Genomic DNA, 45,100 nt, shown 5'->3' with positions numbered 1-45,100 from the left:
AAATTATTCGATGATGCTAGTAACAACACCTGAACCTACAGTTCTTCCACCTTCTCTGATCGCGAATCTTAAACCTTCGTCCATTGCTACTTGAGTTATTAATTCAACGTTCATATCGATGTGATCTCCAGGCATAACCATTTCCATACCTTCTGGTAATTTGATTGATCCTGTAACGTCTGTTGTTCTGAAGTAGAATTGTGGTCTGTATCCATCAAAGAATGGAGTATGTCTTCCACCTTCTTCTTTCTTAAGTACGTATACTTGACCTACGAACTTGCTGTGTGGGTGTACTGATCCAGTCTTAGCTAATACTTGACCTCTTTCGATATCAGTTCTTTGAACACCTCTTAATAATGCTCCGATGTTATCTCCAGCTTGCGCTTCGTCTAGTAACTTTCTGAACATTTCGATTCCTGTTACTACAGTCTTCATCTTTTCTTCTTTTAATCCTACTACTTCAACTTCGTCTCCAACATGTAGGATACCTCTTTCAACTCTTCCTGTTGCAACTGTTCCTCTACCAGTGATTGTAAATACATCTTCTACTGGCATTAAGAATGGCTTATCTGTTGCTCTTTCTGGAGTTGGAATGTAGCTATCTACTGCTTCCATTAATTCCATGATGCACTTAGTAGCTTCTTCATCTGTTGGGTTTTCTAATGCTTTTAATGCTGAACCAGTTATTACTGGAATGTCATCTCCTGGGAAGTTGTATTCGCTTAATAATTCTCTAACTTCCATTTCTACTAATTCAAGTAATTCTGGATCGTCTACCATATCTGCTTTGTTTAAGAATACTACGATATAGTCAACACCAACTCTTGATGCTAGTAGTATATGTTCTCTTGTTTGAGGCATTGGACCATCTGCTGCTGAACATACTAAGATAGCTCCATCCATTTGTGCAGCTCCTGTAATCATGTTCTTAACATAGTCAGCGTGTCCTGGACAGTCAACGTGTGCATAGTGTCTGTTATCTGTTTGATATTCAACGTGTGCAGTGTTGATTGTGATTCCTCTTTCTTTTTCTTCTGGTGCCTTATCGATTTCTGCGTAATCGAATGCTTCAGCGAATCCTCTGTTTGCTAAAACTGTTGTGATTGCTGCTGTAAGTGTTGTCTTACCGTGGTCTACGTGACCGATTGTTCCAATATTTACGTGGGGTTTATTTCTCTCGAATTTTTCCTTTGCCATTGCAAATTCCTCCTTAAAATATATCAATAAATTTAAAGACTTTTTTCAGTCATTATTATAACCTATAAATATCACAATATCTATATTTATATTGTAGTTTACTTATAAATACTTATATTAATAAGTGTTTGGTGTTACCTTTATGTAACACCAAACAAACTATTTACTTCTATTTCCAGCGATTTGTTCTTGTATGCTCTTTGGAACTTCTTCGTAGTGATCGAATACCATTGCGTAAACACCTCTACCTTGAGTTCTTGATCTTAATGATGTTGCATAACCAAACATTTCAGCTAATGGAATAAATGCTCTAATTACTTGAGCTCCATTTACTGAATCCATACCTTCTAGTCTACCTCTTCTTGAGTTAACGTCACCTATAACGTCTCCCATGTATTCTTCAGGTACAGTTATTTCAACCTTCATCATTGGTTCTAATAATACTGGATCTGCTTTAGCCATAGCATTCTTAAATGCCATAGAACCAGCAATCTTAAACGCCATTTCTGAAGAATCGACTTCATGGTAAGATCCGTGTACTAACTTAACCTTAAAGTTAATAACATTGTATCCAGCTATGTTACCAGTTAAAGCTGCTTCTTGAATACCTGCATCGATTGCTGGAATGTATTCCTTTGGAATAGCTCCACCAACAACAGCATTTTCAAATGAATATTCTCCTTCAGTTGGTTCCATTTCAATTACAGCGTGACCGTATTGTCCTTTACCACCTGATTGCTTAGCATACTTAGCTTCAGCCTTAACAGCCTTCTTAATTGTTTCTTTATATGAAACTTGAGGTGCACCTACATTACACTCAACTTTGAATTCTCTTTGAAGTCTATCAACAATAATATCTAAGTGAAGTTCACCCATACCTGCGATAATTGTTTGACCAGTTTCTTGATCAGTCCAAGTCTTGAAAGTTGGATCTTCTTCTGCAAGCTTAGCTAATGCTAACCCCATCTTTTCTTGACCAGCTTTAGTCTTTGGTTCAATCGCAATGTTTATAACTGGTTCTGGGAATTCCATTGATTCAAGAATTATTGGATTATTTTCTGCACATAGAGTATCTCCAGTTGTAGTATTCTTTAATCCTATAATTGCTCCTAATTCACCAGCTTCTAGTGATTCAACTTCTTCTCTATGATTAGCATGCATTTTAACAAGTCTACCAATTCTTTCTTTCTTACCCTTAGTTGAGTTAAGAACGTAAGAACCACTTTCTATTATACCAGAGTAAATTCTAGCAAAAGCAAGCTTTCCTACGAATGGGTCAGTAGCAATCTTGAATGCTAATGCTGATAAAGGCGCTTCATCTGAAGCTTCTCTTGTAGCTGCTTCACCTTCTAAATTAGTACCTTCTACAGCAGGAATGTCTAGTGGAGATGGTAAGTATGCAACAACTCCATTAATCATTTCTTGAACACCTTTGTTTTTGTATGAAGAACCACAAATACAAGGATAAATTTCATTAGCTATTGTAGCTTTTCTTAAAGCAGCATGTAATTCATCTGCTGTTATTTCTTCACCCTCAAGGTATTTCATCATTAATTCTTCATCAGTTTCAGCTATTGCTTCTATCATAGCATTTCTGTATTCTTCAGCTTGATCTACTAAATCTGCTGGAATTTCTTCAGTTCTAACATCTTTTCCAAGATCGTCATAGAATAATATAGCCTTATTTGATATAAGATCTACCATTCCTTTAAATTGGTCTTCTGATCCTATTGGAATTTGTATTGGAACAGCGTTAGCCTTTAATCTATCTCTTACTGTTTGAACACATCTGAAGAAATCTGCTCCAGTCGCATCCATCTTATTTACATAAATCATTCTTGGTACGCCGTACTTATCTGCCTGTCTCCAAACAGTTTCAGTTTGAGGTTCAACCCCACTCTTAGCATCTAGAACAGTAACTGCTCCATCAAGTACTCTTAATGATCTTTCAACTTCTACTGTGAAGTCTACGTGACCTGGAGTATCAATGATATTTAATTCATGACCTTCCCAGAAACAAGTTGTTGCTGCAGAAGTAATTGTTATACCTCTTTCTTGTTCTTGAACCATCCAGTCCATTTGAGAAGCCCCTTCATGAGTTTCACCAATTTTGTGTGTTCTTCCTGTATAGAATAGTATACGTTCTGTAGTTGTAGTCTTACCTGCATCTATATGGGCCATTATTCCGAAATTACGGAATTTTTCTAACGGATATTGTCTTGCCATTTAATTTCCTCCTCTCAACGAGTAATTATAAATTCTAGAAAACTGTTTTGGTAAAAGAACCAAAACAGTTTTTATATTAGTATCTGTAGTGAGCGAAAGCCTTATTAGCTTCTGCCATCTTGTGAGTATCTTCTCTCTTCTTAACAGCAGCACCAGTATTATTAGCTGCATCTAATAATTCTCCAGCTAATCTTTCTGCCATAAGCTTTTCTCCTCTTTTTCTAGCAGCAGCTAGTATCCATCTGATACCTAAAGTCTGTCTTCTTTCTGCTCTAACTTCTATTGGAACTTGGTAAGTAGCTCCACCTATTCTTCTTGCTTTTACTTCTAGTAAAGGCATTACATTGTTCATAGCTTCTTCAAATACTTCTAATGCATCTTTACCAGTCTTTTGAGCCATAACTTCAAATGCATTGTAACATATTTTTTGAGCTACTCCCTTTTTACCATCTTCCATTATGTTGTTTATTAACTTAGTAACAACCTTTGAGTTGTACATTGGATCTGGTAATACATCTCTCTTTGCTATATGTCCTTTTCTTGGCACTTTTCTTCCCTCCTTAACATGATAATTTAAGTTCATCGGTACTCGGTACTATTTCGATACCGTAAAGTGCTAACTCCTTCATCTATATAAACTTAAGTTATAAATCTATGTAAATGCTGAAGATAAGCACTACAATTGGTTAAGAGACTATTTCTTCTTAGGTCTCTTAGCTCCATACTTTGATCTTCCTTGCATTCTGTTAGCTACACCAGCACAGTCTAATGCTCCTCTTACGATATGGTATCTAACACCAGGAAGGTCCTTTACTCTACCACCTCTTATAAGAACAACGCTATGTTCTTGTAAGTTGTGTCCTACACCACCAATGTATGCAGTAACTTCATATCCATTTGTAAGTCTTACTCTGGCAATCTTTCTTAACGCTGAGTTAGGCTTCTTTGGAGTAGTAGTCTTAACAACAGTACAAACACCTCTCTTTTGAGGACACTCCTTAAGTGCTGGAGCAGTTGAAGTTGTAACAGCTACTTTTCTTCCTTTTCTTACTAATTGGCTTATAGTTGGCATTCTTTCACCTCCTGAATTTTATTTATCTATTTAAATATAAAAAGATAAAACAAGTTAATTAAATTCATAAAGGCAAAGTAATAATTACTTTGCCTCCATGAAACATGTAGACAATCAAATCTATGTGAATCTAAAAATCACACATCTCGTATTTTATCATTTAAGCATACGCATGTCAATAAATTTGAATTGTATTATTCTACCTTTAATAAGCTGTCATCCATAGTTAAATCTTCTTCAACATCAAGCTTTACTGATCTGTATCTCATCATACCAGTTCCAGCTGGAATCAGCTTACCTATTATTACATTTTCCTTCAATCCAACAAGAGGATCAGTTTTACCCTTTATTGCAGCTTCTGTAAGTACTCTTGTTGTTTCTTGGAATGATGCTGCTGATAAGAAACTGTCAGTTGCAAGAGCAGCTTTAGTAATTCCTAATAGCGCTTGTTCTCCTGTAGCTTCTTCTCCACCAAACTCTCTTACCTTTTCATTTGCTTCTTCGAAGTCAAATATATCAATCATTGTTCCAGGTAATAGTTCAGTATCACCAGAATCTGTAACTTTAATCTTTCTAGTCATTTGTCTAACAACTACTTCTAAGTGCTTATCATTAATATCAACCCCTTGAAGTCTATAAACTTTTTGAACTTCACTAAGCAGATATCTTCTAGCACCATCTATACCCTTGATATTCATGATATCATGTGGGTTAACAGAACCTTCTGTAACTTCATCTCCAGCTTCTATAACATCATTATCGTTAACTTTTAGTCTTGATCCAAATGGAATATCATAGCTCTTTTCTTCGCCATCAGCTCCCATTACATATACAGTTCTCTTTTTCTTAGTTTCCTCTATTCTTACAGTACCACTAATTTCACTTACAATTGCAAGACCCTTAGGTTTTCTAGCTTCAAATAATTCTTCAACTCTAGGAAGACCTTGTGTTATATCCGCACCGGCAACACCACCTGTATGGAATGTTCTCATTGTAAGCTGAGTTCCTGGTTCACCGATAGATTGAGCAGCTATTATACCAACTGCTTCACCTATGTTTATCTTCTTAGCAGTAGCCATATTCATTCCATAACACTTAGCACATACACCTATTTTACACTTACATGTAAATACAGATCTAATTTTAACCTTTTTAACTCCTGTGGCTACTATTGTTTCTGCCATTTCTGAATCAACATAAGTATCGTTATTAGCAATAACTTCTCCTGTAGAAGGGTTTATTACATCTTCTGCAAGATATCTACCTGTTAATCTTTCAGCTAAGCCTTCAACAACTTCATTACCTTCTCTAATTTCAGATACAACCATACCATCTGTAGCGCCACAGTCTTCTTCTCTTACAATTACGTCTTGAGAAACATCAACTAATCTTCTAGTTAAGTATCCTGAATCGGCAGTCTTTAAGGCGGTATCGGCATTACCTTTTCTAGCTCCGTGAGTAGATAAGAAGTATTCAAGTACATCTAGACCTTCTCTAAAGGATGCTCTAATTGGTAATTCTATAATCTTACCAGATGGACTTGCCATAAGTCCTCTCATACCAGCTAATTGCTTAATTTGTGACTTAGAACCTCTGGCACCAGAGTCAGCCATCATAAATATTGGGTTAAATTTATCAAGGCTTTCCATTAGAGTATCAGCAACTTCTTCAGTTGTCTTAGTCCATTTTTCTATAACTCTTTCATATCTTTCATCATCAGATATGAAACCTCTTTTATACATTTTTTCAATCTTTTCTATTGTTTCATCCGCATCTCTTAATAAATCATACTTTTCTTTAGGTACAATCATATCTGATGCAGCAACAGTTATAGCTCCGATTGACGAATAGTGATATCCTAAGGCTTTTATTTTATCCAACATTATCGAAGTTTCAGTTGGACCATGCTTTAAGTAACACTTATCTATTATCTTACCTAAAGATTTCTTAGTGACTAAGAAGTCTACTTCTAAGTTAAACTCTTCATCTTTATTATTTCTATCAACAAATCCAAGATCTTGTGGAATTGATTCATTGAATATTAATTTACCAACAGTAGTTTTAATTATTCCTGTTTTTTCAACTCCATCTACAGTCTTAAATAACTTTACATGTATTTTATCATGTACTCCTATTTCTTTTAACTCATAAGCCATTATAGCTTCTTCTTTTGAGTAGAAATATTTATCTTCCTTTTCTTGTTCCTTATCTATTGTTAAATAATAAGAGCCAAGAACCATATCTTGAGTAGGAACACAAACTGGTTTACCATCAGATGGCTTTAATATGTTACCAGCCGCAAGCATTAAAAATCTTGCTTCTGCTTGTGCTTCTACAGATAAAGGTACGTGAACAGCCATTTGGTCACCATCAAAGTCAGCATTATATGCTGTACAAACTAATGGATGTAACTTTATAGCTCTACCTTCAACTAATACTGGTTGGAATGCTTGAATACCTAATCTGTGAAGTGTAGGAGCACGGTTTAATAATACCGGATGGTCTGCAATAACTTCTTCTAATACATCCCATACTTGTGGCATTACTCTCTCTACCATTCTCTTAGCACTCTTTATGTTATGAGCTATTCCATCTTCAACTAATTTTTTCATTACAAATGGCTTGAATAATTCAAGAGCCATTTCTTTAGGAAGACCACATTGGTACATTTTTAATTCTGGACCAACAACGATAACAGATCTACCTGAGTAGTCAACTCTCTTACCAAGTAAGTTTTGTCTAAATCTACCTTGCTTACCTTTAAGCATATCTGATAAAGACTTTAATGGTCTATTACCAGGACCTGTTACAGCTCTTCCTCTTCTTCCATTATCTACAAGAGCATCTACTGCTTCTTGAAGCATTCTTTTTTCATTTCTAACAATGATATCAGGAGCTCCTAAATCTAATAACTTCTTAAGTCTGTTATTTCTATTTATAACTCTTCTGTAAAGATCATTTAAATCAGATGTTGCAAATCTTCCACCATCTAATTGTACCATTGGTCTTAAATCTGGTGGAATAACAGGAATTACATCTATAATCATCCACTTTGGATCATTACCAGACTTTTTGAAGGATTCAATAACTTCAAGTCTTCTAATTATTCTTACCTTTTTTTGACCTGTACTTTGCTTTAACTCTTCTTTTAACTCTATAGATTGTGCTTCTAAATCTATTTCTCCTAGAAGTTGTTTAACAGCTTCTGCACCCATACCTGCAACAAAGCTTTCTTCACCATATTTATCTGCAGCTTCTCTATATTCTTTTTCATTAAGAAGTTGCTTCTTTAAAAGTGGTGTTTCCTTAGGATCAATTACTACGTATGAAGCAAAGTATAGTATTTTTTCTAAAGCTCTTGGTGACATATCAAGTATTAATCCCATTCTTGATGGAATTCCTTTGAAGTACCATATATGAGATACTGGGGCAGCCAGTTCTATATGCCCCATTCTCTCTCTTCTAACTTTAGCCTTTGTGACTTCAACTCCACATCTATCACAAACTATACCTTTATATCTTACTCTTTTATATTTACCACAGTGACATTCCCAGTCCTTCATTGGTCCAAATATTCTTTCACAGAATAGACCATCTCTTTCAGGCTTTAATGTTCTATAGTTTATTGTTTCTGGTTTCTTAACTTCTCCTCTTGACCATTTTCTTACTTGCTCAGGAGATGCTAATCCTATTTGTATTGCATCAAAATTATTTAACTCAAACAAGGGTATATCCTCCCTTCAAAATTAGTGTTCGTCATTAAAATCATCTAGTACTAAATCTTCTTGTAGTCCCTCGATTTGAAAACTTTCGAAATCTTCTTCTTGTTCTGGTTCTACTTCTTCTACTGTATAGCTATCATCAATTTCCGCTTCTGGTTCAGAAGTAAATTCTTCTGTTCCTTCTATATTCACCTCTAAGTTTTCCATATCTTCATCTGCAAATTCTTTTAATTGAACTTCTTGATTTTCTTCATTTAAAACTTTAATGTCTAAGCAAAGAGCTTGAAGTTCTTTAATAAGAACCTTAAATGATTCTGGAACACCTGGTTCAGGGATATTTTCACCCTTAACGATTGCTTCATATGTCTTAACTCTACCTACAACATCATCTGACTTAACAGTTAATATTTCTTGTAATGTATGCGCAGCACCATATGCTTCTAATGCCCAAACTTCCATTTCACCAAATCTTTGACCACCAAATTGAGCTTTACCTCCAAGTGGTTGTTGTGTAACTAGTGAGTATGGTCCAGTTGATCTAGCGTGAATCTTATCGTCAACTAAGTGAGCTAGCTTTAAGATATACATTATACCAACTGTAACTTCATTATCAAATGGTTCTCCTGTTCTACCATCATATAAAACAGTTTTACCATTAGCATTATAACCTGCTTTTTCAAGACATTCTTCTATATCTTCTTCAGTTGCTCCATCAAATACTGGAGTAGCTATATGCCATCCTAATTGGCTAGCAGCCCATCCTAAGTGAACTTCAAGTACCTGACCGATGTTCATACGTGAAGGAACCCCTAAAGGATTTAAACATATTTGTAGTGGTCTACCATCTGGTAAGAATGGCATATCTTCTTCAGGAAGTACTCTTGAAATAACCCCCTTGTTACCATGACGTCCAGCCATCTTATCCCCTACAGATATCTTTCTCTTTTGCGCAATATAAGCTCTTACAAGTTCATTTACGCCTGGATTTAATTCATCTCCATTTTCTCTTGTAAACACTTTAACATCTACAATTATACCAGCTTCACCATGAGGAGCTCTTAAAGAAGTATCTCTTACTTCTCTTGCCTTTTCACCGAATATTGCTCTTAACAGTCTTTCTTCAGCTGTTAATTCAGTTTCACCCTTTGGAGTAACCTTACCAACAAGAATATCTCCAGATCTTACTTCAGCACCTATTCTTATTATTCCTCTTTCATCGATATCCTTAAGTGCATCTTCACTTACATTAGGAATATCTCTAGTGATTTCTTCTGGTCCTAATTTAGTGTCCCTAGCTTCACATTCATATTCTTCTATATGAATAGATGTAAATACATCTTCTCTAACTAATTCTTCAGAAATAAGCATAGCATCTTCGTAGTTATATCCTTCCCACGTGATGAATCCCATTCTGATATTTTTACCTAATGATATTTCACCTAGATCTGTTGATGGACCATCAGCTAATACTTGATTCTTAAATACTATTTCACCTTTATCAACTATTGGACGTTGATTTATACACATACCTTGGTTACTTCTCTTAAATTTAAGTAATTTATAAGTATCAATTCCGCCATCAATATCTCTTTTAATTCTTACTTCGTTAGCACTTACATAAGTTACAACACCAGCATTCTTAGCCTTAGGAAGTACTCCTGAGTCTACTGCAGCTTTGTATTCTATTCCTGTACCAACGATAGGAGCTTGAGTCTTTAATAATGGAACAGCTTGACGTTGCATGTTTGATCCCATCAGTGCTCTTGAGGCATCATCATTTTCAAGGAAAGGTATCATGGCAGTAGCTACTGATACTATTTGTCTAGGCGATACGTCTATTAAATCTACATCTTCTGCCGGTACAACAAATACGTCTTCCTTATTTCTTACTGTTACCTTTTTATCAACAAAGTGACCATTTCCGTCAATCGGTTCTTTAGCTTGTGCAACTAAATATTGGTCTTCCTCATCTGCTGTAAAATATCTTATTTCATTTGTAATTGTATTAGTTTCTTTATCTATAATTCTATATGGTGTTTCTATAAATCCATATTCATTAACTCTTGCAAATGTTGCTAGTGAGTTGATAAGACCTATATTAGGTCCTTCTGGAGTCTCGATAGGACACATTCTTCCATAGTGAGAATGGTGAACGTCTCTTACTTCGAAACCAGCTCTTTCTCTAGATAAACCTCCTGGTCCTAGAGCAGATAATCTTCTCTTATGAGTTAATTCTGAAAGTGGGTTGATTTGATCCATGAATTGTGATAATTGCGAACTACCAAAGAATTCTTTAATAGCAGCAGCTACTGGTCTAATGTTTATTAACATTTGAGGAGTAATTGCTTCTTGGTCTTGAATAGTCATTCTTTCCTTAACTACTCTTTCCATTCTTGATAAACCAATTCTAAATTGGTTTTGTAGTAATTCACCAACTGATCTAATTCTTCTATTTCCAAGATGATCAATATCGTCAACATATCCTATATTATAAGCTAACCCAATTTCGTAACTAATAGTCGCAAAAATATCATCTCTTATAATATGCTTAGGAATTAATTTATTGATATTTTTCTTGATCTCTTCTTTTATTGAATCTTCATCAGAATAATTATCTAAGATTTCTCTTAATGTAGGGTAATGTACATATTCCTTAATATTTAAGTCTGTTACATCAAAATCAACATGCTTAGTTATATCAACAAAGTTATTACCAATTACTCTTATAACTCTATCTTCTACTAAAACATCAACTGAATTTATTCCTACATTTCTAATTTCTTCAGCAATTGTTCTACTAATTTTTTGGCCACTTTCAACCATTATTTCTCCAGTTGATGGATTAATAATGTCATTAGCAGCTATTTGATTTGCAATTCTTAAGTTTAATGCAAGTTTCTTATTGAACTTGTATCTACCTACTCTAGACAAATCATATCTTTTTGCATCAAAGAATAAAGAATCAATTAAAGATACTGCACTATCTACTGTAGGTGGTTCACCTGGTCTTAATCTCTTATAGATTTCTAATAGTGCTTCTTCCTTTGTTTTAGTATTATCTTTTTCTATTGTTGCTTTGAATCTTTCTTCTTCTCCAAAGTAATCTAATAATTCTTGATCACTTCCAAATCCCATTGCTCTTCCTAAAATAGTGATTGGTAGTTTTCTAGTCTTATCAATTCTTACATATATTACGTCATTAGAGTCAGTTTCATATTCTAACCAAGCTCCTCTGTTTGGAATTACTGTAGAAGAAAATAGTTTTTTACCACTCTTATCTCTACTATAACTGTAATATACACCTGGAGATCTTACTAATTGGCTGACTATTACTCTTTCAGCACCATTAATAATAAAAGTTCCTTGTTCAGTCATTAATGGGAAATCACCCATAAAGACTTCTTGCTCTTTTATTTCTCCTGTTTCATTGTTCTGTAATCTTACAGAAACCTTTAGTGGTGCAGCATAAGTAGCGTCTCTTTCCTTACACTCTTCCACTGAATACTTAATATTATCCATATCAAGCTTATAGTCTACGAATTCAAGTACTAGATTACCAGTAAAGTTGCTTATCGGATTGACATCATCAAAAACTTCATGAAGCCCTTCTCTTAAAAACCACTGATACGAATCTAATTGTACTTCAATTAGATTTGGCATTTCGGTTACGTCTTTAACCTTACCAAAACTCATTCTTGTTCTTTTCCCAACTTGGACAGGATGTACCATGAATCTTCACCCCTTGTATAAACTAAAATAACCAAAAGCATAGCTTCCCTAAGGACTTTATGCTTTCGGAGAACATCATCTTTTTAGTATAGCCACATTTTTATGCACCTATACACATTTTGCCATTTTTATATACTTATCCATAATGAACAGTACATTTAATGATAGTATCATATTCCCAAATTAATGTCAATATTTTTTTATTCCGTACTATTAGACAATAAAAAAGGTGCTATACAGCACCTTTTTATATTTTAAGTTAAATTACTTAACTTCTACTTCTGCACCAACTTCAGCTAATTTAGCCTTGATGTCTTCAGCTTCTTCCTTAGAAACTGCTTCTTTTAATGTCTTAGGAGCTCCGTCAACTATTTCCTTAGCTTCCTTTAATCCTAATCCAGTAAGTTCTCTTACAACTTTGATTACTTTAATCTTTTGAGATCCAGCATTAGCTAATACTACATCAAATTCAGTCTTTTCTTCAGCAGCTCCACCTGCAACTGCTGCACCTGCTACTGCTACTGGAGCAGCAGCGCTTACTCCGAATTCTTCTTCGCAAGCTTTTACTAATTCATTTAATTCTAAAACGCTCATTTCTTTTATAGCTTGAATGATATCTTCTCTTGTCATTTTAATTGCACCTCCAAAATTACTTAACACATTGTTTTGTTATTATTCAGCTGATTCAGCTTCTTTTTGATCTTTAATTGCACTTAATAAGTATGCAAGGTTTGATAAAGGAGCCTTGATACTTCCAAGAAGTTTCGCAATAAGAACTTCTTTTGATGGTATTGTAGCAAGTTGAGAAACCTTTTCTTTATCAAAGATTTGTCCTTCAACAATACCTGCTTTTAACTCAAGTTTCTTATGATCCTTAGCAAAATCATTTAAGATTCTTGCAGGAGCAGTAGCATCTTCATATCCGAATGCTATAGAAACTGGTCCTTCTAAATATTCAGAAATAGCTTCTAATCCTAATTCCTTAGCAGCTAATGTTACTAAAGTATTCTTGTATACTTTATATTCAACACCAGCTTCTCTTAAGTTCTTTCTTAATTGAGTATCTTCTTCAACAGTAAGACCTTGATAGCTTGCAAGAATTACAGATTGTGACTTTTCTAACTTTTCTTTGATTTCAGCAACCTTTGCTTCTTTCATTTGTCTGTTCTTGTTCATTACTGTGTGTCCACCTCCTCACAGTTTATAACTGCTTAATATTAATAAAGGTCTTCCCGTAGACAAGGAAGACCTAAAGTAAACATAACTAACTTTATTGGTACCTCGGTAGGTTGTTATACGTTATGCAATGCACCTACTGTCTACGGAAATAATATTATCTTTTTAACAACACAACCGATTATAACATCTAATTCAGTTCAAGTCAAGACTATTCTAAAACTTTTACTGGATTGATCTTAGCTCCTGGTCCCATTGTGCTTGAAACAGTTACTGATTTAACATATTGTCCCTTAGCTGCTGCTGGCTTAGCCTTAATTAAAGCTTCCATTAATGCGTGGAAGTTTTCCTTTAACTTTTCAGCACCGAATGACTTCTTACCAATTGGACAGTGAACTATAGCAGTCTTATCAACTCTATATTCAACCTTACCAGCCTTAATGTCAGCAATTGCTTTAGCAACATCAAATGTTACTGTTCCTGACTTAGGGTTTGGCATTAATCCCTTAGGTCCAAGTATTCTACCTATTCTACCAACAACACCCATCATATCTGGAGTTGCTACAACTACATCGTAGTCGAACCAGTTTTCTGATTGGATCTTTTGAACTAATTCTTCAGCTCCGACAAATTCTGCTCCTGCCGCTTCTGCTTCCTTAGCCTTATCTCCTTTAGCAAATACTAATACTCTTACAGTCTTACCAGTTCCGTTTGGTAATACAACTGCTCCTCTAACTTGTTGATCTGCATGTCTTGGATCTACCCCAAGTCTTACATGTAATTCGATAGTTTCATCGAAATTAGCTTTTGCAGTTTTTACAGATAGCTCTAAAGCTTCTGCTGGATTGTATAAAGTATTCTTATCTATTAACTTTGCACTTTCAACATATTTCTTTCCCATAATAAGCCTCCTTTGTGGTAATAACGGCCTAGACCTCCCACGAATTTATGAATTACTCTTCGATAGTTACACCCATACTTCTTGCAGTACCTTCGATCATGCTCATAGCAGCTTCGATTGTAGCAGCATTTAAGTCTGGCATTTTTAATTCAGCAATCTTTCTTACTTGTTCCTTTGTTAACTTACCAACCTTAGTTCTGTTTGGTACACCTGAACCGCTTTCTAATCCTAATTCTTTCTTAATTAGAACTGCAGCTGGAGGTGTCTTTAATATGAAACTAAAAGATCTGTCTTGGTATACTGTGATTACTACTGGTATTATTAATCCAGCTTGATTTGCAGTTTTAGCATTAAACTCCTTACAGAATCCCATTATGTTTACACCATGTTGACCTAATGCTGGACCAACTGGTGGTGCTGGTGTAGCCTTACCTGCTGCAAGTTGAAGTTTAATCATTCCAGTTACTTTCTTAGCCATTTGTTATTCCTCCTATACTGTGGTGATTACGGATTTTTTCAATCCTCCCACTTAATTAAAAAACATTAGTTAATAATTTATATAACTATTAAACTAACTTCTCGATTTGATTAAAATCTAGTTCGGCTAAAGTTTCTCTACCGAACATATCTACTGATGCTTTTATTTTATGCTTTTCAGCATTAATTTCTTGCACTAGTGCAACGAAATCTCTTAATGGTCCTGATATTACTCTAACCCCTTCGCCTACTTCTAAATCAATTTCCTGTGGAAGTTCAACAATTCCCATAGATTCAATTTCTTCTTCAGTAAGCGGAACCGGTTTAGATCCAGGTCCAACAAACCCTGTCACTCCTCTGGTATTTCTTACTACATACCAAGATTCATCTGACATTAGCATTTTTATTAGCACATATCCAGGAAATTTCTTTTTCAAAGTTACTTTTTGTTTACCATCTTTTTCTTCAACAACTTCTTCCATTGGCACTTGTATATCAACGAATAATTCTTGAAGATTTCTATTTTCAATAGTTTTTTCAATAGTAGCTTTTACTTTGTTTTCATATCCTGAGTATGTATGTACTACATACCATCTTGCTCTTTCACTCATATTTATTCCGGTGATATCCACCTAAACCTCCCTTACTTAAGTTTCAAAATCACTTCAAAGAGGTTTTGAAAAATATAATCGAATCCGCCTATTATTACAACATAGATTAAGACGAACACAGCTACAGCAATTAATGCTTTTTTAGTTTCATTTTTAGAAGGCCAAGTTATTCTTTTAACTTCTGCCTTAACCTCTCTAAAAAACTTAAATATACCGCCTTTTTTAGCAGCATTGGATTTAGCTTTACTATTGTCAGCCATTTTATCACATCCTTAAAATTGGTAAGTATGTGTCTTTACTTAAATCGCTAATTACTTAGTTTCTCTATGAAGAGTGTGCTTCTTACAGAACTTGCAATACTTTTGCATTTCCATTCTGTCTGGGTTGTTCTTCTTATTCTTCATTGAGTTGTAGTTTCTTTGCTTACACTCTGTGCATGCTAAAGTTATCTTTACTCTCACGGTCTGCACCTCCAGTTATTCCTATATATTATATTTTAAGAGACAATTTCTCTTACTGTTTCAATTAATTTTGTAATTATGAGTTACTTTTCCACATTATCATAAAAGTTGTCTACTGTCAATATGGTGTTCCTTTGCAAAGGACTAGGTATTAATACCCAGTCCTAATACTTTAAACCAATTTTATCTCAATTATTCGATGATGCTAGTAACAACACCTGAACCTACAGTTCTTCCACCTTCTCTGATCGCGAATCTTAAACCTTCGTCCATTGCTACTTGAGTTATTAATTCAACGTTCATATCGATGTGGTCTCCAGGCATAACCATTTCCATACCATCTGGTAATTTGATTGATCCTGTAACGTCTGTTGTTCTGAAGTAGAATTGTGGTCTGTATCCATCAAAGAATGGAGTATGTCTTCCACCTTCTTCTTTCTTAAGTACGTATACTTGACCTACGAACTTGCTGTGTGGGTGTACTGATCCAGTCTTAGCTAATACTTGACCTCTTTCGATATCAGTTCTTTGAACACCTCTTAATAATGCTCCGATGTTATCTCCAGCTTGCGCTTCGTCTAGTAACTTTCTGAACATTTCGATTCCTGTTACTACAGTCTTCATCTTTTCTTCTTTTAATCCTACTACTTCAACTTCGTCTCCAACATGTAGGATACCTCTTTCAACTCTTCCTGTTGCAACTGTTCCTCTACCAGTGATTGTGAATACATCTTCTACTGGCATTAAGAATGGCTTATCTGTTGCTCTTTCTGGAGTTGGAATGTAGCTATCTACTGCTTCCATTAATTCCATGATGCACTTAGTAGCTTCTTCATCTGTTGGGTTTTCTAATGCTTTTAATGCTGAACCAGTTATTACTGGAATGTCATCTCCTGGGAAGTTGTATTCGCTTAATAATTCTCTAACTTCCATTTCTACTAATTCAAGTAATTCTGGATCGTCTACCATATCTGCTTTGTTTAAGAATACTACGATATAGTCAACACCAACTCTTGATGCTAGTAGTATATGTTCTCTTGTTTGAGGCATTGGACCATCTGCTGCTGAACATACTAAGATAGCTCCATCCATTTGTGCAGCTCCTGTAATCATGTTCTTAACGTAGTCAGCGTGTCCTGGACAGTCAACGTGTGCATAGTGTCTGTTATCTGTTTGATATTCAACGTGTGCAGTGTTGATTGTGATTCCTCTTTCTTTTTCTTCTGGTGCCTTATCGATTTCTGCGTAATCGAATGCTTCAGCGAATCCTCTGTTTGCTAAAACTGTTGTGATTGCTGCTGTAAGTGTTGTCTTACCGTGGTCTACGTGACCGATTGTTCCAATATTTACGTGGGGTTTATTTCTCTCGAATTTTTCCTTTGCCATTGTAATTCCTCCTTACTATTTCTTAAATAAACTTTGCCTAGCGTTCACTGCTTATTTCGTGGAGCTCACGATCGGGATTGAACCGACGACCTCCGCCTTACCAAGGCGACGCTCTACCGACTGAGCTACGTGAGCACTCATATATTGACTTTTTCAATATACCAATTATAAAGTTTACTATCAAATTTTTTATTTGTCAATAACAAATTAACTACTCCAAATGCAAGCATTTTTCAAGCTTTCTCTTAACTCTTTGTAGTGCATTATCTATAGATTTAGCATGCCTATCCAAATCACAAGCAATCTCTTGATAAGATTTACCATCTAGATAGGATGTAAGTACCTCTAATTCTAAATCAGATAGCACTTTTGATATTTCTCCCTCAATATGCTCCATTTGCTCTTGGCTTATAACTAGTTCTTCCGGATCAGTTATCCTAAATCCAGCTAGTACATCTAAAAGTGTCCTATCTGACTCTTCTTCATAAATTGGTTTATTTAAAGACACATATGTATTTAGGGGAATATGTTTTTGCCTTGTCGCCGTCTTAATTGCTGTTATTATTTGTCTTGTAACACATAGTTCAGCAAATGCTTTAAAGGAGGTTAACTTATCAGGTTTAAAATCCCTTATGGCTTTATAAAGTCCTATCATACCTTCTTGATATATATCTTCTTTATCAGCACCAATCAAAAAGTAAGATTTAGCTTTTGACTTCACAAAGTTCTCATACTTAGATATAAGATACTCTTGTGCTCTTACATTACCGTTTTTTGCTTCTAAAACAACTTCTTCATCTAACTTTTCATCAAACTCTGAATAGTTTTCCATCAAATACCCTTCGTTAAACACTTCTCCCCCTCCGAACTATGATATTATATAATTAAAATTATACTCTACCCTATTAATTTAAGTCAACTTTTTCACTTGCTTCTTCGCATATCTTCTAACTTTTTAAGCACTTCATTATCAATATTATCTTGCAAGTGATTTTTATTAGGATTTTTAATTTTTTCAGACTTAATTCGTATATTTTTTTCGGTTTTCATAACCTCATTGTAGAATTCAAGAGATGACATTCTAATTGCACCCCTTTGAAATATAGTCTGTTGTTCCATCCAATCAGATGTAACTACATACACTTCATACTTTCTACCTACATTATGAACTTCTTTTTCTATATAACTATCTGCTGTTTGACCATCCTTCGTAAAAACAATAGTTAAGTTTTTATTTTTTTCTTCCTTCTTTTCTCTATTGCCAGCAACCTTATATCCGTCAAAAACTAATATAACTTTGCAGTCACTATAGGAACCATAATTATGCATTATGTCAATCAGCTTTTCCCTTGTACCATCAAAAGTATACTCTTTATCAGTCTTTAAATTAGGCCAACTATTAAGTACATTATACCCATCTACAAATACTAACTTCACAAGTATCCCTCATTTATTTAATTAATCTTCCTTTTAACACTTCATACATCATTATACCCCCTGCAACAGAAGCATTCAAAGAGTTAATTTTTCCTACCATAGGTATCTTAACCAACTTGTCACACTTTTTAAGAGTAAGTTTAGATATCCCCTTACCTTCACTTCCAACAATAATTGCACATGGTCCTGAAAAATTCACTTCATAGCTATATTCCACACCATCTATATCAGCTCCATATACCCATATACCTTCCTCTTTCAACTCATCTATAACCTTATTTATATTAGTTACCTTTGCCACCTTCATATGCTCTATTGCACCAACTGAAGACTTATATACAGTAGAAGTAACACCTACATTTCTTCTTTTAGGAATTATAATTCCATGAACTCCACATAACTCAGCCGTTCTTATTATAGAGCCAAGATTGTGAGGATCTTCTATTTCATCTAATATTACAATAAACGGTGCTTCTCCCTTTTTCTTTGCAAAATTTAATATGTCAGATACTTCGTAGTATTTATACGGAGTAATCCTTACAGCTACACCTTGATGTACTACCCCTCCACATAATGAATCCAACTTTTTTCTATCAACTTCTTTTATAACTAACTTTTTTTCTTTTGCCAAAGAAATAATACTATTTATTGATCCTTCAGTCTGTCCCTTGGCTATGTATAATGCTTCAATTGTCCTGTCACTTTTAATAGCTTCTGTAACTGCATTCCTCCCAGCTATTAAATCTTCTCTTTCCTCTACAATATGATTTTCGCCTCTAACTGACTTTTCTTTATATTTATTTACAGTATTTACATTATTTTTTTCTCTTTTAGCCATGTAATTTACTCCTTTAACCTTCGTTATCTATTATTTCGATACTTTTATTCATTATATAACTTAATCTTTCCTTATTTCCTATTAAATATATATATCCAATTAAGCTTTCAAAACCAGTTGCCATTCTATAATCCCTAACATCTGCATTCTTAGGTACAGTGGCTGATTTAGTGTTTCTTCCTCTTTTAAATATATATAACTCCTCTTCTGTAAGCTCATCTTCCAATTTATGCATAGCCAATGATTGACTCTTAGCCTTTACGTATCCTATAGCTTCTTTATGCATTTTATGTGCTGATAATTCAGAATTGGAAGATAATATATAATTCCTTATAAACACTTCATAAACCCCATCTCCAACCAATGCAAGTTGAAGTGGATTTAACATTCTAGCTTCATCTTTATTAAATTCTCTTACTCTTAAATCCTCTAACATTTTATTCTCCTTTAAATAAGGGTTGCAAATCTTGCAACCCTTAATAAACATTTTAATTTACCTTTTTCCATCTAACTCCCTGTGGAGTATCTTCAAGCACAATTCCCCTAGCCTTCAAATCATCTCTAATTTTATCAGCTAATGCAAAATCTCTATTCTTTCTTGCATTTTGTCTTTGTTCTATTAGTTCTTCTATTTCGCTCTCAAGATCACCTTTTGTTGATTTTTGTAGTATTCCTAAAGGACCTCCTAACTCTCTCATCAATTCTAGGGCCTTTGTAGCTAATTCCTTTGAAGAATTAACAGTTATATTAGTATTTATATCCTTAGATAATTCAAATAATACAGTTAATGCGTCAGCAGTATTAAAATCATCATCCATCTTCTGAATATATTTTTCTCTATACTTATCTAAAGAATCCAAATAACTCTTCTCTTCTTCATTCATTTCTTCTTTAGAAACTTCACCTATTAAGTTTTCTAAATTAGATACTGCATTATATAATCTATCCATAGATGCTTTAGCTGAATCTAATAACTCTTTACTAAAGTTAATTTGTATTCTATAATGTGCCGACATCATAAAGAATCTAATTACATCTGCATCATATTCTTTTAATATATCCCTAGCTGTGAAGAAATTATTTAAAGACTTAGACATTTTTTGATTATTTACATTTACATAAGCAGAATGTAACCAATAATTAGCAAATGTCTTACCAGTTAATGCTTCACTTTGAGCCACTTCATTTTCATGATGAGGAAATGCTAAATCCATTCCTCCAGCATGAATATCAATTGTTTCTCCTAGTAACTTTTTAGCCATACATGAACATTCAATGTGCCATCCAGGTCTTCCTTTGCCCCATGGACAATCCCAAGCAGGTTCTCCTGGCTTTTGAGCTTTCCAAATAGCAAAATCCATCGGATCCTTTTTTCTTTCATCTGCCGCAGATGAAGTTCTATTACTAGCTCCCATTTGAAGGTCCTCTAAACTTTGTCCTGAAAGCTTACCATACTCTTCAAACTTCTTAGTATTAAAGTATACATCTCCATCTACTTCGTAGGCATATCCCTTTTCTATTAGCTTTGATACAAAATCAATAATATCATCTATAAATTCTGTAGCTCTTGGGTTTACAGTTGCTCTTTCAATATTAAGTGCATCAGCATCAGTATAATATTCTGATATATACTTATCTCCAATGTCTTTTACTGTTGTACCCTCTTCATTAGCTTTATTTATCATTTTATCATCTATATCAGTAAAATTTTGTACAAACTTAACCTTATATCCTCTATACTCTAGGTATCTTCTAATTGTGTCAAACACAATAAAAGTTCTACCATTTCCTATATGAAAAAAGTTATATACTGTAGGACCACAGACATACATCTTCACTTCACCTGGAGTAATAGGTATAAATTCTTCTTTTTTTCTTGTCAGAGTATTATATAGCTTCATCTTTTATCCTCCTAAATTACTTTAATTTAAGGTTGTTTTCTTCAAATAATGCTTTTACTCTATTACAAACATCTTCTATATTAATTACTTCATTATCTCCGCCAGCTCTTAACTTAAATTCAACAGCCCCTTCACTAATCTTCTTACCTACAGTAACTCTCATAGGTATTCCCATTATTTCAGAGTCCTTGAACTTAACACCAGCTCTTTCATTTCTATCATCCATTAAAACTTCCACACCTAGGTCTTTTAATGAATTGTATAATTCTTCTGCAACCTTCATTTGTTCTTCATCTTTTATATTTACAGGAATTACTGACACATGGTATGGTGCAACAGATAATGGCCATACTATACCATTTTCGTCATTGTGTTGCTCTATAACTGATGCCATTGTTCTTGTAACACCTATTCCATAACATCCCATTAGGAATGGTTTTTGTTTACCATCTTCAGCTATAAAGTTAGCATTCATTGCTTCAGAATACTTTGTTCCAAGTTTAAATATGTGACCAACTTCAGTCCCTCTTGAAATAGTAACTTCCTTTCCACAGGATGGGCATTTTTCCCCTGCAGTTATGTTTCTATAGTCTCCAACTTTTCCTTCAAAGTCTCTACCATAGTTAACATTCTCTATGTGATATCCAGTTTCATTTGCTCCAACTATAAAGTTATACATATTAGCAACTTCTTCGTCAACTAATAGTTCATCAACCTTTATACCTATTGGTCCTGCAAATCCAACTTTTGCAGATGTAGCATTAAACACATCTTCTGATGTTGCCATATCTAAATTAACAACTCCACCTAAGGCATTAGATACTTTAACTTCATTAACTTCTCTATCACCCCTAACCATTACAGCTACTATCTTTCCATCTGCATTAAATATTAAAGTCTTTGCAAACTTCTTCTCAGTAGTATTAAAGAACTTAACTAAATCTTCTATTGTTCTTGCATCTGGAGTTTCAACTTTATTTAATTCTTTTAATTCCTCTGCTATTGCTTTTTCTGGAGTTGACGGTGCTTTTTCAATATTGGCAGCATAATCACAGTGATTACAGAACACTACATCATCTTCCCCAACTTCTGACTTAACCATAAATTCAGCTGAGTTTGATCCTCCAATTGCACCTGAATCTGCTTCTACGCATTTTGCATCTAATCCGCATCTGTTGAATATTTTAACATATGCATCATGCATTTTATTATATGAAAGATCTAATCCTGCTTGATCTTTATCAAAGCTATAAGCGTCCTTCATAACAAATTCTCTACTTCTCATAACCCCAAATCTAGGTCTTCTTTCATCTCTATACTTAGTTTGAATTTGATATAAATTTACTGGTAATTGCTTATATGACTTAATCTCATTTCTAGCTATATCAGTGAATACTTCTTCATGAGTTGGCCCAAGACAAAAATCTCTATTGTTTCTATCTTTTAATCTGAACATTTCTGCTCCATAAACATCCCATCTACCTGATTCTTGCCATAATTCAGCTGGTAGTAACGCAGATGCTAAGAATTCTTGAGCCCCTGCAGCATTCATTTCTTCTCTGATTATATCTTCTATATTTTTTAAAACCTTAAGTCCTAGTGGCATATAGTTATATACCCCAGAAGCCATCTTTCTCATCATTCCTGATCTAAGCATTAACTTATGGCTTTCTATTTCAGCTTCTGCTGGAACTTCTCTTAATGTTAGCATTAACATATTTGACATTTTCATAATAAACTTCCTCCTCGTATCATTCTATATGTTTTAACAAATTAATCTACCTTTAAAATAAAAAAATCCGCCCTAAATATATTAGGGCGAATTATTAATCGCGGTACCACCTAAATTGATTCTCTAATAATGATAACGGTATTAAACCGATAGTTTTTGCCTATTGCTCCGAAGCTGGTTCAAAATCTATTGAAAATCTTACAGCCAAGGATTTTCTCTCTGAAAGTGCGATTTTTACTATTCTTCATCATTGCTTTTTACATAAACTTTTATAATTTTTTTGTAATATTTATTATAACTTGTAGGTAAAAAGGTGTCAACTCTAGTGAAAATCTTTAGCCAAATACTGAGCTATAATTAAATCTTCTGGTGTTGTAACTTTAATATTAGTATATTCACCATCATATAAATACACCTTATTTCCGTATAATTCTACCACCATAGTATCATCAGTTACTATCTTACCCTCAGATCTAACACTCTCATGACATCTCATAATTAAATCATAATTAAAAACTTGAGGAGTTTGCACTGATACAAGGGTACTTCTATCAGGAGTATCTACTGAAAAAGATTCATCATCCTTAACTTTAATTGTATCTTTAGGCATAACTCCTGGGGCAGTAGCCCCATACTTTCTGGCATTATCAATACCATCTTTTATCATTCTTTCACTTACAAAAGGTCTTGCACCATCATGAATTAAAACTATATCTGTATTATTTAACACCTTTAATCCATTATAGACAGAATCCTGCCTTTCTGCTCCACCCTCTACAATATAATCTACCTTTAACGAATACTTATTAAGTATTTCATTTTTACAATACTCAATTTCATTTTTAGGCAATACTAATACAACTCTATCTATTAAAGTACAATTAATAAATCTTTTTAACGTGTAGTAGATTAAGGGCTTATCATTGATATGAATAAATTGCTTACTCACATCTGCACCCATTCTTTTTCCTCTACCACCTGCTAAAATAATCGCAGATATCATATTAATCCTCTCTTAGCTATCTTTTGGTTTGGCAAAAATCATTCTTCCAGCAGCTGTTTGAAGGACAGACGTAACAATAACATCTATTGTTGATCCTATATGCTTTTTACCGCCTTCAACTACTATCATTGTTCCATCATCTAAATAAGCTACACCTTGACTTGATTCCTTACCATCTTTAACAACATCTACAGTCATCTCTTCACCAGGAATTACTACAGGTTTTACTGCATTTGATAGTTCATTTATATTTAATACTGGCACACCTTGAACTTCTGCTACTTTATTTAAATTAAAATCATTTGTAACTACTTTTCCACTTAAAGTTTGTGCAAGTTTTAATAGTTTACTATCCACCTCTTCAATCTTCGGGAAATCACCTTCCCAAATTTGAGTTTCTATAGGTAGTTCCTTTTGAATCTTGTTTAGTATATCTAGTCCTCTTCTACCTCTATTTCTTTTTAATCCATCTGATGAATCCGATATGTGTCTTAGTTCATCTAATACGAAATTAGGTATTACTAAAGGTCCTTCCACAAAACCAGTTTGACATATATCAAAAATTCTTCCATCTATAATTACAGATGTATCTAGGACTTTAGGTATAGTTTTTATAGTAGTTTTTGTTTTCTTTTCTTTAACGCTACTATTCTTTTTAAGTCCAACTAATATATTTGTTATATCATCCTTTTTCTTTATCATAATATCCATTCCAATTATTGCTGCAATTACATTTATTAACACTACTAATAACGGCCCCATTATTGGATGAAAATCCATTACAGGTCTAGTTAATAACGTAGTAATAATTAAAGTAATTAAAGCACCTATTGCACCATAAGCAATTTCGCTAATTGTTAACTTTTGAATATTTTTTTCAATATAATCAATTAAATTAGATATTGCTGTATATATCGCAGGTGAAATAAGATAAAAAATAAGACCAAATAATAAACAAATAAGAACTATAAATAAGACCGAACCATAAGTTTTTGAAAGAATACCTAAACTTTGAACTTTATCAATTTTTGCAATGGCATCTCCAACAACATAACCAATAATTAGTCCTGCTACAGAAAACAACCCTCTAATTAATTTTTTAAGCATTTTACCACCTCCTTATATAATTATTGACAATTTATTTTATTTAAATCCTCACTGTATTAGGATTTATTTACATTATATCATACCAAAGTATACTCTAGTTAAAATATGTTTTAAATTCAGATATTTTTAATTTTTGTACCCCCTATTAATTAAGCAACTATTCTATTATTATAGGTACATAGGTTAAAGACAACCGATAACCTATTATTGACATTTTAAACTTTTTATAACTATAATTAACTTAAAGTAACACCTTTAAAAACACAAAGGAGTGAGATACATGAAGGATATAATATTTGATGATTTTCAAAACTCTGTTAACGATTCTTTGTTAAGACATAAAAGTATTTTAGATTTAATTACTAAATACTCTGAATCATGTTCCAGGGTAAACAGAGCTATTGCAAAATCTGTTACAAATTGTGGCTGTCTTACTATTAATGCAAAGAAGCAACATCTTCCTGATGATTCGATAGAAGATATAAGCGAATTACTTGATACACATATTAAAGGTGATTTATGTGATAACTGTCGTGAAATTATTGAGAGAGAAATGGGAAATAACCTTTTTTATCTAACATCTTTATGTAATGACCTTGACATTAATCTTTATGATGTTCTATTAAAAGAACATGACAGGATTAACACACTAGGTAAGTTTACATTTAGATAAAATCTTTCTGTAGAATAAAAAAACTGTGTCTTATATATTATAGACACAGTTTTAATTTATAATTCTTTATTTAAATAAACTTGCTCGTTTATCCTCTTTAATCCATTTCTTATCGCTCTTGCTCTTGCTTCTCCAATTCCTTCTACTTGATCTAATTCTTCTATGCCAGCATCTATTATTTGATTAAATCTATCAAAATGCTTAATTAAGTTTTCTATAACATTTGAAGGAATTCTCGGCACTTTACTTAATATTCTATATCCCTTTGGAGAAACTAATGTGTCAACTAAAGATTCTCCTGAATATCCTAATACTCTAGATATTACTTCTAAATCTAGCAATTCCTCTTGAGATAACTTTTGTATATCTTTATATATATTATCAACAGTATCATCTTTCTTAAAGTAATCTCTTATTAATAGAATTCCATCTCTCTCTATATGCCTTACTAGCTCATTTAATTGCATAGATATAAGTCTACCTTCATTCCCTAACTCCAATATGTATATATCTATTTCTTCTACTATTCTCATAACCATTTCAGTTCTTTGAATAGCTGTAACTACATCAAATAAAGTTGTTAAATCTTGAAATTCTAATAAATTTAAATTATTAATTACTCTATCTAAAACAGCAACATATTTTTCAAGAGTTTGAACGGCCTGGTTAGCTCTTGCTAATATAATACTACTTTCTCTTAATACATACTTAATATCACCTTTGTATACTGTAATTATATTTCTACGTTGAGAAATAGCAATAACTACCCTTCCAGTTTGCTTTGCTACTCTATCTGCTGTCCTATGTCTAGTACCTGTTTCGTAAGTAGGAATTGTTGATGAAGGTACCAACTGAGCATTTGCACAAACTATCTTCTTTAAATCTCCACTAATTACTATAGCTCCATCCATTTTTGCTAACTCATACACATAAGCTGGAGTGTATTCAGAATTGATATAAAATCCACCATCTACTATGCTCATTATATCTTCGCTATCACCTAATACTACTAATCCACCAGTCTTAGCCCTTAATATGTTTTCTAACCCTTCCCTTAGTGCAGTTCCTGGGCACATTAACTCTAATATCTTTTTTATTTCTAAATCTTTCTCTAGCCTCATACACTCACCCACTTTTTAAAAAACTTTTCCAATGGCTTCTCTTAAATTACTTACACCTATAACCTTAATTGATTCATTGCTAATTCTATCTTTATTTCTTAAAGGAATTATAGCATATTCAAATCCCATTTTTTCTGCTTCATTGACTAATCTATCAATTGAGTTTATAGGTCTTATTTCTCCTGTTAAACCCACTTCTCCAATTATAGCTACCTTAGGTAAAGATATTCCTTTATTCTTTACGCTGGATAATAAGGCTAACGCCAAACCTAAATCAGCTGTAGTTCCATCTATGTTTAAACCACCAACAACATTTACATATACATCTTGATTATAAAAAGGTATTCTTAACTTCTTTTCTAAAACTGCAAGAATCAAACTCAATCTTTGATTATCTATTCCAACGCCGGTTCTTCTTGGCATCGGAGCATTAGTTTGAGTGACTAATGCTTGAATCTCTACTAGTATTGGTCTTGTTCCTTCCATTATACCAATAACAACTGAACCTTCTTGATTAAAGTTTGTATCCTCTAAAAACATCTTTGAAGGATCGTATATTTCAACCAAACCTTCCCCTCTCATTTCAAAAACACCAATTTCACTAGTAGTTCCAAAACGATTCTTTATGGTTCTTAATATTCTAAATTCTTCAGTTCTTTCCCCCTCAAAGTATAAAACTGTATCTACCATATGTTCTAATACTCTTGGACCTGCAAGTGCTCCTTGTTTTGTAACATGAGCAACAATAAATAAAGGTATATTTTTTCCTTTACCTATTCTCATTAATTCATTTGAGCATTCCTTTACCTGAGATACACTTCCTGGCGCAGATGTTACCCCATCTTTATAAATAGTTTGAATAGAATCTATTATAACAAACACTGGTTGTATATTTTCTATGTATGCATCAATTGTATCTAAATTAGTTTCGGAAACTATAAATAAATCTTTAGCAGTTACCCCTAACCTATCCCCACGAATTTTAATTTGCTCTTCTGATTCTTCACCAGATACATATAAAACTTTTCCGTACTTAGATGCTATATTATTAGCTGTTTGTAATAGTAACGTGGACTTTCCTATTCCAGGGTCCCCTGAAATTAAAGTTAAAGATCCTTTTACTAATCCTCCTCCAAGTACTCTATCAAGCTCCTTTAGATTTGTTTTAAATCTTTCTTTTTCTCCAGACTTTATTTCACCTATACTCTTTGGCATATTTTCTGGCAATATACTTTTACTTATTTTTTCTTTTACTATGGTATTGTTATCTTTTAATTCTTCAACAAAAGTATTCCATTGATTACAAGAAGGACATTTTCCAAGCCACCTTGGTGATTCATAACCACACTCTTGACATGTAAAAATAGTTTTTATTTTAGCCATACGCTCTCCTCCTTTCTATACTCAGAACTCAACTTTATATATTTATATATTGTTATATTGTTATATTTATATCTTTTTAACCTTCGTTCCTAACTATATAATAATATCATAATTTTAAAATATAATTTACAATTCAAATTTATTTTTTTACATTTATTTATCGTCCAACCAAAAGAAAAGGTGAGATATTTTTATCTCACCTTCTATTATTACCCACTTTATTACTTTACAAGCTTAGCTGCAGCTTCATCAATTATAACAACTACATCTCTGTGCATTTGTAACATAGTTGCAGGATTTGAAGTTGTAATCTTACCACTTAATACACCTTTAATTGCTTCAGCCTTACTTTCACCGCTAGCAATTAAAAGAATCTTTTTAGCTTTCATTATTTGTCCAAGCCCCATAGTTATAGCTGTCTTTGGAACTTCATCAATAGAATCAAAGAATCTTGCATTTGCTTCTATTGTACTTTGAGTTAATCCAGTTAAATGAGTTCCCGCAACTAAATCTTGATCTGGTTCATTGAATGCTATATGTCCATTGTTACCAATACCTAATAATTGAATATCAGTTCCACCTAATTCATCTATTTTTCTATCATAGTTTCTTCCTTCTTCAGCTATATCAGCAGCTAATCCATTAGGTACAAAAGTTCTAGTCTTATCTATGTTTATATGATTGAATAAGTTATCATTCATGAAATATCTATAACTTTGTGGATGGTCTCCAGCAAGTCCTACATATTCATCTAAGTTTACAGTTGTTACATTAGAAAAATCAACTTTTCCATCTTTGTTCATCTTTATTAACTCTTTGTACATTCCTACTGGAGTACCACCTGTAGCTAATCCTAAAACAGCATTTGGTTTAACTTCTACTACCTTTGCCATTTCTTCTGCTGCTAATCTACTCATTTCATCATAATCTTTAGCTATTATTACTTTCACTTTAATTTCCCCTCTCGTCTTAAAATATTTACTTCTAAAATATATTTATCTGATCTATAGGTAGCTTCTTCTACAAAAAGCACCTTTCCATCGCTATTTATGGTTTTACCATTTATCTGAAGTAATGGTACTTGCTCTTCCACCCCAAAAATTTTTTTATTAGTTTCATCCATTATAACTGCTTTTATAGATGATTCTGAATATTCCACAGAGTAGCCAAATTCCTCTAATATCTTATATAAAGATCCTTTTAGCTTCTCTTCATTTATAAATCCACAATAGTCTGAAGGGATATATACAATTTCATTAGCTATACATTCACCATCAACTATTCTATTTCTATTTATCTTATAAACTTCCTCAAAAGAAAAAGTATCTGTCAAATCTTCTGGAGTAGGTATTTTATTAAACTCAACAACCTTAGTTTCTAAAGTCCTACCAGTTCTTTTAATTATTTCAGAGAAACTCATCATATCTTTCTGCTTGACTTTAGGCTCACAAACAAAAGTACCCTTTCCTTTTTCTCTTACTAATATACCTTCTTGAACTAATTCACCTAAAGCTTGCCTAATTGTCATTCTGCTAACTCCATAGTTTTCAGAAAGTTCCCTTTCACTATCTATACATTGACCAACCTTCCAAACACCCTCTCTTATTTTCTTTAGGATGTCTTCTTTTAATTGATAATATACAGGAATAGGACTACTTTTATCTATCATACTTAACTTCCTCCTCAATAATTATATCAAACCAAAATCAACTTGTCTAGACCACTATACATTAAGAATTGGCATAGAAATCTATCCTCTTACAAATACTAATTATAAACAATTTAAGGAGATGATTCTATGCTTACTGAAAATACATTAAATAATATAAATATTACAGGAAAAAATATTTTAAAAGATAACTCTGAAATTAATATTACTGATATTTTTTCATCACAGCAATCTGATGATGAAGTCAACAATCATATATTGAACTCTAATTTAAATAATGGAAATATAATAAAATAAGTAGCAAAACATATAATCTTTTCATATTATATATTACATAAGAATTATTGTTGAAAATTTCTATATTTAGTTATAAACTAAAATTAATATTAATAACTATTATTTTTTATTAGGAGGATCATATAATGATTAAAGTATATACCACAGATTCTTGCCCTTGGTGCGTAAAGGCCAAGAATTATTTAAAATCTAAAGATATAGCTTTTGAAGAACTTAACGTAGCTGAAGATATGGATGCTAGACAAGAAATGCTTCAAAAATCTAGGCAAATGGGAGTACCGGTTTTAGACATAAATGGAACTGTTATAATTGGTTTTGATAAACCCGCTATAGATACAGCTTTAACTAAATAAGCTAATAAAAAAACACCTATTCTGATATGCTCCTGTCAAACAGACAGGTTGCAGCTTGGAATAGGTGTTTTTATAGTATTTATAAATATCTTTTTATACTATTCTACCAATTACTTATTGATAGCCTTATCTATTGCACTCTTATCAAATCCAACAATTATTTCTCCATTAATATCTAATACTGGTACAGTTCTTTGACCTGAAACCTTAAATACCTCTTCTCTATCTTCATGAGCATCTGCAACATTTATCTCACTAAATGCCAATCCCTTTAAACCTAGATACTTTTTAGCTTTTACGCAAGCTGGACACCATGATGTTGAATATATTTTTATCATTTTTATTCACTCCTATTTGATATTATAAATTTTTCAGCCTCTAGTGCTGCAATAGTACCATCAGCTACTGCTGTTGTTATTTGTCTATATAACTTTTCTCTAACATCTCCTGCTGCATATACACCAGGTATATTAGTATTCATATTTTCATCTGTAATAATATAACCATTCTTAGTTAGGTTAATGTATTTACCGAACATATCTGTTTTAGGCTCAGTTCCAATATAACCAAATACACCATCTATATCTATAGACTTTTCCTCTCCAGTAAGAGTATTTTTTATTATAGCCTTTTCTACAAAGTCTGTTCCTTCTACATTTACTAAATCCTCATTATATAGAATTTCTATTTTTTCATTCTTCTCAACTTGATCTAATAAAGACTTTTCTCCTCTAAAATAATCATATCTTCTAATTAGATATACCTTCTTGGCAAATCTAGTTAAAAATATAGCTTCTTCTAAGGCAGAATTTCCTCCACCTGCTACACCAATAACTTTTCCTTCATACATTGCACCATCACAAACAGCACAATAGTGAATTCCTTTGCCTGCAAATTTACCTTCATTAGGAATAGGTAACTTTCTAGGTGACGCTCCTGTTGCAATTATTAAACTTTTTGCTTTGTAAATATAGCTTTCAGTTTCTACAAGTTTATACTCACCATCAAGTCTTACAGCCTCTACTGGATCAAACTCATCAATTACTGCACCAAGTTCCTCTGCTTGCTCTTGCATGATATCTGCCAACTTACTTCCTTCTACATTTTTAAATCCAGGATAATTTTCTATAGTATAACTATTTCTAACTTGACCTCCCAAGATAGAATTTTCAAGTATTATCATATTTAACTTAGCTCTTGAAGCATAAATTCCAGCCGTTAAACCTGCAGGTCCTCCACCTAAGATTACTAAATCTATATCTTTTATATCTTTATTCATATAATCACTCCTTTACCCTATGGGGGTATATATTTATTATATCATAATTTATTAAATATTCAATAATAATTATTAATTAACATTATATAAAAATAAGCCCATAAGCAAATCCTAATAATATTATGTGCTTGCAGGCTTATTTTATATCCTAATTTTCTTGTAGTTCTTTAAATTTAAGTTTATTATCTTCTACCGAAACTAATACTGTATCCCCTATTTTTATATTTCCTGTTAATAATTCTTCACTTAATTTGTCTTCCACCTCTTTAGTTATAACTCTTCTTAAAGGTCTAGCTCCATAATTAGTGTCAGATCCTTTGGTAACTAGGAAATCTTTGCATTCGTCACTTAATTTAAGGTATATTTTATTATTTTTAAGTCTCTCAATAATAGAATTTAACATTAAATCTATAATAGATTTCATATCTTCATCATCTAACTTTTTAAATACAATAGTGTCATCTATTCTATTTAAAAACTCTGGTTTGAATTTCTCTTTCAATTCTCCCATTATATTTTCTTTCATTTTTTCATATTCAGTTTCTTTTATATCATTTACGCTAAATCCCATAGTTTTTTGTTTCTTTATTGTATGAGCCCCTACGTTAGATGTCATTATTATTATTGTATTTTTAAAGTTAACCAACTTTCCTTTACCATCAGTAAGCCTTCCATCTTCCATAATTTGAAGAAGCACATTAAATACATCTGGATGAGCTTTTTCTACCTCATCTAAAAGTACAACCGAATATGGTCTTCTTCTAACTGCTTCAGTTAACTGTCCACCTTCATCATATCCAACATATCCTGGAGGTGACCCTATAAGTCTTGATACTGAATGTTTTTCCATATATTCAGACATATCAATTCTAATTATGCTATTTTCATCTGCAAACATAGTTTCCGCTAATGCTTTGCATAGTTCTGTTTTTCCAACCCCTGTTGGTCCTAAGAATATAAAACTACCTATTGGTCTTTTAGGATCTCTTAACCCAACTCTAGCTCTTCTTACTGCTCTTGCTACAGCCTTTACCGCTTCTTCCTGTCCTACAACTCTCTTCTTTAGAATTTCTTCCATTCTAAGTAGTTTATCGCTTTCTTTTTCAGTTAATTTTTCTACTGGGATTTTAGTCCAAGATGATACTACATTAGCTATATTTTCTTCACTTACTGTAAGAGAATTAACTTGGTTATTGGTAGTCCATTCTTTCTTTATTTGACTCAACTCATCTTTTAGTTTCTTTTCATCATCCCTTAATCTTGCTGCCTTTTCAAAGTCTTGTATTCTGATAGATTCTTCCTTTTCCTTTACTACTGTTTCTATTTCCTCTTCAATTTCTTTCAAATTTGGAGGCGCAACTAAACTTTCTATCCTTATCTTAGCCGCAGCTTCATCAATTAAATCAATAGCCTTATCAGGCATAAATCTATCAGTTATATATCTATCAGCTAAATCTACAGCAGCATGTAAAGCATCATTTGTTATTTTCACTCTATGATGTGATTCATACTTATCCCTTAACCCCTTTAATATTTCAAGAGTTTCTTCCTTTGTAGGTTCACCTACTATAATGGGTTGAAATCTTCTCTCTAAAGCTGTATCCTTTTCAATATGTTTTCTATATTCATCAATGGTAGTAGCACCTATACACTGAATTGCTCCTCTAGATAAGGCAGGTTTTAATATATTTGATGCATCTATTGCACCTTCTGCACCTCCAGCACCGATTATAGTATGAATTTCATCAATAAATATAATGATATCTGGATTATTTTTTATTTCCTCCATAACCTTTTTTAATCTATCTTCAAATTCACCCCTATATTTAGCACCTGCAACCATAGCACTTAAATCTAAACTAATAATTCTTTTATTTCTAAGAATTTCAGGAATATTACCATTAACAATCCTTTGAGCTAATCCTTCAACTACAGCTGTTTTACCTACTCCAGGTTCACCAATAAGACATGGGTTATTTTTTATCCTTCTACATAGTATTTCTAAAACTCTTTGATTTTCTGGTTCTCTACCTATAACAGGATCAAGCCCCTCATCTCTTGCCATTTCAGTTAAATCATGACCATATTGATCTAACATTGGAGTATCTTTCTTTTTACTACTCTCATTTTCGTCATCATTCAATTCTTCATCTTCTTTTCCTGATAAAAACAGAATCAACTCGCTTTTTATTTCTTTAAAATTTAGTCTTAACTGGCATAATATCGTATATGCCACCCCTTCTTCTTCATTTATCAATGCCAACAGAAGATGCTCTGGGCTAACATATTTATGATTTAACTTCTTTGCTTCTATAATGCTTTCATCAAATAATCTTTTAGTTCTTGGAGTTAGTAATAATTCGCCTTTTGGCATAAGTGAGTCTCCATAGCCTAAATACTCCTCTAGCATATTCCTTATTTCTTCTATTTCTATACCATATTTCTCTAACAGTTCACTAGAATATCCATTTTCAGCCATAATTCCTATTAATATATGTTCCGTTCCTATATACCCATGCTTAAATTTTTGAGACTCTTTTTGAGCTGCCATTATTACTAATTGAGCTCTTTCTGTAAATTTCCCATATGACATTTACAACACCTCCTACCCATAATTACTTTAACAATTCTTGTATCAATATAGCTCTTTCAGCTTTTCTCTCTTTATTAGTTAATGATTTGCCTAATTTATTTTGTATAGCCTCATCATTTGTATAAACTAGAAGCTTGTTCAAGAGATCTTTATTTAAGTCTAGGACATACATCTCTACCCCTAATCTTACATATGATAATAATTCTACTAGTTCTTTATAAGACATTAACTTAGCATTTTTTAATATTCCATAGGCTCTAAATATCTTATCTTCTACTTCATCTTTACATTTATTAACTACTATATCTCTAAACTTAATCTCTTCTTGTATTATATTTTCAACTACTCCCTCAAGATTATTAATTATCTCATCCTCAGTTACGCCTAAAGAAATTCTATTTGAAACTTCATATATATTGCCATCTGCATATACTGGATTTATAGCCATTCCTAACTGACTTAATCCCTTTGAAATATTAGTAATCTCTTCACTCATTGACAATGCAGGTAAATGTAGTATTACTGATGCTTTCATCCCAGTACCAACTTTACTAGGAGTAGCCGTTAAATATCCAAAGTCTTCATGAAAAGAATATGATATATCTTCTTCTATTAAATCATCAATTTTATTAGCAACTTCATATACCTCTTTTAAATTCATTCCTTCAGTAGTACATTGTATATTTAAATGATCTACTTCATTAATCATTATGCTAATTGTTTCTTCTTTATTAATAATTAAAGCTGCTCTATCTTTTCTCTTAACTAATTCCTTAGTTACTAAAAGTTTTGCCTCATATGACTTTATATAATCAATCTGATTATCCCAAAACTTTATTATTTTCAGCTCTTCATCATTTAGTTTATTAAAAATAACATTAGATAATTTATCTACATTCTTTTTAGCATCCTCTACCTCTAGTTTATCTGTAAATAAAACTCCTTCTAAATTTCTAGCTAAGGAAAGCTTACTACACAATATTAAATCATCATTTTGGGCCTTACTATAAATCCAATTTCTCATCTTTGCCCACCTCTGTCCTACTATTTTCTATATCTTTTATCTTATCTCTTAACACAGCAGCTCTCTCATATTCTTCTTCTAAAATAGCTTTTTGTAATTCCTTTTTTAAATTGACATACTTCTTCTTCTCTACAAGCTTAACACCTGAACGTTTTGGAACCTTTCCTATGTGCTCTAAATCCCCTTGTATCCTTTTAAACATAGGTCCTAAATAACTAGAAAAACTCTCATAACATTCATCGCAACCTAATTGTCCACTAGCCTTAAATTGAGAATACGTCAATCCGCATTTCTTACATATAACTTCTATTTTATTTTGTTTATTTTTATCAATGGATTCAAAAAAACCACTTAAAATATTAGGAATAGAATTTCCATCTATGTTTCCTAATGACCCAACTAAAGGAATATCAGAAATTTCTTTAGCACAACTTTCACAAAGCCTTACTTCAGACTTCTCTCCATTTATTAATTTAATTAAATGTATTGTTGCTACTCTCTTATTACACTTCTCACATAACATAAATATCACCCCTATGATAATATGACCATAACCATCCCTTTAAGAATATCTGCCCTAGATTTATTCTTTTCTTCTATAGAAATTAAAGACCTATCATTAATAGCAATCTTCATAATTTCTTTTTCTCTTTCAGTAATTATATCTAATTCATATAAATTTTCTATTATAGATAATGCATTATGGTATGTAATTGATGAACCTATAGCATCATAAATTAATCTACTTCTTTGTTCTGTACCATCATAAGTTAATTGTTTTATTACTATATGGCCACCGCCACCTCTTCTACTTTCTATAACATAACCTTTATCAGAGGTAAATCTTGTAGTTAATACATAGTTAATTTGTGATGGTGCGCATCTAAATTGATCAGCCAATTCATTTCTTTGTATTTGAACTTGATCACCACCATTCTCATTTAGCATTTCTTTAATAAAGCTTTCAATTATATCTGAAAGTCTTGCCATAATATCACCTTCTTAAACGTTGTTTTTGACTTACTTTGACCTATATTTTAATAATAATATTAATTCATATTATTATCAAGCCATAATATTACTTCTTAGTTTAGTTTTTATAAAATTCGGCATAATATACTTATAACTATTTAGGAGGTTTTTGTATGATTATAAGATGGCTAGGAGAATCTTGTTTCTTAATTCAAGTATCAAATGGTAGAAGGGTTCTATTAGATCCTTTAAATCTTACAATAAATAAAATATCTAGCCTAAATCCAAGTATAATTACATTAAGTCACGATTACCTTAATATAGATAAAAGCTCTATGCCCATATTAAAAAACTGTAATACAGTTAATACTTTGGGTGTATATAAATTTTACGATATTTTAGTTACTGGATACCAAGGATATCATGATAATCTATATGGTGTAAAAAGAGGTGAAAATATTATTTACTCTACAGCAGTTGAAGGAATTAAACTATGCCATCTAGGTCATATTGGCCACACTCTTTCAAGTGACCTTATATCTACTTTATCAGACATAGACATATTATTTATACCTATAGGTGGACATTTTACAATTAATAGCTCCCAAGCTTTAGACTTAATAGATATTATTAAGCCAAAGTATATTATTCCAATGTATTATAGAAATTCCAATTGTACAAAGTTCTTAGATAGTCCTAAAGACTTTTTAATTAATTCTAAAAAAATCACTATAATAGATAAAGACTATATAGATACTGATACATTAGATAGTTCCTCATCCTTAAATACATTAATAATTAAAGATAGTTCTAACTACATAAATACTATATAAGAAAAAAGATCGTCATAAAATGACGATCTTTTAAGTATAAATTATTCTGCGTTTGGTGCTCCTACTGGACAAACATTTGCGCAGTTTCCGCAATCGATACAAGTATCTGCATCTATAACGAATTGAGTATCTCCTTGGCTTATAGCCTCAACTGGACATTCTGCAGCGCAAGCTCCGCAGTTTACACATGAATCATTAATAACGTATGCCATGAAAAACACCTCCTAATATTTATGATAATTACACCATATACATTTTAACATGTTTCCATAACATTTAAAAGTAATTTAAATAAAATTAACTTCTATCTAACTCACTACCATATATCCTAGAATTTCAATAGATTCAATAATCTTATCTAAAGTAACAAAGCTTTCATTATATATTAATTGTATCTCTTTTTTATCCAAAGAAACTTCACATGCTATCACACCTTCATTACTTGCTATAGCACTTTGAATATTCATAGCATCAGATGATTTATTCATATCATAAATCTTAATAATTGATTTCATATAGAAATCCCCCTATTTTTCATTAATTAAATCTTTAATAAGACTTTTATCTTCTTCTGATTCAATTTCTAACTTAATTTCTTTTTCATCTACTGAATCTTCATAACTACCTGAAATCAAAGTTACATTTTCTATTTTAAATTCTTCTATTACCTCTTCATCGCCTTTTCTTAACTTAACCTTAACAGCTTCTTTAACTGTATTATTACTAACAACTTCACCCTTACCATCTTCAGTTTGAACTACAGAACCAACCTTAGGTAATCTCTTTCTAATATCTTCATATGTGCTTTGCTCATAGTTTAAACAACACATTAATCTACCACATATTCCTGATATTTTTGTAGGATTTAGAGATAAATTCTGTTCCTTTGCCATCTTTATAGAAACAGAAGTAAAGTCTCCTAAAAATGAAGAACAGCACATTGGCCTACCGCAAGGCCCCAAACCACCTAACATTTTAGCTTCATCTCTTACTCCAATTTGTCTAAGTTCAATTCTAGTTTTAAATATTGTAGCTAAATCCTTAACTAATTCTCTAAAGTCTACTCTTCCATCTGCTGTGAAATAGAAAATTACCTTATTGTTGTCAAATGTATATTCTACATCTATTAGCTTCATTTTTAACCCATGTTCTTCTATTTTAGAAATACATACATTTATAGCTTCTTCTTCTTTGTCTTTATTTTCTTTATGCTTAGCTATATCATTTTCGTCAGCTATTCTTAATACGCTTTTTAAAGGTGGAATTACATCCTCTTCTTTTATCTCTTTAATCCCTATTACGCATTCGCCAAACTCAACACCTCTTGCTGTTTCAACGACTACATAATCTCCCTTATTTATATTTAATTCATTAGGTCCAAAATAATATATTTTCCCTGCTTTTTTGAACCTTACTCCTACAACTTTTATCATTATTAACCCTCCGAAAGTCCCATAAGCATTACACTTATGACCATTGAATAATTTGCATTATTCCTTATATTTATTCTTGCTTCTTTAATTTTCTCTAACATAGCACTTAACTTTTTATACGACTTATTACTAGAAAATCTATCAATATCTTCTAACTTATCAATGTTCATTATCATTTTTTCGTCTTGTAGTTCTTTATATACTATAATATCCCTAATAAGTGATTCTAATATATTTAAAACTTCTTCTTTACTATCCTTAAAAGAATCAAGTCTTTTTTCATAATTTAAAACTATATTATTACTTCTACTATCAATATCAGTTAATAAATCTATAATACAATTTCTTAATAAATTAAGCTTTTCATCATTTAATATTCTTTCTGCTCTCCCTGGAATTCCTTCACCATATGCTATAGCAGATAAAACCTTATTATCATTGAACTTTCCTAACCTGCTAATATACCTATTAACCTCATCCTTGCTTAAAGGTGTTAATTTATATATTTGGCATCTAGATTTTATAGTATCTAACATTAGCTCTATACTATCAGTTAATAATATTATGTATACTCCTTTTGGAGGCTCCTCAATGGTTTTTAGCAAGGCATTTTGTGCTTGAACAGTAAGCTTATTTCCTTCATGTATAATGACAACCTTTTTATCCCCTTCATATGGTCTTTTCATTATCTCTTCAATGATTCCTCTTACATCGTCTACCCCAAAAGAAGCTTTCTTAGCTCTATAGTGAATTATATCTATATAATCTTTATCTATCTCTTTACCTAATATTTTTAAAGCGAATTTTCTAGCTAAAATACTTTTACCTATCCCATCTGGTCCAACAATAAGGTGAGCATGTGAAAGAGTACCTTTATCTACACGTTTGTTAAACCCTTCCAATATGTCATTAAATCCAATAAATTCTTCCACAAAATCACCTCTTTTATAATCTACACTCTTAAAAATTGATCAACATCAATTACAAATATTGTTGCTCCTCCAACTTCAACCTCTATTGGATATTGCATATAAACACCTGGTCCTCCTGTTAATGGAGATGGTGAAGCTACAACTTCTGTTCTCTTTTGACAAACATCCTTTATTAAACCTATAACTTCATCTACACGTTCTTTCTCTACACCTATCATTAATGTTGTATTACCAGACTTTAAGAACCCACCTGTTGTTGCAAGTTTTGTTACTCCAAATTTTTTCTCTGTAAGTGTATCAATTAAATCTAAAGCATCATCATCTTGTACAATAGCAATGACCATTTTCATAATACATCCCTCCTAAACTTCAATTCCCTGTATATTTATATTTTATCATAAACTTAATTCTATTTTACATAAAAACAAGTTTTTACCCTATATGTTTTAATATTATTTCTTTAACGTCCTCAAATACCTCTTCAATTGATTTAGATGCATCAATCTTTATCATTTTATGGTTTGTTTTTAATACTTCATGATATCCTTCTCTAACTTTATTATGGAATTCTAATTTCTCTTTGTCTAATCTATTTACTTCTCTACTAGAATTCTTTTTTATTCTATCCAATCCTATAGATGGTTCTATATCAAATAATATAGATAAATCTGGCATATATTCACCTATTGCAAATGAATTTATTTTATATATTTCTTCTATTCCATATCCTCTTGCATATCCTTGATAGGCTAGTGAAGAGTCTATAAACCTATCACATAAAACTATCTTTCCCTCTATTAATGCTGGTATTACTTTCTCCACTAAATGTTGTCTTCTTGCAGCTGCAAAAAGTAAAGCCTCTGTCTTGCCATCCATTTTTTCATTTTCTGAACTCAATATTATTTCTCTTATCTGTTCAGAAATTTTAATGCCTCCTGGTTCCCTAGTTTTTACTACATTCTTATTCTCTTCAAGTAACCAATTATATATTTTTTCTAATATTGTACTTTTACCTGATCCTTCTCCGCCTTCAAATACAATAAATAATCCTCTTTTCATTATTAATAACCTCTTTCGTTATCTATATTAGTAATGTTATTATATCATCTCTTACAATAAATTCAAAAGCATTATAATCCAATATTATCCTCTTAAGCTATTATATATTCATCTTGCTTTTATAATATTTTTCCTATATTAAGACAAAACTAATATAAATAATATATATTAGGAGGTTTTATTATGAAACAAGAGATGATATCCTTTCTAACCGAAAACTTCAATGACATAAAAAATATATGTGAGTATTTATATAAAAACCCTGAAGAAAGCTACAAAGAAGAAAAATCATCTTCATATATTTGCGAAGTGTTAAAAAAATATAACTTTAATATTCAAAATAATTACTTAGACATTCCAAATTCATTCTATGCTAGTAAGGGAAGTGGATATCCTAAGATATGTTTTCTTTGTGAATATGATGCTATTAAAGGGAAAGGACATATAACAGGACACAATGCATTAGCTGCAATATCTATTGGTGCATCTATTTCCGTAGGCGAAATAATAGAACAGACTAATGGCACAATTATTATTATAGGATGCCCTGGAGAATATTTAGGAGGAACTAAACTTACTCTAGTAAAGCAAGGAGTTTTTGATGATATAGATGTCGTTATGGAATGTCATCCTTATAACACCACTGCTGAAAGTGGTACTTCATCAGCTATTATTCCTCTTAATATAAAATTTATTGGAAATAGCGGATTAAGTTTTCTAAGTAAAGATGAATATACTTCACTAGATTGTATATTATTAACTTTTAATATTCTTAACTTCTTGCTAAAGGGTTTTCCTAAAGATGTAGAAGTTAATTACATACTATCAAAGGGCGGATATACTCCTTTACTAACCCCTCTGGAATCTGAAGCAAAATTCTATATTCGTGCTAAGGAATTTGAAATGGCTGAACTTGCAGAAAACAAACTGCGTGAAATAGTAAGATATGTTTCTAACTTAACTCATATTCCAAACAAGGTTTCATTATATGAATCCTATAACGAAGAGCTTGTTACAAATAGAACTCTTTCAAGAATATTTACTAACAATTTAAAAGAAAATGGAATTATAAATATAGGTTCACCTATTGATGTTTATGCAGGCCTTAGTATTGGAGCTGTTAGTAAAAAGGTACCTACAATTCATCCTTATATAGCTATAAAAGATGATGAAAATATTAAATACGGATCAACTGATTTTGCTGATTGTACAATATCCGAATATGCTTTTGAGCAAATACATAAGGCATCTGCTTCATTAGCATGTACAGCATTAGACCTGATTGAACGTGAAGACCTTCTTCAGGAAATAAAACAAGAATTCTATAATAAAAAATAGAGCAAGACTTTGTCTTGCTCTATTTTTTTAAACCGCTTTTTTATATTTTGTTATTCTTCTTATAAAATCTTCACTTGGTTCAAAATTAAATATACTTACTTCATTCTCCTTCTTATAGACACAATAAATTTTATCATGTCCAAACAGTTCACAAGTATACTTCCCTGTGCATTTTAATCTATATTCCTTTGGTATGTCCTTCCTTTTACCTAGATAAAGAATATCAGATAATTTAATGCTTTCTAAATTAGTCTCATTTCCATGATATATTTTATTAATGATTAGCTTGTCCGCTATTAACGAATATTTATACGCAACCTTACAACTAAGATACTCTAATATTATAAAAATAATTGTAAATAATAATAATGTAAATTCGCATACTTTTAAAACAAATAAGTTTTCAATTCTTAATGCTTGTATTCCTTCTACAATGTATAACACACAAGTAATTAATAAAAGTATTAAAGCGATAACATGGGTTCTTTTTCGCTCAACTACTTCTTTATGCATCATATTATTTTCCCCCAGATAATAAGTAATTCTAAAACGATAATTGTGATTATACATAGCTTTATTAAATTAATCCATATCCAAATTATTTAATAATCTATATTAATATTCCATATTTCCTTCTTTAATATGGTTTATTAGCTAATATCATAATAAACATCTATTTTACTCTACTTTATTACTATTTTTAAAATGATAACCTTTTTATCCTTTTACTTTAATTATTATTTATAAAATAGTATAATAAACATGTATAAAATAGGAGGTCTTTAATATGATTCAAATATATAAAAGTTCCAGTGAGAATAATTCTTTTCTTACTCTGCTAGATAATATTGAAACTGGATGTTGGATAAATGTAGTTGCACCTTCTGACGAAGAACTACTTCTTATATCTAAGAAAACTAACGTACCTCTAGAATTCTTAAAAGCGCCATTAGATGATGAAGAAACTTCAAGAATTGATATAGAAGATGGTAATATGATAGTTATAGTAGATATTCCTTTTACAGAGATGGAGGATAACTCACTAACGTATGATACATATCCTTTAGCTATTATACATACAGAAAACTTCCTTATAACAGTGTGTTTGAAAAATAGTAAAGTTCTTACTGATTTCATAAACGGTAAAATCAAATCATTCTTTACATTTAAAAAATCAAGATTTATATTGCAGATATTAAATAGAATATCTACATATTATCTTTTATATCTAAGACAAATAGATAAGAAAAGTTTAATGATTGAAAAGAGACTTCATAAATCTATGAAGAATAGAGAACTTATACAGTTACATTCTCTCGAAAAATCATTGGTTTATTTCTCTACATCCTTAAAAGCTAATGAAATCACCTTAGAAAAGCTACTTAAAGTTGAAGTAATGCAAAAGTATTCTGAAGATAAAGATGTATTAGAGGATGTTATAATTGAAAATAAGCAGGCTATAGAAATGACAGAAATATATAGTAACATATTAGCTAGTACTATGGACTTCTTTGCTTCAGTTATTTCTAATAACCTTAATATAGTAATGAAAGTTTTAGCCTCTGTTACTATATTAATGGCTATCCCAACCATAATGTCTGGTATATATGGTATGAATGTAGACTTACCTTTTCAACATGAACCATACGCATTCTTGTTAGTTATGGGGATAACATTTAGTATTTGTGGATTAGTAGCATTTATATTATACAAAAAAGATATGTTCAGTTAACACATTTTTACTTAAAGCATAAAATATAATAAAAAACAAAAGAGAGCGGTAATGCTCTCTTTTTTTGGAGGTTTTTATGTTAAAAGGTAAAAAGCTTACTTCAGCATCTACAATTGGAGTTATTGCTCCTGCTTCACCTGAAAATAAAGATAAAATTGATAAGAAGATATGTGAATTTAAAGAATTGGGCTTTAAGATAAAGCTAGCTCCTCACATATATAATAAATATGGTCATTTAGCTGGTTTGGATAGTGATAGGGCAAAGGACTTACATGATATGTTTTTAGATTCATCCATTGATGGAATAGTATGTCTTAGAGGAGGGTACGGCACAGCTAGATTAATCTCTTATCTAGATAAAAAGGTTATAATACAGAATCCTAAATTCTTCTGTGGATATAGCGACATAACTCTCCTACTTAACTATTTTGCTAATTTAGGTTTAATCACCTTTCATGGTCCTATGATAACATCAGACTTTAATGATGAACTTACAAAGAGATACTTTTTAAAAACATCTACTTGTAATACCAAAGATTTCTCGTATGATTTATTAGATCTAAATCCAAATATATCTACATATAACTTATCTTCATTTAAAGGTAGGTTAGTTGGTGGAAATTTATCAATTATCTGTTCGTCACTTTCAACTAAATACGAAATCAATACAAAGGATTCTATATTATTAATAGAAGAAGTTAATGAAGCTCCCTATTGTATTGATCGGATGCTTACACATTTAATAAATAGCGGAAAACTACATGATTGTAATGGCATTATTATAGGACATCTTACCGATTGTACACTTCATAATTATGATAGAAGTCTTACCACTGAGGAAGTTATACTTAATCGTCTTCTTCCTCTTAATATACCCCTTATTATGGGTGCACCCTTTGGCCATAGCTACCCTAATATAACAATACCTATAGGCTCTCGAGCTTACTTCAATAATAAAAACATGAAGTTAATTATTAAAGATAACTTTTTATTATAAAAAAATAAAACCTGTAAGCTTTTGCTTACAGGTTTTTCTTTGGAGGCGCCACCCGGATTTGAACCGGGGATAAAGGTTTTGCAGACCTCTGCCTTACCACTTGGCTATAGCGCCATACCTGGTGGCTCGACCAGGAATCGAACCAGGGACACGAGGATTTTCAGTCCTCTGCTCTACCGACTGAGCTATCGAGCCACATTACTTGGCAACGTCCTACTCTCCCACACAGTCTCCCATGCAGTACCATCGGCGCTATAGAGCTTAACTTTCCTGTTCGGTATGGGAAGGAGTGTTTCCTCTATGCCATCATCACCAAATATTCTTTTTTCAGAGTTGTTCTCTGAAAATTGCACATAATCATTGAAATATCTTTACTTGGTCAAGCCCTCGACCTATTAGTATCAGTCAGCTACATACATTACTGCACTTACACCTC

46 protein-coding genes, 3 tRNA genes, 1 rRNA gene and 2 other annotated features are annotated in these 45,100 nt (G+C 32.0%); of the genes, 7 read left to right on the top strand and 43 right to left on the bottom strand.

The features are described from left to right. Positions 1 to 3: 3 nt before the first annotated feature. The 23 genes from tuf (I4V16_RS15190) to I4V16_RS15080 form a co-directional block, all read right to left on the bottom strand. Positions 4 to 1,197 (bottom strand): elongation factor Tu, encoded by a 1,194-nt coding sequence (gene tuf / locus I4V16_RS15190; RefSeq protein WP_027099121.1) that lies wholly within the window; start codon positions 1,195 to 1,197, stop codon positions 4 to 6. Between the two features lie 159 nt (positions 1,198 to 1,356). After that, complete coding sequence (gene fusA, locus I4V16_RS15185; RefSeq protein ID WP_027099182.1) at positions 1,357 to 3,423, bottom strand: elongation factor G; 2,067 nt, start codon at positions 3,421 to 3,423, stop codon at positions 1,357 to 1,359. Between the two features lie 76 nt (positions 3,424 to 3,499). Then, positions 3,500 to 3,970: a 30S ribosomal protein S7 gene (gene rpsG, locus I4V16_RS15180; protein WP_027099181.1), complete on the bottom strand. Its 471-nt coding sequence runs from the start codon at positions 3,968 to 3,970 to the stop codon at positions 3,500 to 3,502. A gap of 147 nt (positions 3,971 to 4,117) precedes the next feature. Then, entirely contained in the window at positions 4,118 to 4,495 is a 378-nt protein-coding gene (rpsL, locus tag I4V16_RS15175) for a 30S ribosomal protein S12 (protein WP_027099180.1), read from the bottom strand. A 194-nt stretch (positions 4,496 to 4,689) separates the two neighbouring features. Then, positions 4,690 to 8,220, bottom strand: coding sequence for a DNA-directed RNA polymerase subunit beta' (gene rpoC / locus I4V16_RS15170; protein ID WP_027099179.1), 3,531 nt, complete (start codon positions 8,218 to 8,220; stop codon positions 4,690 to 4,692). Positions 8,221 to 8,241: 21 nt separating this feature from the next. Continuing rightward, a complete protein-coding gene (gene rpoB, locus I4V16_RS15165) occupies positions 8,242 to 11,946 on the bottom strand; it encodes a DNA-directed RNA polymerase subunit beta (RefSeq protein ID WP_049177371.1) in 3,705 nt (1,234 codons plus the stop codon). A gap of 264 nt (positions 11,947 to 12,210) precedes the next feature. After that, the gene (gene rplL / locus I4V16_RS15160) at positions 12,211 to 12,576 is read right to left on the bottom strand and encodes a 50S ribosomal protein L7/L12 (protein WP_027099177.1); all 366 of its coding nucleotides are present in this window, start codon (positions 12,574 to 12,576) and stop codon (positions 12,211 to 12,213) included. Positions 12,577 to 12,618: 42 nt separating this feature from the next. After that, positions 12,619 to 13,122 (bottom strand): 50S ribosomal protein L10, encoded by a 504-nt coding sequence (gene rplJ, locus I4V16_RS15155; RefSeq protein ID WP_027099176.1) that lies wholly within the window; start codon positions 13,120 to 13,122, stop codon positions 12,619 to 12,621. Between the two features lie 34 nt (positions 13,123 to 13,156). Continuing rightward, positions 13,157 to 13,289, bottom strand: a sequence feature (ribosomal protein L10 leader region). A 44-nt stretch (positions 13,290 to 13,333) separates the two neighbouring features. After that, entirely contained in the window at positions 13,334 to 14,023 is a 690-nt protein-coding gene (gene rplA / locus I4V16_RS15150) for a 50S ribosomal protein L1 (RefSeq protein WP_027099175.1), read from the bottom strand. Positions 14,024 to 14,075: 52 nt separating this feature from the next. Beyond that, positions 14,076 to 14,501: a 50S ribosomal protein L11 gene (gene rplK / locus I4V16_RS15145; RefSeq protein WP_027099174.1), complete on the bottom strand. Its 426-nt coding sequence runs from the start codon at positions 14,499 to 14,501 to the stop codon at positions 14,076 to 14,078. A gap of 88 nt (positions 14,502 to 14,589) precedes the next feature. After that, positions 14,590 to 15,111 carry a transcription termination/antitermination protein NusG gene (nusG, locus tag I4V16_RS15140; RefSeq protein ID WP_049177374.1) on the bottom strand — a complete coding sequence of 174 codons (522 nt, stop codon included), beginning with the start codon at positions 15,109 to 15,111 and terminating at the stop codon, positions 14,590 to 14,592. A gap of 32 nt (positions 15,112 to 15,143) precedes the next feature. Then, the gene (secE, locus tag I4V16_RS15135; RefSeq protein ID WP_049177373.1) at positions 15,144 to 15,371 is read right to left on the bottom strand and encodes a preprotein translocase subunit SecE; all 228 of its coding nucleotides are present in this window, start codon (positions 15,369 to 15,371) and stop codon (positions 15,144 to 15,146) included. Positions 15,372 to 15,422: 51 nt separating this feature from the next. After that, positions 15,423 to 15,572 carry a 50S ribosomal protein L33 gene (gene rpmG / locus I4V16_RS15130; RefSeq protein WP_027099171.1) on the bottom strand — a complete coding sequence of 50 codons (150 nt, stop codon included), beginning with the start codon at positions 15,570 to 15,572 and terminating at the stop codon, positions 15,423 to 15,425. Positions 15,573 to 15,764: 192 nt separating this feature from the next. Further along, a complete protein-coding gene (gene tuf / locus I4V16_RS15125; protein ID WP_195966925.1) occupies positions 15,765 to 16,958 on the bottom strand; it encodes an elongation factor Tu in 1,194 nt (397 codons plus the stop codon). Between the two features lie 59 nt (positions 16,959 to 17,017). Next, positions 17,018 to 17,093, bottom strand: a tRNA-Thr gene (locus I4V16_RS15120). Between the two features lie 76 nt (positions 17,094 to 17,169). After that, a complete protein-coding gene (sigH, locus tag I4V16_RS15115; protein ID WP_049180653.1) occupies positions 17,170 to 17,790 on the bottom strand; it encodes an RNA polymerase sporulation sigma factor SigH in 621 nt (206 codons plus the stop codon). A gap of 92 nt (positions 17,791 to 17,882) precedes the next feature. Then, complete coding sequence (locus tag I4V16_RS15110; RefSeq protein ID WP_049180625.1) at positions 17,883 to 18,395, bottom strand: NYN domain-containing protein; 513 nt, start codon at positions 18,393 to 18,395, stop codon at positions 17,883 to 17,885. A 13-nt stretch (positions 18,396 to 18,408) separates the two neighbouring features. Then, positions 18,409 to 19,233 (bottom strand): 23S rRNA (guanosine(2251)-2'-O)-methyltransferase RlmB, encoded by an 825-nt coding sequence (gene rlmB / locus I4V16_RS15105; RefSeq protein WP_049180626.1) that lies wholly within the window; start codon positions 19,231 to 19,233, stop codon positions 18,409 to 18,411. 13 nt (positions 19,234 to 19,246) lie between these two features. Beyond that, positions 19,247 to 19,669 (bottom strand): ribonuclease III domain-containing protein, encoded by a 423-nt coding sequence (locus tag I4V16_RS15100; protein WP_049180627.1) that lies wholly within the window; start codon positions 19,667 to 19,669, stop codon positions 19,247 to 19,249. A gap of 52 nt (positions 19,670 to 19,721) precedes the next feature. After that, a complete protein-coding gene (cysS, locus tag I4V16_RS15095) occupies positions 19,722 to 21,134 on the bottom strand; it encodes a cysteine--tRNA ligase (protein ID WP_049180628.1) in 1,413 nt (470 codons plus the stop codon). 16 nt (positions 21,135 to 21,150) lie between these two features. Then, positions 21,151 to 22,866: a proline--tRNA ligase gene (locus tag I4V16_RS15090; RefSeq protein ID WP_049180629.1), complete on the bottom strand. Its 1,716-nt coding sequence runs from the start codon at positions 22,864 to 22,866 to the stop codon at positions 21,151 to 21,153. 79 nt (positions 22,867 to 22,945) lie between these two features. Next, positions 22,946 to 23,126, bottom strand: a binding site (T-box leader). A gap of 62 nt (positions 23,127 to 23,188) precedes the next feature. Next, on the bottom strand, positions 23,189 to 23,869 hold the full coding sequence (gene ispD / locus I4V16_RS15085; protein WP_099329802.1) for a 2-C-methyl-D-erythritol 4-phosphate cytidylyltransferase: 681 nt from the start codon (positions 23,867 to 23,869) through the stop codon (positions 23,189 to 23,191). Positions 23,870 to 23,881: 12 nt separating this feature from the next. Further along, positions 23,882 to 24,976 carry a PIN/TRAM domain-containing protein gene (locus tag I4V16_RS15080; protein WP_049180631.1) on the bottom strand — a complete coding sequence of 365 codons (1,095 nt, stop codon included), beginning with the start codon at positions 24,974 to 24,976 and terminating at the stop codon, positions 23,882 to 23,884. Between the two features lie 280 nt (positions 24,977 to 25,256). Between I4V16_RS15080 and I4V16_RS15075 the strand changes: the two genes are divergently transcribed. Continuing rightward, a complete protein-coding gene (locus I4V16_RS15075) occupies positions 25,257 to 25,649 on the top strand; it encodes a hypothetical protein (protein WP_049180632.1) in 393 nt (130 codons plus the stop codon). A 56-nt stretch (positions 25,650 to 25,705) separates the two neighbouring features. Here the strand turns inward: I4V16_RS15075 and disA are convergent, their stop codons facing one another. The 4 genes from disA to I4V16_RS15055 all read right to left on the bottom strand — a co-directional run bounded on the left by disA (position 25,706) and on the right by I4V16_RS15055 (position 29,822). Then, positions 25,706 to 26,770: a DNA integrity scanning diadenylate cyclase DisA gene (gene disA, locus I4V16_RS15070; protein ID WP_049180633.1), complete on the bottom strand. Its 1,065-nt coding sequence runs from the start codon at positions 26,768 to 26,770 to the stop codon at positions 25,706 to 25,708. A gap of 15 nt (positions 26,771 to 26,785) precedes the next feature. Next, positions 26,786 to 28,153, bottom strand: a complete 1,368-nt coding sequence (radA, locus tag I4V16_RS15065; protein ID WP_111937951.1) for a DNA repair protein RadA — start codon at positions 28,151 to 28,153, stop codon at positions 26,786 to 26,788. A 221-nt stretch (positions 28,154 to 28,374) separates the two neighbouring features. Further along, the gene (nagB, locus tag I4V16_RS15060; RefSeq protein WP_049180635.1) at positions 28,375 to 29,103 is read right to left on the bottom strand and encodes a glucosamine-6-phosphate deaminase; all 729 of its coding nucleotides are present in this window, start codon (positions 29,101 to 29,103) and stop codon (positions 28,375 to 28,377) included. After that, positions 29,100 to 29,822 (bottom strand): GntR family transcriptional regulator, encoded by a 723-nt coding sequence (locus tag I4V16_RS15055; protein WP_049180636.1) that lies wholly within the window; start codon positions 29,820 to 29,822, stop codon positions 29,100 to 29,102. Before I4V16_RS15055 ends, nagB begins: the two co-directional genes overlap by 4 nt. A gap of 129 nt (positions 29,823 to 29,951) precedes the next feature. On the opposite strand from I4V16_RS15055, the gene I4V16_RS15050 reads away from it, so the two are divergent. Together I4V16_RS15050 and I4V16_RS15045 are read left to right on the top strand one after the other, a co-directional pair. Next, entirely contained in the window at positions 29,952 to 30,119 is a 168-nt protein-coding gene (locus I4V16_RS15050; RefSeq protein ID WP_153246667.1) for a hypothetical protein, read from the top strand. A gap of 125 nt (positions 30,120 to 30,244) precedes the next feature. Continuing rightward, the gene (locus I4V16_RS15045; RefSeq protein ID WP_049180637.1) at positions 30,245 to 30,472 is read left to right on the top strand and encodes a glutaredoxin family protein; all 228 of its coding nucleotides are present in this window, start codon (positions 30,245 to 30,247) and stop codon (positions 30,470 to 30,472) included. Positions 30,473 to 30,582: 110 nt separating this feature from the next. Here I4V16_RS15045 and I4V16_RS15040 read toward each other — a convergent pair whose 3' ends face one another. The 6 genes from I4V16_RS15040 to I4V16_RS15015 all read right to left on the bottom strand — a co-directional run bounded on the left by I4V16_RS15040 (position 30,583) and on the right by I4V16_RS15015 (position 36,358). Next, the gene (locus I4V16_RS15040) at positions 30,583 to 30,810 is read right to left on the bottom strand and encodes a glutaredoxin domain-containing protein (RefSeq protein WP_027099136.1); all 228 of its coding nucleotides are present in this window, start codon (positions 30,808 to 30,810) and stop codon (positions 30,583 to 30,585) included. Between the two features lie 2 nt (positions 30,811 to 30,812). Beyond that, on the bottom strand, positions 30,813 to 31,751 hold the full coding sequence (gene trxB / locus I4V16_RS15035) for a thioredoxin-disulfide reductase (protein ID WP_049180638.1): 939 nt from the start codon (positions 31,749 to 31,751) through the stop codon (positions 30,813 to 30,815). 148 nt (positions 31,752 to 31,899) lie between these two features. After that, positions 31,900 to 34,344, bottom strand: coding sequence for an ATP-dependent Clp protease ATP-binding subunit (locus I4V16_RS15030; RefSeq protein WP_049180639.1), 2,445 nt, complete (start codon positions 34,342 to 34,344; stop codon positions 31,900 to 31,902). Positions 34,345 to 34,366: 22 nt separating this feature from the next. Beyond that, the gene (locus I4V16_RS15025) at positions 34,367 to 35,368 is read right to left on the bottom strand and encodes an ATP--guanido phosphotransferase (RefSeq protein WP_099329800.1); all 1,002 of its coding nucleotides are present in this window, start codon (positions 35,366 to 35,368) and stop codon (positions 34,367 to 34,369) included. Further along, on the bottom strand, positions 35,349 to 35,891 hold the full coding sequence (locus I4V16_RS15020) for a UvrB/UvrC motif-containing protein (protein ID WP_049180641.1): 543 nt from the start codon (positions 35,889 to 35,891) through the stop codon (positions 35,349 to 35,351). Before I4V16_RS15020 ends, I4V16_RS15025 begins: the two co-directional genes overlap by 20 nt. Before the next feature lie 11 nt (positions 35,892 to 35,902). Then, positions 35,903 to 36,358 (bottom strand): CtsR family transcriptional regulator, encoded by a 456-nt coding sequence (locus I4V16_RS15015; protein WP_049180642.1) that lies wholly within the window; start codon positions 36,356 to 36,358, stop codon positions 35,903 to 35,905. 155 nt (positions 36,359 to 36,513) lie between these two features. On the opposite strand from I4V16_RS15015, the gene I4V16_RS15010 reads away from it, so the two are divergent. Beyond that, on the top strand, positions 36,514 to 37,173 hold the full coding sequence (locus I4V16_RS15010; protein WP_049180643.1) for an MBL fold metallo-hydrolase: 660 nt from the start codon (positions 36,514 to 36,516) through the stop codon (positions 37,171 to 37,173). A 41-nt stretch (positions 37,174 to 37,214) separates the two neighbouring features. On the opposite strand, the gene I4V16_RS15005 is transcribed toward I4V16_RS15010, so the two are convergent. The 6 genes from I4V16_RS15005 to tmk all read right to left on the bottom strand — a co-directional run bounded on the left by I4V16_RS15005 (position 37,215) and on the right by tmk (position 40,597). Further along, entirely contained in the window at positions 37,215 to 37,385 is a 171-nt protein-coding gene (locus I4V16_RS15005; protein WP_027099142.1) for a 4Fe-4S binding protein, read from the bottom strand. A gap of 96 nt (positions 37,386 to 37,481) precedes the next feature. Next, a complete protein-coding gene (locus I4V16_RS15000; protein WP_049180644.1) occupies positions 37,482 to 37,688 on the bottom strand; it encodes a heavy-metal-associated domain-containing protein in 207 nt (68 codons plus the stop codon). A gap of 12 nt (positions 37,689 to 37,700) precedes the next feature. Beyond that, positions 37,701 to 38,606 (bottom strand): stage 0 sporulation family protein, encoded by a 906-nt coding sequence (locus I4V16_RS14995; protein ID WP_049180645.1) that lies wholly within the window; start codon positions 38,604 to 38,606, stop codon positions 37,701 to 37,703. A gap of 2 nt (positions 38,607 to 38,608) precedes the next feature. Next, the gene (locus I4V16_RS14990) at positions 38,609 to 39,538 is read right to left on the bottom strand and encodes a DNA polymerase III subunit delta' (protein ID WP_195573164.1); all 930 of its coding nucleotides are present in this window, start codon (positions 39,536 to 39,538) and stop codon (positions 38,609 to 38,611) included. A gap of 20 nt (positions 39,539 to 39,558) precedes the next feature. Then, positions 39,559 to 39,888 carry a cyclic-di-AMP receptor gene (locus tag I4V16_RS14985; RefSeq protein ID WP_049180647.1) on the bottom strand — a complete coding sequence of 110 codons (330 nt, stop codon included), beginning with the start codon at positions 39,886 to 39,888 and terminating at the stop codon, positions 39,559 to 39,561. 82 nt (positions 39,889 to 39,970) lie between these two features. Beyond that, complete coding sequence (tmk, locus tag I4V16_RS14980; protein ID WP_049180648.1) at positions 39,971 to 40,597, bottom strand: dTMP kinase; 627 nt, start codon at positions 40,595 to 40,597, stop codon at positions 39,971 to 39,973. 183 nt (positions 40,598 to 40,780) lie between these two features. Between tmk and I4V16_RS14975 the strand changes: the two genes are divergently transcribed. Continuing rightward, positions 40,781 to 41,935 carry a M20 family peptidase gene (locus tag I4V16_RS14975; RefSeq protein WP_195573162.1) on the top strand — a complete coding sequence of 385 codons (1,155 nt, stop codon included), beginning with the start codon at positions 40,781 to 40,783 and terminating at the stop codon, positions 41,933 to 41,935. A 27-nt stretch (positions 41,936 to 41,962) separates the two neighbouring features. Here the strand turns inward: I4V16_RS14975 and I4V16_RS14970 are convergent, their stop codons facing one another. Beyond that, a complete protein-coding gene (locus I4V16_RS14970; RefSeq protein WP_195573160.1) occupies positions 41,963 to 42,451 on the bottom strand; it encodes a hypothetical protein in 489 nt (162 codons plus the stop codon). Between the two features lie 271 nt (positions 42,452 to 42,722). Here I4V16_RS14970 and I4V16_RS14965 point away from each other — a divergent pair, with 271 nt between their 5' ends. Further along, positions 42,723 to 43,667, top strand: coding sequence for a magnesium transporter CorA family protein (locus tag I4V16_RS14965; RefSeq protein ID WP_049180651.1), 945 nt, complete (start codon positions 42,723 to 42,725; stop codon positions 43,665 to 43,667). Positions 43,668 to 43,743: 76 nt separating this feature from the next. After that, complete coding sequence (locus tag I4V16_RS14960; RefSeq protein WP_195966924.1) at positions 43,744 to 44,664, top strand: LD-carboxypeptidase; 921 nt, start codon at positions 43,744 to 43,746, stop codon at positions 44,662 to 44,664. 40 nt (positions 44,665 to 44,704) lie between these two features. On the opposite strand, the gene I4V16_RS14955 is transcribed toward I4V16_RS14960, so the two are convergent. From I4V16_RS14955 to rrf, 3 genes are all read right to left on the bottom strand, one after another. Then, positions 44,705 to 44,778 (bottom strand) — tRNA-Cys (locus I4V16_RS14955). A gap of 5 nt (positions 44,779 to 44,783) precedes the next feature. Continuing rightward, positions 44,784 to 44,859: transfer RNA gene (locus I4V16_RS14950), tRNA-Phe, on the bottom strand. A gap of 5 nt (positions 44,860 to 44,864) precedes the next feature. Then, positions 44,865 to 44,981 (bottom strand): 5S ribosomal RNA (rrf, locus tag I4V16_RS14945). Positions 44,982 to 45,100 lie beyond the last annotated feature (119 nt).

This window comes from Clostridium sp. 1001283B150210_160208_E6 (assembly GCF_015669365.1).
GTDB classification, from domain to species: Bacteria; Bacillota; Clostridia; order Clostridiales; family Clostridiaceae; genus Clostridium; species Clostridium paraputrificum.
This window is presented reverse-complemented; position numbering and strand designations above follow the sequence as displayed.

Excerpts from the sequence above, each read along its gene's own strand:
- tuf (WP_027099121.1), bottom strand. The coding sequence starts at position 1,197 with ATGGCAAAGGAAAAATTCGAGAGAAATAAACCCCACGTAAATATTGGA.
- fusA (WP_027099182.1), bottom strand. The coding sequence starts at position 3,423 with ATGGCAAGACAATATCCGTTAGAAAAATTCCGTAATTTCGGAATAATG.
- rpsL (WP_027099180.1), bottom strand. The coding sequence starts at position 4,495 with ATGCCAACTATAAGCCAATTAGTAAGAAAAGGAAGAAAAGTAGCTGTT.
- rpoB (WP_049177371.1), bottom strand. The coding sequence starts at position 11,946 with ATGGTACATCCTGTCCAAGTTGGGAAAAGAACAAGAATGAGTTTTGGT.
- rplL (WP_027099177.1), bottom strand. The coding sequence starts at position 12,576 with ATGACAAGAGAAGATATCATTCAAGCTATAAAAGAAATGAGCGTTTTA.
- rplJ (WP_027099176.1), bottom strand. The coding sequence starts at position 13,122 with ATGAACAAGAACAGACAAATGAAAGAAGCAAAGGTTGCTGAAATCAAA.
- rplA (WP_027099175.1), bottom strand. The coding sequence starts at position 14,023 with ATGGGAAAGAAATATGTTGAAAGTGCAAAGTTAATAGATAAGAATACT.
- rplK (WP_027099174.1), bottom strand. The coding sequence starts at position 14,501 with ATGGCTAAGAAAGTAACTGGAATGATTAAACTTCAACTTGCAGCAGGT.
- nusG (WP_049177374.1), bottom strand. The coding sequence starts at position 15,111 with ATGAGTGAAAGAGCAAGATGGTATGTAGTACATACATACTCAGGATAT.
- secE (WP_049177373.1), bottom strand. The coding sequence starts at position 15,371 with ATGGCTGACAATAGTAAAGCTAAATCCAATGCTGCTAAAAAAGGCGGT.
- tuf (WP_195966925.1), bottom strand. The coding sequence starts at position 16,958 with ATGGCAAAGGAAAAATTCGAGAGAAATAAACCCCACGTAAATATTGGA.
- sigH (WP_049180653.1), bottom strand. The coding sequence starts at position 17,790 with ATGGAAAACTATTCAGAGTTTGATGAAAAGTTAGATGAAGAAGTTGTT.
- rlmB (WP_049180626.1), bottom strand. The coding sequence starts at position 19,233 with ATGGCTAAAAGAGAAAAAAATAATGTAAATACTGTAAATAAATATAAA.
- I4V16_RS15100 (WP_049180627.1), bottom strand. The coding sequence starts at position 19,669 with ATGTTAGAGGATTTAAGAGTAAGAGAATTTAATAAAGATGAAGCTAGA.
- cysS (WP_049180628.1), bottom strand. The coding sequence starts at position 21,134 with ATGAAGCTATATAATACTCTGACAAGAAAAAAAGAAGAATTTATACCT.
- I4V16_RS15090 (WP_049180629.1), bottom strand. The coding sequence starts at position 22,866 with ATGAAAATGTCAAATATGTTAATGCTAACATTAAGAGAAGTTCCAGCA.
- ispD (WP_099329802.1), bottom strand. The coding sequence starts at position 23,869 with ATGATATCTGCGATTATTTTAGCAGGTGGTAGAGGAAAAAGAATGGGT.
- I4V16_RS15080 (WP_049180631.1), bottom strand. The coding sequence starts at position 24,976 with ATGCTTAAAAAATTAATTAGAGGGTTGTTTTCTGTAGCAGGACTAATT.
- I4V16_RS15075 (WP_049180632.1), top strand. The coding sequence starts at position 25,257 with ATGAAGGATATAATATTTGATGATTTTCAAAACTCTGTTAACGATTCT.
- disA (WP_049180633.1), bottom strand. The coding sequence starts at position 26,770 with ATGAGGCTAGAGAAAGATTTAGAAATAAAAAAGATATTAGAGTTAATG.
- radA (WP_111937951.1), bottom strand. The coding sequence starts at position 28,153 with ATGGCTAAAATAAAAACTATTTTTACATGTCAAGAGTGTGGTTATGAA.
- I4V16_RS15055 (WP_049180636.1), bottom strand. The coding sequence starts at position 29,822 with ATGATAGATAAAAGTAGTCCTATTCCTGTATATTATCAATTAAAAGAA.
- I4V16_RS15050 (WP_153246667.1), top strand. The coding sequence starts at position 29,952 with ATGCTTACTGAAAATACATTAAATAATATAAATATTACAGGAAAAAAT.
- I4V16_RS15045 (WP_049180637.1), top strand. The coding sequence starts at position 30,245 with ATGATTAAAGTATATACCACAGATTCTTGCCCTTGGTGCGTAAAGGCC.
- I4V16_RS15040 (WP_027099136.1), bottom strand. The coding sequence starts at position 30,810 with ATGATAAAAATATATTCAACATCATGGTGTCCAGCTTGCGTAAAAGCT.
- trxB (WP_049180638.1), bottom strand. The coding sequence starts at position 31,751 with ATGAATAAAGATATAAAAGATATAGATTTAGTAATCTTAGGTGGAGGA.
- I4V16_RS15030 (WP_049180639.1), bottom strand. The coding sequence starts at position 34,344 with ATGTCATATGGGAAATTTACAGAAAGAGCTCAATTAGTAATAATGGCA.
- I4V16_RS15025 (WP_099329800.1), bottom strand. The coding sequence starts at position 35,368 with ATGAGAAATTGGATTTATAGTAAGGCCCAAAATGATGATTTAATATTG.
- I4V16_RS15020 (WP_049180641.1), bottom strand. The coding sequence starts at position 35,891 with ATGTTATGTGAGAAGTGTAATAAGAGAGTAGCAACAATACATTTAATT.
- I4V16_RS15015 (WP_049180642.1), bottom strand. The coding sequence starts at position 36,358 with ATGGCAAGACTTTCAGATATAATTGAAAGCTTTATTAAAGAAATGCTA.
- I4V16_RS15010 (WP_049180643.1), top strand. The coding sequence starts at position 36,514 with ATGATTATAAGATGGCTAGGAGAATCTTGTTTCTTAATTCAAGTATCA.
- I4V16_RS15005 (WP_027099142.1), bottom strand. The coding sequence starts at position 37,385 with ATGGCATACGTTATTAATGATTCATGTGTAAACTGCGGAGCTTGCGCT.
- I4V16_RS15000 (WP_049180644.1), bottom strand. The coding sequence starts at position 37,688 with ATGAAATCAATTATTAAGATTTATGATATGAATAAATCATCTGATGCT.
- I4V16_RS14995 (WP_049180645.1), bottom strand. The coding sequence starts at position 38,606 with ATGATAAAAGTTGTAGGAGTAAGGTTCAAAAAAGCAGGGAAAATATAT.
- I4V16_RS14985 (WP_049180647.1), bottom strand. The coding sequence starts at position 39,888 with ATGAAAATGGTCATTGCTATTGTACAAGATGATGATGCTTTAGATTTA.
- tmk (WP_049180648.1), bottom strand. The coding sequence starts at position 40,597 with ATGAAAAGAGGATTATTTATTGTATTTGAAGGCGGAGAAGGATCAGGT.
- I4V16_RS14975 (WP_195573162.1), top strand. The coding sequence starts at position 40,781 with ATGAAACAAGAGATGATATCCTTTCTAACCGAAAACTTCAATGACATA.
- I4V16_RS14970 (WP_195573160.1), bottom strand. The coding sequence starts at position 42,451 with ATGATGCATAAAGAAGTAGTTGAGCGAAAAAGAACCCATGTTATCGCT.
- I4V16_RS14965 (WP_049180651.1), top strand. The coding sequence starts at position 42,723 with ATGATTCAAATATATAAAAGTTCCAGTGAGAATAATTCTTTTCTTACT.
- I4V16_RS14960 (WP_195966924.1), top strand. The coding sequence starts at position 43,744 with ATGTTAAAAGGTAAAAAGCTTACTTCAGCATCTACAATTGGAGTTATT.